The sequence below is a fragment of the Zoogloea sp. genome, from assembly GCF_041908905.1.
GTDB lineage: Bacteria > Pseudomonadota > Gammaproteobacteria > Burkholderiales > Rhodocyclaceae > Zoogloea.
Genome location: NZ_JAYREK010000011.1, coordinates 56,563 through 104,530 on the forward strand (window position 1 = coordinate 56,563; position 47,968 = coordinate 104,530).

The following is a 47,968-nucleotide window of genomic DNA, read 5'->3' on the forward strand; positions in this document are numbered from 1 at the left end:
AGCCCCGGATTTCACGAAAGCACCGCCCATGCAATACCGTTCCCTCCTCGCCGCCGGCCTCGCCGTGCTGATGCTGGCCGCCTGCGGCAGCGTCTCGAAGAAGAAGGAAAGCGTTTACCGTCACGAACACTTCGCCCCCGACTCGCCCTTCGAGCTGTCCTTCGACGTGCCGCCCGCCGCCGCCTGCGACGCCGGCCGGCGCGCGCTGCTCAGCCAGGGCTACGTGATCGAGGAGGTGCGGACCGACTGGGTCAAGGCGCGCAAGTTCTTCCAGCCCGAGACCAGCGTCCACCTGCAGCTCAACTTCACCTTGTCGTGCCTCGCCGAGGGCGAGGGCTCCGAGGTCTTCGCCAACGCCCGCGAGGTGCGTGACGAGCTCAAGTCCACCTCCAGCAGCGCCGGCGTCAGCGTGGCCGGGGTCGGCTCCGTCAACCTGCCCCTCGGCACCAGCGGCGCCAGCCTCGTCAAGGTGGGCGAGCAGACCATTACCGATTCCGAGTTCTACGGGCGCTTCTTCGCCCTGATGCAGACCTTCATACGATGATGAAAACCCGTTTTCACGGGCTCGCCCGCGGCCGGCGGCTGTCGCCGCTGCTGGGCGGGCTGGTGCTCGCGCTGGGCCTCGCGGCCCCTGCCCGGGCGGCCGACACGCCCGATCCGGCCCGCTTCGCTCCCTGCCTCGCCGAGCTCAAGCCCGGCGCGCTGGCCCGCGGCGTCTCGCCGGCTGGCTACGAGCAGCTCACCGCCGGCCTCGCCCCCGATCTCAAGGTGCTCGACTTCCTGGACTACCAGCCCGAGTTCCGCACCCCGATCTGGGACTACCTCGCCGGCCTGGTGGACGACGAGCGCGTCGCCGACGGCCAGGCCATGCTCAAGCAGTGGCGCGACACCCTCGCCGCGGTCGCTACCCGCTACCGGGTCGACCCGGCCACGGTGGTTGCCGTGTGGGGCGTCGAGAGCAACTTCGGGCGCAACTTCGGCAGCCGGCCGCTGCTCACGTCGCTGTCCACCCTGTCCTGCTACGGGCGCCGGCAGGCGTACTTCCGCGGCGAGTTCTTCGATGCCCTCAAGATCGTCGATGCCGGCGACGTGAAGCGCGAACAGCTTACCGGCTCCTGGGCCGGCGCCTTCGGCCACACCCAGTTCATGCCGTCTACCTTCCTGCGCCTGGCCGTCGACTTCGACGGCGACGGCCGCCGCGATCTGGTCGGCAGCGTGCCCGACGCGCTGGCCTCCACTGCCAACTTCCTCCGCAAGGCCGGCTGGCGCGATGACGAGGTGTGGGGTTACGAGGTGCGCCTGCCCGTCGGCTTCGACGCCAGCGGCGCCGGCCGCCGCAACAAGCAGCCCTTGTCGGCCTGGAGTGCCCGCGGTCTCACCCGCGTCGACGGCAGCCCGCTGGCGGGCGAGGGCAGCGCCGGCCTGCTGCTGCCCGCCGGCGGCAAGGGCCCGGCCTTCCTGGTGTTCCGCAACTTCGACGCGATCTACGGCTACAACGCCGCCGAAAGCTACGCGCTGGCCATCGCCCACCTCTCCGACCGCCTGCGCGGCGGCGGCCCCTTCGCCACCCCCTGGCCCACCGACGACGCCGGCCTGTCCCGCGCCGAGCGCCGCGAGGTGCAGACCCTGCTTGTCGCCCGCGGCCACGCCATCGGCACCGTCGACGGCATGCTCGGCGACGCCAGCCGGGCGGCGATCCGCGTCGAGCAGCAGCGCCTCGGCCACGCCGTGGACGGCCGCGCCGGCCAGAAACTCCTCCGCGCCCTCAAGGAAAACCGTTGATGAGCACCGCCCCCGAAGCCTCGCCCCTGGGCAAGGCCGTCGCCTACGCCGAGCACTACGATCCGTCCCTGCTGTTCCCCATCCCGCGCCAGGGCAAGCGCGCCGAGATCGGCCTCGCCGAGGCCGCGCTGCCCTTCGTCGGTGAGGACATCTGGAACGCCTACGAGCTCTCCTGGCTCGACCTCCGCGGCAAGCCGGTGGTGGCGCTGGCCCACTTCATCGTGCCGGCGGTGTCGCCCAATCTGATCGAGTCCAAGTCGCTCAAGCTCTACCTCAACTCCTTCAACCAGACCCGCCTGGCGGGCGTCGACGCGCTGGTCGCCACGCTCACCCGCGATCTCTCCGCCGCCGCCGGCGCGCCGGTGGGGGTGCATGTGGCGCCCCTGTCGACCCGTCCCCAGCGCCCGATGGGCTACCCCAAGGGCATCCTCCTCGACGGGCTCGAGATCGACGTGGACCGCTACACCCCCGCGCCCGCGCTGCTCACCGCCGATAGCGCGCGTGCGCCGGTCACCGAGACCCTGTATTCCCACCTCCTCAAGTCCAACTGCCTGGTCACCGGCCAGCCGGACTGGGCGATGCTGGTGGTGCGCTACACCGGCGCCCCCATCGACCGCGAAGGCCTGCTGCGCTACATCATCTCCTTCCGCCAGCATAACGAGTTCCACGAGCAGTGCGTCGAGCGGGTGTTCGTCGACATCCTGCGCCAGTGCCAGCCCAGCGCCCTGTCGGTGTTTGCCCGCTACACCCGGCGCGGCGGGCTCGACATCAACCCCTACCGCCGCACCCCCGGCATGCCGGTGCCGGCCCCCTTCGCCGAGATCCGGCAGTAAGCGTTCCATGACCCACTCCGACCTGCTCCAGCGCGACGTCCCCCTCGACGCCCTCAACACCCTGCGCCTGCCGGCCCGTGCCGCCTGGTTCGCGGCCGTGCACGATGTGGACCAGCTCCGCGCGATCCTCGACGACCCGCGCATCCAGGGCTTGCCGCGGCTGGTGCTGGGGGGTGGCTCCAACCTCGTGCTGGCCGGCGACTTCGACGGCCTCGTGCTGCAGGTGGCCTTCAAGGGCCGCAGCCGGGTGCAGGAGGACACCGACGCCTGGTACGTGCGGGCCGGCGGCGGCGAGAACTGGCACGACTTCGTGCGCTGGACCCTCGAGATGGGCTGGCCGGGCCTCGAGAACCTGTCCCTGATCCCGGGCACGGTGGGCGCCGCGCCGGTACAGAACATCGGCGCCTACGGCCTCGAGCTGGCCGAGCACTTCTACAGCCTGCGCGCCTACGACCTCGAAACCGGCAAGACGGTGGGCTTCGACAAGGCCGACTGCCGCTTCGGCTACCGCGACAGCTTCTTCAAGCGGCATCCGGGCCGCTACCTGATCGGCGCCGTCACCTTCCGCCTGCCCAAGGCCTGGACCCCCGTCACCGCCTACGCCGACGTGGCCAGGGCCCTCGCCGCCGAAGGCATCGCCGAGCCGACGCCGCTGCAGGTCTCGGACGCGGTCATCGCGATCCGCCGCGCCAAGCTCCCCGACCCGGCCGAGATCGGCAACGCCGGCAGCTTCTTCAAGAACCCGGTGGTCTCCGCCGATGTCCATGCCCGCCTCGCCGCGCTCCACCCGGGCCTGCCCCGCTATCCCCAGCCCGACGGTAGCGTGAAGCTCGCCGCCGGCTGGCTGATCGAGCAGGCCGGCTGGAAGGGCCGCCGCCTCGGCCCGGTGGGCTGTTACGAGCGCCAGGCGCTGGTGCTGGTGAACCACGGCGGCGCGACCGGTGCCGACGTGCTTGCCGCGAGTGCGGCGGTGCGCGCCGACGTGTTCGCCCGCTTCGGTGTCGAGCTCGAGCCCGAGCCGGTCTTCGTGGGCGGGGCGCCGGCCTAAAGCTTTCCGGCGGGGTGCCGAAGAATCCCGGATATCCAACGACTCCCGGAGAACCCCATGACTGCCACTGAAGACCGGCGCGGCACCAGCGCCCACAGCCCCGACCTCGACTGGAGCCAGGTCCGCGAGACCGTGCTGATGCTCGAACTGGCCGTCGGCCAGATCGAATCCGCCCTCAAGGAGGGCAACAGCTCGGTGGAGGTCCTCACCGACTCCTTCACCTCGATGGCCGGCTACATGCGCATGATGGGCTCGGCCCTCGAGCAGCTGCCCGACACCCCGGCCACCGCCCAGCTCAAGGAGTCCCTGATCGGCCACGCCGGCGAAGTGGCCGGCCGCGTGCAGCGCTCCATCGTCGCCTTCCAGTTCTACGACAAGCTCAGCCAGCGCCTCGCCCACGTCTCCCACAGCCTGCAGGCCCTCGGCACCCTGGTCACCGACCAGCGCAAGCTCTACAACCCCTTCGAGTGGGTCGCGCTGCAGGAGAAGATCCGCGCCAAATACTCCACCCGCGAGGAGATCGAGATGTTCAACGCGGTGATGCAGGGCGTGCCGGTGCACGAGGCCCTCGAAACCTATAAGGCCGAGATGAAGGACAAGGGCGACGACGTCGAATTGTTCTGAGACATGCAAATGGCGCTACGGCGCGGATCGTGCGCGTCATTCCGCTGCTCGCCGTGCTGCGGTGCGGCGCCGCTCCCCATGGCGCGCCCGGGCCGCTCGCGGCGTGTTCCTTGCATGTTCTGGCGGGTATCGGGTTGTCTTTCCGGCGGGCCGTTTTGTAAGCGGAAGATATTCCCGGTGGGCCGCGCTTCATGCCGTCGTGCAAAGGCCGTACACTGCGCGGATCGTTGTTTCCACCCAGCCTGGCCTGCCGCAATGCCATCCGTCATTCATTTTTCCGACCCTGCCCCCGATCCCGTCGAAGACCGTCCGGCGCTGAGCCGGGCGATCGGCACGCCGCCCCTGCGGCTGACCTCCGAACGCTACAGCGCCGAGGACGGCGCCCTGTCCGTCGGCGACTGGGAATGCGAGCCCGGCGCCTGGCGGATCGCCTTCCATCCGGGGCGCCACGAGTTCTTCCAGGTGCTCTCCGGCCGCCTGCGCATCATCGATACGGCGGACAACGCACGGGAGTTCGGGCCGGGCGACGCGGGCGTCATCCCGGCGGGTTTCATCGGCACCTTCGAGGTGATCGAGCGCGTCAGGAAGCGCTACGTGATGCTCGACCGGGCCTGAGCCCGGCCTGGGCCGGGCCGGATCGAGGCCCGGAAGCTTGCGCTCAGCGGGCCGCGGCGGCCTCGGCGACAAAGACCTCGATGCGGCGGTTCCTGGCGCGGCCGGCCTCGCTGCCGTTGTCGGCGACGGGCTCCCGCGAGCCACGGCCGGCGATCTCGATGCGGCCCTGGGCCACGCCGCGGTCGGTCAGGTAGTCGCGGGCGCTGGCGGCGCGGTCCAGCGACAGCGGGTTGTTGATCGCGTCCGAGCCCTTGCTGTCGGTGTGGCCGATGATGCGCACGTTGGTGGCCGGGTTGTCCTTGAGGGTCTGGGCGAAGCGGTCGAGGATGGGGCGCATCTGCGGCTTGATCGCCGCCTTGCCGCTGTCGAAGGAGATGTCGCTCGGGATCTCGAGCTTCAGCTGGTTGTCGGCGGTGCGCGTCACGTCCACGCCGGTGCCGGCGGTGGCCTGGGCCATGGCCTGGCGCTGGGCCTCCATGTGCTGGGACCACACATAGCCGCCGAGGGCGCCGACGCCGGCTCCGATGGCCGCGTCCCGGCCGGTCTTGTTGCCGCCGGTGGCCTTGCTGATCACCGCCCCGCCGAGCGCGCCGATGCCGGCGCCGAGGGCGGTGTTGCGCTGGGTTTCGGTCATGTTGGCGCAGGCGCCCAGGACCAGGGAAGAGAGCAGGGTAAGCAGGACGAGGCGTGATCGCATCAGGTTTCTCCGTGGGGGTTCAAGAGGGGATGGTCCGGGATCGGACCGCCGCCGGCGCGGAAGGTGCCCGGGGCGGCATCAGGCCGGGCCCGCCGGCGGGCCCGCGTCGGGCTGCTGGACCCGCAGCACGCAGGCGCCGAACAGGAAGATCTGCGCCGACCAGTATATCCACACCAGGATCGCGGCCAGCGAGCCGGCGGCGCCGTAGGCCGACGCCACGCCGGTGCGCGCCAGGTACAGGGCGATGAGGTAGCGCCCCACCGCGAACAGCCCGGTGATGACGGCCGCGGCGGGCAGCGCGTCGCGCCAGCGGATGCCCTGCCGGGGCGCCAGCCGGGCCAGCAGCAGCGCGAACAGGGCGGCGCTGGCCGCGTTGACCAGTAGCAGGTCGACGGCGCCGGCGAGCGCCCCGTACCAGGCGTGGCCCGCGCCGAACCAGGCCAGCGCGGCGCTCAGCGCCGCCTCGGCCATCAGCGTGATGGCGAGCAGGAAGCCGACGCCCAGGGCCAGCGCGAAGCCCGTCAGGCGCCCGATGACGAGCCCGCGCAGGCCGGCCGTCGGTGCCTCGTCGGCGCCCCACAGGCGCCGAAGGGCCGCCTGCAGTTCGAGGAACACCGCGCTGGCGCCCACCACCGTGGTGCCGATGGCAATCCAGGCGGCGATGCCGGGGCCGGTGACCCGGGCCAGCGCCGCGTCGGCGAGGGATTTCATGGCCTTGGCCTCGGATTCGCCGAAGAAACGCTCCAGATAGGCGTAGATCGCCGCGTGGGCTTCGTCGGTGCCGAGCAGCAGGGCCACCCCGGCGGTCACCACCACCAGCAGCGGCGCCAGCGAGAACAGGGTGTAGAAGGCCACCGCCGCCCCGTGGCGCGGGCCGTCGCGGCCGATGAAGCGCCGGCCGGCGGGCAGCAGGCAGCCGCCCAGGCCCCTCCAGCCGCGAGTCTCAGCGGCCATGGGAAGCCCCCGCTCGTCGTGCCTGCCAGCCGTTGTCCGGGGCCATAGTGGTTCTCCTTGACGGTCGCGGCGCTGCCGCCGCGATGCCTGCATTCTAGCGCCGTCCGCCATGGGGACCGCGCCCGAGTACAGCATGATGGACTATGCTCCGGGTGTAGCCCCGCCGGCGGGGCGGGCAACGAACAGGGAGATCCGCGATGACCGTGTCCATCCCCGAAACCATGCGCGCGATGGTACTCCACCGCCCCGGCGAGGCGCTGCGCCTGGAGATCCGCCCGGTGCCCCGGCCCGGGCCCGGCCAAGTGCTGCTGCGGGTCGAGGCCTGCGGGGTGTGCCGCACCGACCTGCACCTCATCGACGGCGAGCTCCCCGACCCGCGGCTGCCCATCATCCCCGGCCATGAGATCGTCGGCCGGGTGGCGGCCTTGGGCGAGGGTGTCGCCGGTTTCGTCCCGGGCCAGCGCATCGGCGTGCCCTGGCTCGGCTGGACCTGCGGCCATTGCCGCTACTGCCTGAGCAGCCGTGAGAACCTCTGCGATGCGGCCCGCTTCACCGGCTACCAGATCGACGGCGGTTACGCCGACTACACGCTGGCGGACGCCCGCTATTGCTTTCCGCTGGCGGATGCCGCGGTTCAGGCGGCCACGCAGGCCCCGCTGCTGTGCGCCGGCCTCATCGGCTATCGGGCGCTGCGCCTCGCCGAGGGAGCGGAGCGGGTGGGCATCTACGGCTTCGGCGCGGCGGCGCACATCGTGGCCCAGGTGGTCCGTCACCAGGGCCACCGCTTCTACGCCTTCACCCGGCCGGGGGACGTGGACAGCCAGGCCTTCGCGCGGGCCCTCGGCGCGGCCTGGGCCGGCGAGGCGGGCCAGGCGCCGCCCGAGGCCCTCGACGCGGCGATCATCTTCGCCCCCGCCGGCCCGCTGGTGCCGGCGGCCCTCAAGCAGCTCGAGAAGGGGGGCCGCCTCGTCTGCGCCGGCATCCACATGAGCGACATCCCGGGCTTCCCGTATGCCGACCTGTGGGGCGAGCGCAGCATCCGCTCGGTGGCCAACCTCACCCGCCAGGACGGCCTCGAGTTCCTCGCCCTCGCGCCGCGCATCCCGGTGCAGACGTCGGTGACGGTCTTTCCCCTCGAAGAGGCCAACGCGGCGCTCCTGCGGCTGCGGCGGGGCGCGCTGCAGGGGGCGGCGGTGCTGGAGATGGGGCGCGGTTAGCCGGCCGGCGGCCGGGCTGGGCTATGCTTGGCGGCCGACCACCGGGGCCCGCCCCTTTCCGGAACCGCCAGATGCCTGCTTCTCCGCCCCCACGTCCGTCCCGCCCTGCCGCCCGCGCCGGCGGCTGGATCCTGCCGGCGCTGTTCTGGACCGGCCTCATTGTGCTCGGCACCGCCGCGGCGAGCTGGTGGCTGGGCTCGCCACGGGGCAGCAAGGCCTTCGAGGTGATCGACGGCGACGTGCTGGAGCTGCGCCTCGGGCGGGGCGGCCACTATGAGGTCGGTGGTGCGGTGGCGGCGGTGCCGGTGCGCTTCATCGTCGATACCGGGGCCAGCCTGACCTCCATCCCCCAGGCGCTGGGCGAGCGGATCGGCATCCGCGCCTGCCCGGCCGTGGGCTTCGACCTGAGCCGCGACGACGAGCCGGGCTGTTGCCGTCCGGAGGTCTTCCGCACCGCCAACGGCAGCGTCGAGGCCTGTGTCGCGCGGGTGCCGTCGGTCCGCTTCGGGGCCTTCGAGCTGCGCAACCCGCGGGTGGCGGTGATGCCCGGCATGGACGGGCAGGCCCTGCTGGGAATGGATGTGCTGCGGCATTTCAGCCTGAGCCAGGAGGGTGGCCGCCTGAGGATCTCGCGGGCGGCGCGCTGACCTGCCACCGCATCTCTGCGGGCAGACACAGAGGCGGCGGCGGAGGTTACACTAGCGGTGCGACAAGGACGCGGCGGGACTGCCGGCCAACCCTCGGCAGGCCAGTCCGGGTTTGAGAAAGCTCAAGCCACGTCGATCCCGGTTCGCATAGGCTGCAATCTCGACAAGGGCGCGCCAAGCGCTCAATCCCTCGCCACAAAAAAGGAGAACCCTATGACCTCGTCGAACGTTAACCTCGAGCAGGCTCCGCTCGACAACTTTTCCGAATGCCACTCCGGCATCGTGCGCCACCTGAACGATCTGGACAGCCTGGTTCCGCTGCTCGAACCGGCCCGCCAGGCCCACAAGCTCGCCGCTGAGGCGGTGCGCTTCTTCCGTGCCTCGATCTTCGAGCACCACAACGAGGAAGAGAAGGACCTCTTCCCGGCCGTGCTGGCCAACGCCAACGCCGGCGAGGAGCGCAACAAGGCCCAGGAGGCCGTCGACCGCCTCGTCCGCGAGCATCGCCACCTGGAGTCCGTGTGGGCCAAGCTGCAGCCCCAGCTCGAATCCATCGCCCACGGCGGCGCCGGTGACGTGGACGTCGAGGCGATCAGGATGCTGGTGACCAACTACCAGGCCCACGCCAGGTACGAGGAAGACGTCTTCCTGCCGCTGGCCAAGACCGTGCTGGGCCGCCAGGGCGAGCACATGGCCGCGCTGGGCCTGCGCATCCACATGCGCCACACCCCGGTGCAGGTCACGCCGTTCTGATGACCTGAGCGGGCCTGGCCCGCTCCCCCGTACCGCCGACGCGGTGGCTGGGCTTCACGCCCGCCACCGCGTTTTTGTTTTCATGGGGTGTGATGTCGTGTTGCGGCCCTGCTGATTGCAGCTCGGGTCTGGAGTGCGTGGGTTAAAAAATGCTTTTTGAGTTTTTTGATGTCATGGTGGTATATTGTATGTAATTTCATACAGTCTCAAGGGGTGGTGGTTTGTTAGGTCAGAGGGCGAAATCCATGCTCGGCTCGAGTCGTGCAAAGGCGGGTGACGCTCGATCGCTGCCGGGTAGGATCATCGGGCTGGCAGGCGTCATTGCGCTGGCATGTCTGTCCGCGTTGTCGACGTCGGCGTCGGCCCAGCGTGATTCGCGCGATCAAGTGCCCGGCCTCGCACTGGTCGTGCCGGCAGGCAGCCACCTGAGCCTACAACGTAAGGCTTTCGAGTATGGGTTTTTCTGGGGGGCACCGGTTGCTGCCTTCCCCAAGTCGGCTACCGGAGTCACGGTGGTGAGCAAGACTGGCGGAGTCATCGACATTACGCCTGAGGCCATCTCCCAATCCTTTGACGATGACCGGATCCTGCACGCCCTGCAGCGTCCCGGTATGACGAAACGGCTGGAATGGACTTCTGCCGTCAGTGTCGCCGGCGGGGCGGTCGTGTCGTTGGCGAGCGTCTGGCAGAGCAGGGACGGCGAATCGACAATGACTATGGGCGAGTTCGTGGTGATCCGGCACGATGCAGCGCGCAAGCTCGACCGTGGCTTCGGAAAAGAAGGGCTCCAGCGGATTTCATCCCGGGCAAACGGCTTGGGAATTCTCGTACCCGCGCGTGTCGTTGCCCTGTCGAGTGGAAGGCTGGCCGTCCTGGGTTACTTGCTGGATGAAGCCTCCAGCTACGCCCGGATTTTCGTGATCCGTCTGGACGCCGATGGAGTCATCGACCGAAAGTTTGGTAAGAATGGAATGCTGGTGCTGGGAGCGACGCCTGATATTGCACCCCCGTTTATCCCGGAAGACATGCCGGTTGTCGCGTTGGATGATGACGGATTGGCCGTCGTGACGGTCTCGGGTGATGGCGTCGATACCTGGCCCGTTACCTGGATGAATTTTATCGACAAGACAGGAGCGATTGTCCGTCGTGTGGGGTATGACAAAATCCGGGTGGACCGGTCGGGTTATGGTGGGATCTTTGTCCCCTCCGTGCTGCGGCGGGCTCCGGACGGCGGCTTCTACCTTGGTGGCGTGACTGGCGCCTCTGCATGCGGCGTCGTGCGGTTGACCAAGGCGCACGCAGTGGATGCGTCATTCGGGACGCAGGGGGTGTTCCGCTTTCTCCCGGCAGGTTCTGTGAATTGTCGGATGTCGGATGTCCTGGTGTCGGGAAAGACGATATACGTTTCCGGCTATCGGGAAAGGAGGGATGACAAGGACGGGATCTTCGTCGATTTTTTCATCACCCACATCGATGCAGAGCGTGCCGAAATGAATGGCGCAAAGCTCCCCATGGATTTCACCGCGGCAAGCAGGGACCTGCGCATACAAACGAGTCACGGGGTCAATCTGGTTCCGCTGTCCGACGGAGTGATCGCCGCTGTCTATCACTGTGAATTCGTGACCGATCAGAAACGTGGGGGGTGTTCTGGGGGAAACGTGGTGAAATTCTCGGTCCGGAAAAGTCGTTGAGCATGCCGCGATCGGTCTGTGACACCGTTTCAGCCCTGTGCCGGTGGTGAGCCGGGGAGTGGGTTGTGACGGGCTGCCGAGCAGCAGCCCGGTGCCGTGGGTCAGGCCTTGCCCAGCCTGCCCTGGGCCTCGTCGGCGCTTTCGTAGAGGCGGGGTGTGATCTGCTGCCTCGCCAGCGCCTCGCCGAGCTTCATGCGCAGGAAGGTGTTGGAGGTGTAGCGGGTCACGTCGTGGTAGTGGCGCGCCATGACGTCCTTGACCATCGAGATGTAGTCGTCCACCAGCTCCGGGACGATGGAGAAGCGGTCGTAATTGACCACCGCGTTCACCTTGTGGCCGACGCCGCGCAGGCGGTTCTCGACGCCGTCGCGGATGCGCGTCACGTCGGCGGGGCTGCGCACCGCGAGGCCGCTGAAATCCACGAAGAACAGGTTCTGGGCCGGGTCGTAGGCGAGGCGTTCGGCGAGCGGGCGTTCGAGCAGGTCGGGGCGCAGGTGCATCGGCCCGTCGGCGAAGATGCGCGGGTCCATCGGCGCGGGCTCGCCGCGGATGACCGGCCGGAAGTCCATGTGGGCCAGGATGTCCCGTTCGAGGTCGATGCCCGGCGCGATCTCGGTGAGCTCGAGGCCGTCGGGGCCGAGGCGGAAGACGCAGCGTTCGGTGACGTAGAGCACCTGCTTGCCCCATTTGGCGGCCTGGGGGCCGCTGAAGGTGCGGTGCTCGACCTCCTCGACGAACTTGCGGGCCTTGCCGTCCTCGACGATCGCCAGCCGGCCGTCGCGCACGGCGATGTCCAGGTTGCCGGCGGTGAAGGTGCCCACGAAGACCACCTTCTTGGCGTTCTGGGAGATGTTGATGAAGCCGCCGGCGCCCGCCAGCCGCGGGCCGAAGCGCGACACGTTGAGGTTGCCCTGGCGGTCGGCTTGGGCGAGGCCGAGGAAGGCGATGTCGAGGCCGCCGCCGTCGTAGAAGTCGAACTGGCTGGGCTGGTCGATGATGGCCTGGGCGTTGATCGCCGCGCCGAAGCTGAGGCCGCCGGCCGGCACGCCGCCGATCACGCCGGGCTCGGCGGTGAGGGTCATCAGGTCGATGATCTGCTCTTCGGCGGCCACGTTGCCGATGCCTTCGGGCATGCCGATGCCGAGGTTCACCACCGCGTTGGCCTTCAGCTCCAGCGCCGCCCGGCGGGCGATGATCTTGCGTTCGCTCATCGGCATCGGTGCGATGGTGGACATCGGCACCCGGATCTCGCCGGCGTAGGCCGGGTTGTACTGATCGACGAAGGTCTGCATGTGGTATTCGGGCTTCTCGGCCACCACCACGCAGTCCACCAGCAGGCCGGGGATCTTGACCTGGCGCGGGTTGAGGGTGCCCCGGTCGGCGATGCGCTCGACCTGGGCGATCACCAGGCCGCCGGAGTTGCGGGCGGCCATCGCGATGGCCTGGGCTTCGAGGGTGAGCGCCTCCTTCTCCATCGTGATGTTGCCGTCCGGGTCGGCGGTGGTGCCGCGGATGATCCCCACGTGGATCGGGAAGGCCTTGTAGAAGAGGTATTCCTCGCCGTCGATCTCCATCACCCGGACGATGTCGGCGGTGGTCCGGTCGTTGAGCTTGCCGCCGCCGAAGCGCGGGTCGACGTAGGTGCCGAGGCCGACCCGGGTGATGGTGCCCGGCTTGCCGGCGGCGATGTCGCGGAACAGGTGGGTGATCACGCCCTGGGGCAGGTTGTAGGCCTCGATGCGGTTGCTCACCGCGAGCTGCTGCAGCTTGGGCACCAGGCCCCAGTGGCCGCCGATCACCCGCCCGACCAGGCCGTCGTGGCCCAGGTGGTTGAGGCCGCGCGCCTTGCCGTCGCCCTGGCCGCCGGCATACACAAGGGTCAGGTTGCGCGGGCTGGCGGCGCTCTGCCTGTCGGCCTCTCCGCCTTCGAGAAAACGTTCCTCTAGGGCGACCGCGATGTTCTCGGGAAAGCCGATGCCGACGAAGCCGCCGGTGGCGACGGTGTCGCCGTCCTGGATCAGGCGGACGGCCTCGCGGGCGGAGACGATCTTGCCGGTATCGGACGCCAGCAGGGATTCGGCGATCGGGTGGCGGGACTGGGACATGGCGGGTCTCCTCGCGGTTCTTTATGGGCGCCTGGGCCGCAGCGGCGGACGACGCGTTTTGGGGGAGTATTCGGAGATTCGCGTGGCTTGGCAAGGGTGAGGGGGCGCCGTCCCGGCCCCGAAAAGCCCGAGGCCCCTGCGCGGAGGGGCCTCGGGGCTGGCGGGCTGGCGGATCAGCGCTGGCGCCGGCGTACCGCCGCCAGGCCGGCCAGACCGAGGCCGATCAGCGCGAAGCTGGCGGGCTCGGGGATCGGCGCGACGTAGTCGCCCAGCTCGGCGGCGCTGAGGGTATAGGCGTGCAGCACGCCCGGCAGCAGGCGGTAGCTGCCGTCGCCGGGTACCGCGCTGGCGGCGCCGGTGCACCCGGTGGTCTGGCCCAGCGGGCACTGGATGGCGCCGAGGTAGGGGTCGGCGTCGGTGAAGCGGAAGTACACGTCGAACTGCTCGCCGCTGTCGTTCTGGGTCACGCTGTAGTCGTTGTCGGTGCCGGCCAGCAGCAGGTAGTCGCCGTTGGCGAGGCGCGGGCCGATGGCGAGGCCTTCCCACTTCTCGGGCGATTTGTTGCCCAGCGCGGCGAGGGTGTTGGCGTCGAGGTCGAGCACCTTGGCCGATTTGCTTACCGGCGTGTAGCTGGCGCCGGGGGCGTCGAGGTCGATGGCGCTCACGTCGGTCGCGCCGGTGAGGTCGATGCGATACACCTCCTTGTCGGCGGTGGTGAGGGTGGCGCCGACGCCGACGCCGCGATTGTTGCGCTCGAGCACGTAGAACTCGTGGTCGTTGATCGCCACCAGCGCCGAGATGCCCTGGCCCTGGCCGCTGCGCTTCATCGCGTAGGCGTACTGGCCGACGGCCTGGCCGGTGGTGGTGTCGAACTTGACGATGCGGTTGATCGAGCCGTTGCCGCCGCCTTCGTCGAGCATCGCGCTCTGCAGCATCGCAAAGGCGAACTTGCCGTCCGGGCTGATGGCCAGGCCCTCGAAGCCGCGGTTGGTGCGCTTGCCGGCCACGTTGCCGCTGTCGCTGGCGAAGTTGGGGCTGCCCGCGGCGTCGCGGGGGACGAGGTTGGCCGGCGTGGTGAAGGTGCGGAGCAGCTCGCCGCTGCGGCTGAACTCGCGCACTGCCGGGCCGTATTCGTCGGACACCAGGAAGGTGCTGGTCTTCGGGTTGATCACCAGGCCCTCGGGGTCGAAGGCCCGGCCGAGGCTGCCGGCCGGGGTGGGCGCGATCCCGTCGAGGGGCTGGCCGGCGCTCTTGAAGACCACCGTCTCGGCGATCCGGAAGTTGCTGATGGCGCCGGTGGCGGCGTTGACGTCCAGCGTGAAGCGCTGCATCCGGGTGTCGTAGTGCAGCGTGCCGCCGCCGGGGCCGCGGTCGGACAGGCCCCACCATTCGTTGCGGTTGGGGTCGTAGTAGATGTCGGAGAAGAACCCGACCCGGCCGTTGTTGACGCTGGTGCCGCCCGACAGGTCGAGCGTGGCCCCGTCGATGGCGAGGCCATTGACGAAGGCGGGGGCGGCGCTGGCGGCGCCGGAGAGCAGGACGCCGAGGGCGGCGGCGAGTGTCTTGAGTTTCATGTCACGGTTTCCATCGGGGTCATTGCAGAAGACCCGGATGGATCTCCCGTTCCTCAGGGGCTGACAGCCTGAGGGGCGCGGAGATTAGAGGGCAGCAATGTTGCCTGGGCGTGACGGAGACCGGACGGAGTGCCCAGTTTGGGGGCGCGCGGGTGAGCCCGCCATGGCTGTCGTCCGGCGCGGTGATCCGGTGAATGGCCCGCCGGTGGCGCGGGCCGCGTCTCAGTTTTCTTCGAGCCGGTAATTGCCGTCCTTGTCGAACTTGACGTTGGCGTCGAGGAAGTAGGCTTCGACGGGCAGCTTCTTCTCCTTGATGAGGTCGTAGGCGTCGCCGCTGCGGGCGCCGCTGGTGCAGAAGAAGACGATCGGCCTGCCCTTCGGGAGTTCGTCGAGGCTGTCCTCGAGGGCGTCGATGGGGATGTTGATCGCGCCCTTGATGGTGGCGGCGCGGAACTGCTTTTCGGCGCGCACATCCACCAGGTGGATGGTGTCGGGGGCGTCGCGCAGGATGCGCTCGAAGGAGGCGATGGTGATGGAGCCCGCCTCCTTGCCGGCCTGGATGGTGGGCTTGGCGGCGGCCATCTCGCCGGTCGGCCCGGGGCCGTACAGCTTGGCCCACATGGGGTAGCCCTCGGGCACCACCTTGACGTTGGTGTAGCCGAGCCGCACGGCCTTCACCGCCGAATCGGAGCTCAGGCTGCAGGCCAGACCCTCGCAGTAGAAATAGAGCTCGCGGGCCTTGTCGGTGGGCAGGCGGTCGCGCAGCTTGTCGAACTGGGCGTCGGGAATGCTGATCGCGCCCGGGATGTGGCCCTTGTCGTACTTGCGCTCCTTGGGGCGGGAGTCGACGACGGTGATCGGCGCGCCGTCGTCCATCCGCTTCTTGAGGTAGGGCACCGACACGGCACCCAGGTTGCCCCTGGCGATCCAGTCGGGGTAGCCCTCCGCGTACACCTTGATGTTGGTGTAGCCCAGCCGCTCCGCCTTGAAGGCGGACTGGTGGCTGAGCATGCAGTCGACCCCCTCGCAGTAGAAGATCAGCAGCTGGTTCTTGTCGGCGGGGAGGAGGTCGACGAGCTTGTCGAACTGGCCGTCGGGGATGTTGATGGCGGTGGGGATGTGGCCCCGGTCGTATTTGCGGGCGGCGGGGCGGGAATCGACGATGGTCACGCCTTCCGGCTTCGGCAGCACGGCATAGCCGGCGACAAAGGCGCCATCCACCCGGTGGCCATACCAGCCCTCCCTGGCTGCGGTGGCGGGCGCATCCGCCGCGAAGGCGCTGGTCGCCAGCGGGCCGGGGGCGGAGCAACAGAGCGCGGCGAGGAGGGCGGCGATGGTGGCGCTGCGGGTCAGTCTCATGGCGATACCCCTTTCCGGTCGGCGGTGACGATGGATTCATTCTAGGCCGCTGCCCCGGCGGCCCGCTGATCCACGTCAACGGCCGCGGGGGCCTACCTGACGATGGCGGTGACGATGTCCACGTCCCGTTCGGCAGCCCGCCCCGACGCCGGCGGCACGGGCGGCGGCGCGGTGGTCTGCGCGGCCGGCTGCTCCAGGGCCGGGCGGGCAGGGGCCGTGCGGAGGGGGGCGGCCGTGGTCTGGAGCGCCGGGCGGGCGGAGGGAGGCCGGGCGGTTTCGGCGGCGGGCGGCACGCTCCCGGTTGGCGCGGGGGCCGGGGCGGGTGGGGGCGGCGAGACTTCGCGGATGATCGCGCCGCCGCCCGCGACGGGGGTGGCGCCCGGGGGGGCTGGGGGTGAAGGGGTCGCGGCGACGGGGGCCGGGCGCCCGCCGGGCGATGGCGGTAGGGCGGCCGGCGGCGGGGCCTGCCGGACCGCCAGGAAACCGCCGCCAAGCAGCACCAGCAGGGCCAGGGGCAGGCCCCATGTCCAGGGGCCGGCGGGGCCGCGGGGGGCGGAGGGCAGCCGGACCCGGCCGGGGTTGAGGTCGCTCAGGATGCTCACGGCCGGCTGCGGGCCGCCGGTGGCGAGCCCGGGGGGCTCCGCGCGCTGCCCCGGGGGAGTGATTGGACGGATCATCGCGTTTTCCGATTACACATAAAATCCAATTGTATTAAACTTGAAGGACGTCGCCATAATCATTCGGGTTTTCCGGGCCGCGTTGGCACCCCGCCCCCTGCACCCCATCATCGCCCATGCATCAGTTCGCCCTCCTTCTTTCCGCCGCCGGCGTGCCGGGCCCGACGCGGCCCGGTGCCGGCCGTCGGCCCTGGGCCGGAGGGGCCGGGCAGCGGGGGACGCGGCCGGAGTGCCGGCCGTGATCGTGTATGGCGTCTTCGCCGCTTTCCTCGTCGTCGCGGGCGGGGTGCTGCTGTGCGTATTCCCGGACCGGCGGGCCCGTCTGGCCGATGCCTGGCGGGGCTGGGCGGTGGCGGGCGGGGCGCCGGTGTCGCGCTTCTCGCGGCGGCTCGGCGGTGCCATGGCGGCGCATCCCGCGCAGCTCGCCGGGGCCCTGCTGCTGCTCGCGGCGCCCACCCTGCTGGTGTTCGGCCTGCGCGGGCCGGCGATCTTCGATTTCGGCGATGCGGAGCGGATGACCGAGCGGCAGATCGCGATCCTCCTCGAAGGCGAGCAGCTCGTGCCGCCGCCGCCCCTGCCGCCGGCGGTGTTCACCACCCGGGAGGTCGAGCAGCTGCGGCCCGGCATCGTCCATGCCAGCCGCAACTGGCGGCTGCTGGACGCCGAGTTCACCCAGCGCCTGCTGGTCGTCTTCAAGCTGATGGAGGAGCGCCACGGCTACCGCATGGCCCTGATCGAGGGCTATCGCAGCCCCGAGCGGCAGGCCCGCCTGTTCGAGCAGGGCAGCCACGTGACCCAGGCGCGGGCCAACATGAGCTACCACCAGCACGGTCTGGCCGCCGACCTGGCCTTCTTCCGCGACGGCAAGGTCGTGATCTCCGAGCGCGACCCCTGGGCCATGCGCGGCTACCAGCTCTACGGCGAGATCGCCGAGCAGGTCGGCCTCACCTGGGGCGGGCGCTGGAAGATGCGCGACCTCGGGCACGTCGAGCTGCGCCGCAAGGGCGTGCTGGGTCGGGCCTCGGCGCCGCCGGAGCCGGCGGTCTCCGCGCCGGCCGGCGCGGCGGCGGGTCCCGAGGTCGATTGAGGCCCCCATGCGTCGACACGTCAGCCTTGTCGCCCGCCCGGGCTTCACCACTCGCCGCGCCACGAGGAGGCGGATATGGGAATTCTGAAACCCAAGGAGGTCGGCAGCGGTCTGCTCGCCACCGCCCTGCTCTGGAGCCTGATGCTCGGCTGGTGGCTGGCGGACGGCCAGAATCCGACGCCCGCCGAGCTGCTCGTCGATCTCGGCGTGCTGCCGCTGATCCTGATCGGCGGTTTTTTCCTGCTCCGGGGGGTCGTCGGGCAGCGGCTGGCGCCCTGGCCCGGCCCCGCCCCGGCATTGCCGCCGGCCGGCTCGGCTGGCCTTGCGCAGGCGGCGTTCGTGGGCGTGTGCCGGCAGGTGGTCGTCCCGGAGGGCGATCTCGCCCTGAACCTGCTCGACGCCTTCGTGGTCGCGCCGGGGGGGCGTTCCGGCGCAGCGCTGCTGTCGGCCATCGCGTCCGGGAGGGGGGCCAGGCTGCGCCGGCTGGAGGGCGCGGGCGGTCCGCCCGGTGTCGCCGAGGTCGAGGGCCTGGATGTGGAGGCCTTCGCCGAGCGCCTGCAGAGCGGTGTTCCGGCCCAGGAGGCCTGGCTCGCCAGTGATGAGCTGCTGCGCAGCCTGGCCCTGCTGGACGTCGTGCTGGGGGATGCCGTCGCGCGCCTGGAAGGGCTCGCCGGCGCTTCCCGGCTGCCCGTGCGCTGCGTCTGCCTGGTGCCGGCGCACTGGGAGGCGGCCCATTACCCGTGGCTGCACGGCTGGCTGCAGCGCACCTATCTCGCCGGTTTCGCCCCGGGCCGCTGCGAGCTCTCGCTGGTGCCGGTGGCCGATGGTCCGGCCGCGCTGGCCTATGTCGACGAGCTGTGCCTGGCCCTGAACCGCGAGCCGGGGGCGGGGCGTCTGGTGCTGCTGGCCTCGGCGGTGTCGGCCCTCGACCGGCGCATCCTGGCCGGCTGGGCCGCGCGGCATCCCGGCGGGCAGCGGCCTGGTGAATGCGCGGCGGCGCTCCTGTTGACCCGCGCAGGGCGGGTGCCGCAGCTGCCGGTTGCCGAGGGCGCGGTGGCGCAGATCGGCCGGCTCGTCGTCAGCCCGCGGGGCGGAGGTGCCGAGGCCGACGGCCAGTTTCCAGGCCGGCTGGGCGGTGTGCCGCCGGGGGGCCTCGTGTGCGACGGCGCACATCTGGCGGCCGGCGGCGCCGCATTTCCGGCCACGCTCGCGCACCTCGATCCGCGGCACGACTGCCTGGCCACCGGCAGCGTCGTCGGTCTTGCCCCGCCAGCCGGCGCGCTGGTGGCCCTGGCCTGTGCCGCCAGCCGCGTCGGAGCCGGCCCGGTGCTGTGCCTCAGCATCCCGCACGAACACCGGTGGGCGGCCCTGCCTGTCCGGCCCCTGGCCGTGGCCTCACCCGCCGCGCCCCTCCGTACCTGACCGCGAGACCTGCCAAGATGTCCCGATTCTCCAGTTTTCTCACCGATTCCCGGGTGCAGTCCGCCATCGGTGTCGCCGTCCTGAGCGCCATCGTGCTGCTCGGCGCCCGGGCCTTCCAGCTGGCGCTGGCCTGGGCCGTCGCCCTGTGCGGGCTGGTCGTCCTCGCCGGGGTGGCCGTCTGGCTGGTCCGGCGGCAGCGCGCGCGGCGGGCCGGTGAGGCGATCGGCACCCTGCTCGAGCGCCAGGGCGAGGCCGCGCCGGGCGCCACCGCCGGGGCCGAGCTGCAGGCCCTGCGGCAGCGCATGCAGGAGGCGGTGAAGACCATCAAGACGTCCCGCCTCGGCCAGCTCTCCGGTGTCGAGGCGCTCTACGAGCTGCCCTGGTACATCACCATCGGAAACCCCGCCGCCGGCAAGAGCAGCGCGATCGTCAACAGCGGCCTCACCTTCCCCTTCGAGGACGGTGGCCAGGCGGCGATCAAGGGGATCGGCGGCACCCGCAACTGCGACTGGTTCTTTACCACCGAGGGCATCCTGCTCGACACCGCCGGCCGCTACGCCATCCACGAGGAAGACCGCGCCGAGTGGCTGGGTTTCCTCGACCTGCTCAAGAAGCACCGCCCGCGGGCGCCGATCAACGGGGTGATCGTCACGGTCAGCATCGGCGAGCTGGTGGGCGGCGACCCGGGCGCTGCGATCCAGCTCGCCAAGAGCCTGCGCCAGCGGGTGCAGGAGCTCATCGAGCGTCTCGAGGTGTTCGCGCCGGTGTATGTGCTGTTCACCAAGGCCGACCTGATCCCCGGCTTCCACGAGTTCTTCCGCGATCTCGACGCCGCCGAGCGCGACCGGGTGTGGGGTGCCACGCTGCCCGCGGACACGTCGGCCGGCGACGACCTGCTGGCCGTCTTCGACCGCCATTTCGACGAACTCCATGGGGGCCTGCGGGCGATCAGCGTCGCCCAGCTGGCGCGCCGGCAGGGCGAGGCCGTCGCCCCGGGGCTGCTCACCTTCCCGGCCGAGTTCCTGGCCATCCGCCCGGCCCTCCGGGCCTTCGTGGCGACCCTCTTCGAGGACAACCCCTTCCAGTTCAAGCCGGTGTTCCGCGGCTTCTACCTCAGCTCGGCGCTGCAGGGGGAGGATTTCGAGCCGGTCTCCAACGCGCGCATCGTCCGCCGTTTCGGCCTCGTCGATGCGCCCGCGCCGCAGCCGCCGACCACCAACCACGGCTACTTCCTGCGGCAGCTGTTCTCGAAGGTGGTCTTCCCCGACCGCAACCTGGTGCGCCAGCACAGCTCCCGCCGCAAGACCCTGCTGCGCCAGGGCGCCGTGCTGGCCTCGCTCGCCGTGCTCGGGCTGGCGCTGGCCGGCTGGAGCGCGTCCTACCTCAACAACCGCAGCCTGCTCTACAACGTCGCCCAGGATCTCGCCAAGGCCGCCAGGGTGCAGGAGGGGCGCATCGACCTGCAGTCGCGCCTGCAGGCCCTGGAGATCCTCCAGGACCGCCTCGCCCAGCTCGAACGCTTCAACGACGAGCACCCGCTGTCGCTGGGGCTCGGCCTCTACCAGGGCCGCGAGATGGCCGACGCCCTGCGCCGTGAATACTTCGCCGGCGTCTCCAGCGTGATGCTCACCCCGGTCAAGGAAGCCCTCGAAGCCTTCCTGGCCGAGGTGCATGCCCAGGGCGACAGGCTGCAGGCCCGGCCCGACGACAAGTCCGCCCCGCGGCCGGCCGCCGGCCAGCCCTATCGCGCCGCCCGGCCCGGCGACGTGGACGACGGCTACAACGCCCTCAAGACCTACCTCATGCTGGCCAGCCATGAGCACCTCGATGCCGGCCACCTGTCCGACCAGATCACCCGCTTCTGGCGCGCGTGGCTGGAGGCCAACCGCGGCACCATGAGCCGCGAGGAGATGATCCGCTCGGCGGGGCGCATCCTGTCCTTCCACCTGGCCCACGCAAGCGACGCCGACTGGCCGACGATCCAGACCAACCTGTCGCTGGTGGACGACGTGCGCGACACCCTGCGCCGGGTGGTGCGCGGCATGCCGGCGGCGGAGCGGGTGTACGCCGAGATCCGCGCCCGCGCCTCGACCCGCTTCGCGCCGGTCACCGTGGCCGGCATCGTCGGCCCCGACAACGCCGGCCTGGTGAGCGGCAGCCACGTGGTCTCCGGCGCCCTCACCGTCGAGGCCTGGCGCGAGTACGTGCAGCCGGCCATCAAGGACGCCGCCACCAGCGCCCGCAAGAGCGTCGACTGGGTGCTCGAGACCACCGCCCGGGACGACCTGACCCTCGAAGGCAGTCCGGAGCAGATCCAGAAGACCCTCGTCGAGATGTACAAGCGCGACTACGCCGAAGCCTGGCGCCAGTTCGTGCAGGGCATCAACGTGGCGGCCTTCGACAGCTTCCCCGAGGCCGTCGCCGCGATGAACCGCCTCGGCGACGCCCAGGTGTCGCCGGTGGGCAAGCTCGTCAGGGCCATCGTCGAGCAGACCGCCTGGGACAACCCCTCCATGGCCAACGCCGGCCTCGAGCGGGCCCAGCGGGGCGTGCTCGACTGGTTCAAGCAGTCGGTGCTGCAGATGGCGCCGAGCCCGGTGAAGGTGGACGTCAACGTCACCGCCAAGCCCGTCGAGATCCCGCTCGGGCCGATCGGCCGCGAGTTTGCCGGCTTCGGCCGCCTGGCCCTGCCACGGGAGGGCGGCGAGCCGCTCCTCGACACCTACCTCAAGCAGCTCTCCAAGATCCGCACCCGCCTCAACGGGCTGCAGAACCAGGGCGACCCGGGCCCTGGCGCCCTCAAGCTGATGCGCGAGACCCTCGACGGCAACGGCTCCGAGCTGGCCGACGGGCTGCGCTTCGTGGACGAGCAGATGCTCACCGGCATGCCCGACGCCCAGCGCGCGGTGCTGCGCCCGTTGCTGCTGAGGCCCCTGCTGCAGACCTACGCGGCGGTCATCCGGCCGGCCTCCGAGGAGCTCAACAAGACCTGGGAGGCCCAGGTCTACGAGCCCTTCAACCGCAAGCTGGCGCTCAAGTATCCCTTTGCCCCGAAGGCCGGCATCGAGGCCTCGCCGGCCGAGATCGCCCAGATGTTCGGCCCCGAGGGCGCCATCGCCAGATACGTGGACGGCACCATGGGGCCGCTGGTGGTGCGGCGCGGCAACACCGTCACCCCGCGCACCTGGGGCGAGCTGGGCCTGGTGCTGCAGCCCGAGTTCGGCAACGGCTTCGCGCGCTGGGTGTCGCCCCTCGAGGGCGGCGCCGCGACCGATGCGGGCGGCGGCGCCGGCCAGGCCCAGACGGTGTTCATGCTGCGGCCCCAGCCCGCCGCGGGCACCACCGGCTTCAGCGTCGAGATCGACGGCCAGAAGCTGGCCTACCGCAACGGCCCGACCCAGTGGAACAACTTCGTGTGGCCCAATGCCGGCGGCGCGCCGGGGGCCCGCATCGTCGCCACCACCTTCGACGGCCGCACGATCGAGGTGGTCAATGTGCCCGGCCGTTTCGGTCTCGAGAAGATGATCAACGCCGCCACCCGCACCCGCCAGCCCGACGGCAGCTTCCGGCTGGTGTGGGCCGCCGAGGGGGTCGAGGTGGGCATTGACCTGCGCGTCGTCAGCAGCACCCAGGTGCAGGCCGCGGCGCCGGCAGGGCAGGGGGGTGACCGCGGGCTGGGCGGCCTGGTGCTGCCGGCCAGGGCCGTCGCGGTGGGAGGCGGCGGGGCGGGCGCCACCCCGGCCGCGAGCAGCCCGGCGTCGGCGGTTCCGCCAAGTGCGGGGCCGATCGCCCAGGTGGCGGCGGGGGGCGCCCCATGAGCCGTGCGGCCACCTTCTTCGGCAAGATCCCCGGCCGCGGCGACTTCGTGAAGGGCGCCGGCCACCCTCCGCTGATCGGCAGGCTGGACGGCTGGGCCTCCGGGGCGATGGAGCTGATCGCCGACGATCCGGGCTGGAAGGCCGCCTACGACCAGGCCGCGCCCATCGACTTTGCCTTCGTCGGTGCCGGCAGCGGGGTGTCGGTGGTGGGGCATCTGCGCCCGAGCGCCGACGCGTCAGGCCGGCGCTTTCCCTTTCTGGCCGCGGCCGCGGTGGAGCGGGGCGACACCCTGATGTTCCGCTGCGCCCCCTGCGGCCTCGGCGAGGCCTGGCGTGCCCTCGGCCGTCTCGCCGGGGCGGCGGTGGCGGGGGCGCCGGCGGCGGCCTGGCAGGACGCCCTCGAAGCCGTCGACTGCGGCGCCCATTTCGATGCGGCGATCCGCAGCGACCCGCTGGGGGCCTTCGTGCGCCAGACCCGCCTCGATGCCCTCGCGGCCTTGCTCGGCACCCGGCCGCAGGCCGTCGCCCGGGTGATCCTGGCCATCGGCCTGCTGCTGCGCCCCGTCCTCGGCCAGCCCTCCGCCGGCATCGACAAGGACCTGATCCTGCCGCTTCCGGCCGACCCCGACGCCGCGCTGCAGGTGGCCGGCCTGTGGCTGTACCTGGTCACCGCCTTCCTGCGCCACGCCGGGCTCGAGTTGCAGGTGCTGATCCCCTGCGGCGGCGGGCGCCTCCACCTGGGCTTCCGCGGGGCCACGGCGGACACCCTGGCCGGGGCCCTCGCGCCGCTGCCGTCCGGGGGGCGGGCGATCCACCTCACCGACCCCGACTGGATCGACACCCAGCCGGCCCTCACCCGTGACCCGGGCATCGCCCGGCTGGCCAGCTATCTCGCCCGGCCGGAGATCGGGCTCGAACCGGTCGTCACCACCTTCCGCGAAGTCTTCCTCGGAGAATGAACATGTCCTCCCGCCTCGTCCAGGCTGCCCTGCTGTTGTCCCTGAGCCTGCCGGCCCTGGCCCAGACCGCCGCCCCGGCGGCCCCCGACGACACCGGCAAGCTCGTCGCCGCCGGCACCGTGCCCGACGAGGCCGCCCGCGCCGCAATCCTCGGCAGGCTGCGCGAGCTCTACGGCGCCGCCAACGTGGTGGACCGGCTCGAAGTGGGCGGGGTTGTGCCGCCCCCCGGCTGGGCCGACAACATGACCCGGCTGCTCTCCGGCCGGCTCCGCCAGGTTCATGGGGGCCGGCTGGAGGTGAGCGGCACCCGGGTCGCCCTCAAGGGCACGGTGGCCAACGAGGCCCTGCGCCAGCAGGTGGTCTCCGAGATGGCCGGCGCGCTCAACCCCACCTACACCATCGACAACGCCCTGGTGGTGGGCGGCGGCGGGCAGGGCGTGCTCGACAAGACCCTCGCCAACCGGGTCGTCGAGTTCGAGACCGCCTCGGCCCGGCTCACCCCGGCGGGCAGCCGGATCCTCGACGAGATGGCCGAGGCGATCAAGCGCATCGGCACGCCCCGCCTGCAGCTCATTGGCCACACCGACGGCAACGGCAAGCGTGAGGCCAACCTCGAGCTCAGCCTCGCGCGGGCCAACAGCGTGCGCAACTACCTGATCGAAAAGGGCATCCCCGCCGATTCGCTGGCCGCCTCCGGCGCCGGCCCCGACCGCCCGCTGGGCAGCAACGACACCGCCGAGGGGCGCGCCCGCAACCGCCGCATCGAGTTCCGGCTGGGCGGCTGAGCTTCATCCCCGGGCCCGCCTGTCGCCGCGGCGGCCCTGGCCGTGCCGGGGCAGGGAGCCCCGCCGGTCTTCGCGTCGCCCCGATCTGACGAGCTGTTGTCACCTTACCGCCGGGGGCGGCGGTGAGCCGTTTTGTCATTAATCGTGGGTTAAGGGTGGCTATCGATAATCGGGTGACAACATCCCCTAAAGAGGTCACCCCGAATGCGAACGCTCCCCCTGCAGAGCCATTCATCACCCGCCAGGCTGCGCGCCGGCATCCTGAGCGGTGCGCTTGCCGTCACCCTCGCCGCCTGTGGCGGCGGAGGCGGAGGCAGCGCGCCCACCGCCACCGCGGCGGCAGCCCCCAGCACGCTCTCCGGCACGGCCGTCGACGGCTACCTGCAGGGCGCGCGCGTGCTGCTCGACGTTAACGGCAACGGGCTCGCCGACCCCGGCGAGCCGACCGCCGTCACCGACGCCGCCGGCCGTTACAGCCTCGACTACAGCCAGGTCGCCAGCCCCCTCGCCGGCATGCGGGTGATCGTGACGGGCGGTATCGACACCGACACCGGCTACGCCTTCACCGGCATGCTCACCGCCCGCGCCGACGTGGCCCGCAGCGGCCAGCTGGTGTCGCCCCTCACCAGCCTGGTGGATGCCCTGGTGGCCCGCGGCCTGAGCCTCGACGAGGCGCGCACCAAGGTGGCCGGCGCCCTCGGGCTCACGGTGGCGGATCTCGCCACCGACCCGCTCGCGGTGCTCGCCAGCCAGCCCGGCCTGTACACCCGCCAGGTGGCCCTGCAGCGGGCCGTCCAGCTGATGGCCAGCGCCAGTCAGGGCAACGAGACGGCCCATCAGGCCCAGGAGCGGGTGCTCGGCGCCCTCGCCGCGGTGATTGTTGCCCAGAACGGGCCCGCCACCGTCGGCGAGATCGTCGCCCGGGCCAACGCCAGCCAGGCCGGCGTCGGCCGCGAGCTGGCCGAGGCCATCGAGGACACCCTGGAGCGGGCCCTGCGCACCCAGGGCGGCCACGCCAGCGCCAAGGCCAGCCTGAAGGCGATGGACCAGATCCGCCACGAGATGGAGAGCTCCCACGAGTACAACCTGGGCCAGGCGGCTTCCCGGCTCGACCAGCGCAACCGGACCACCGCCTACAGCGGCCTGACGGGCAGCGCGGGCCGCAGCGAAGCGGTCAACACCCTCACGTCCCGCGATCGCACCACCGCCACCGTCAGCCAGCCGGCCTCCACCGCCGGCCGCCTGCTCGCCTCCAACTGCTTCCAGTGCCACGGCACCGGCGGCGTCGGTGGTTTCGAGCGGATCCGCGGCTCGGACGCCGCCGAGGTCAAGGACTACCTCCGCAAGCCCGCCCGCAGCGACATCATGGCGGCCCACGCCCAGGGCTACACCAACGCCCAGCTCGACGCGATCATCGCCTACCTCAAGCAGTAAGGACCGGAGACCTCCATGCCCATTACAAACAAGCCCTCCCGTCGCCGCCTGCTGCTGCTGGCTGGTGCCGCCCTCGGCACCGGCATGCTGGGCGGCCTCGGCCGCCTCGCCCTCGCCGACTCCGATGATGACGACAGCGACGACCACTACGAAGAAAGCGCCAACACCAGCTTCGCCCCGGCCTACACCGGCCTGAACGCCCGCATCGTGGTGGTGGGCGGCGGCATGGCCGGCGCCACGGCCGCCAAGTACCTGCGCCTGTGGGGCGGTACCGGCCTGCAGATCACCCTCGTCGAGCCGGCGGCCCGCTACACCTCCAACATCATGAGCAACCTGGTGCTCAACGGCAGCCGCAACATCGCCACCCTCAGCTACGGCTACGACAGCCTGGCCGCCAAGTACGGCGTCGGCATCAAGGTGGCCCGGGTCGTCGCCATCGACGCCGCCGCGCGCACCGTGGCCCTCTCCGACGGCAGCAGCCTGCCCTACGACCGGCTGATCCTCGCGCCGGGGGTCGAGTTCACCGACGCCTACGGCCTCACCCAGGCCGACTACGCCGAGCGCACTCCCCACGCCTGGCAGGCCGGCCCCCAGACCACGCTGCTGGCCACCCAGCTCGCCGGGATGCAGAACGGCACCTTCGTGATGACCATCCCGAAGGCACCCTACCGCTGCCCGCCGGGGCCCTACGAGCGCGCCTGCCTGGTCGCCGACTACCTCAAGACCTACCGGGGCGCCGCCTCGCGGGTCGTCGTGCTGGACGAGAACGCCGCCATCCAGGCCGAGCGGGAGACCTTCGAGCACGCCTTCGGCGTCACCCACGCCGGGGTCATCCGCTACGAGGCCGGCGTGACGGGCATCCGGATCGACCCGCAGACCCGGCGTGTCAGCTACCTCGACGCGGTGGGCAACCCGCAGGTGATCGACGCCCAGGTGGTGAGTCCGATCCCGCCGCACCGGGCCACGGGTTCGGGCGCCGGCGGCTGGCTCGCCGCGGCCGGGCTCAACAACAGCGCCGACGGGCGCTGGTGCGGGGTGGATGTGCTGAGCTACGAATCCACCGCCCAGGCCGGCATCCACGTCATCGGCGACGCCGCCAGCTGCGGCCTGCCCAAGGCCGGCCACGTGGCCAATCAGGAGGCCAAGATCTGCGCCGACGCCATCATCCGGCTGCTCGCCGGCCAGCAGCCCGACCCGGCGCCGGTCGCCAACTCGGCCTGCTATTCGCCGATCACCGCCGGCACCGCCTCCTGGCTGACCGCGGTGTACCAGTACGACAGCGCCAGCCGCAGGATGGTGCTGGCGGCCAACGGCGGCAACACGGCGGGCGCCACGGCCATCGAATCGGCTACGGTGAGCAGCGGCAACTTCCGCCAGATGACCACCTGGTTCAACACGCTGATGGGCGACAGCTTCGGCTGATCCGGCGGGGCTGCCCATGCCGCTGCCGCCCGCGCCCGACGGCCTGGGCGGTCGCGCCGTTGCCGTGTCCGTGGCCCGGCCGGGTCATGCGATACGGCAATCCCGGCGGGCGGGTGTTTCAGCTTCCATTCATCTGGAATCCGCGAGAATCCTTCCGGCGTCTCGGTGAGATGCACCAACCCGACCCTGGAGATTCCCATGAAAAACCTGTCTGCCCTCTTCGTCACCACCCTCGTCGCCGGCGCCGCCGTGGCGGGCCCCACCTGCACCGTGCCCCAGGAAAAGTGGATCAAGGAGGCTGACTTCAAGGCCCGGCTCGAAGCCCAGGGCTACCGGATCAAGACCTTCAAGGTCAGCCGGGGCCAGTGCTACGAGATCTACGGCTTCGACAAGAACGGCAGGAAGGTCGAGATCTACTTCGACCCCCAGACCGGCGCCGTGATCGAGTCCAGGTAACAAAACCCCTGCCGGCTCTCCCCGCGAGACAATCACCATGACCCAGCCCCTGTCCGACCCGCCCGTCTACGTGTGGGACCCCTTCGTGCGGGTCTTCCACTGGAGCCTGGTGGCCTGCGTCCTCCTCAACTTCGTCGTCGAGGAGGGCGAGACCCTGCACCAGGCGATCGGTTACGCCGCCAGCGCGCTGGTCGTGCTGCGCGTCCTGTGGGGTTTCATCGGCACCCGCCACGCGCGGTTTGCGGACTTCTTCCCGACCCCGGAGCGGGTCCGGCGGCACGTGTCGGGGCTGCTGGCCGGTACCGCCCCGCACTACGTGGGCCATAATCCCCTCGGGGCGCTGATGATGCTCAGCCTGATGGCCCTTGTGCTGGCCCTCGGCCTCACGGGCTACCTGCAGACCACCGACAGCTTCTGGGGCGAGGAGTGGCTCGAGGAGCTGCACGAAGGCCTCGCCTTCACCCTGCTCTGGCTGGCAGGATTGCACGGCGCCGCGGCCGTCGTCCTCGGCCGCCTCGAACACACCAACCTGGTCGGCGCGATGATCACCGGCATCAAGACGCGCCGCAAACCCTGAGCGGCGGGCCGGCATCCGCCCAGAACCCGGATCCTGCGAGGAGTCACCCCATGAAATCCCTCCTTCACCTGTTCATCGTCGGCGGGCTGGCCTGCGCCGCGTCGCTGGCCGTGGCCGGCGAGCGGCCGCGGGTCGAGGAGGTCCGCCAGCTGCGCGACGCGGGCAAGATCCTGCCGGCCGAGGAGATCCTGGTGCGCAGCCGCAAGGTGCAGCCGGGCCAGGTGGTCGGCCTCGAGCTGGAGCGCGAAGGCGGGCGGCTGATCTACGAGGTCAAGCTGATCGACAACGCCAACCGCTTCCACCAGCTCGAGTTTGACGCGGCCACCGGCGCCCTGCTGCGCCACTGGGGCAAGTGAGCCATGCGCCTGCTGATCGTTGAGGACGACGCCGCCCTCGGGCCGGGCCTGCGCAGCCAGCTGGCGGGCCGCGGCTACGCCGTCGACCTGGCCACCAACGGCATCGATGGCGCCCACCTGGGGGCCACCGAGCCCTACGACGCGGTGATCCTCGACCTCGGCCTGCCCGGCAAGCCGGGGCTCGCGGTGCTCAAGGACTGGCGGGCGGCGGGCAACCGGGTGCCGGTGCTGGTCCTGACCGCCCGCGACGGCTGGGCCGAGCGGGTCGAGGGCCTGCAGGCCGGCGCCGACGACTACCTCGGCAAGCCCTTCCACATCGAGGAGCTGGCGGCCCGCATCCAGGCCCTGCTGCGCCGCGCCGCGCCGGCCCAGGCCCCCCAGCTGCAGGTCGGCAAATGGCGCCTCGACGAGGCCCGCCAGCGCCTGGTGGACGCCGACGGCGCCGAGCTGGCCCTCACCGCCACCGAGTTCCGTCTGCTGCGCTACTTCATGCGCCACCCCGACGTGGTGCTCTCCAAGAGCCGCCTGGCCGAGCACGTCTATGATTTCGACGCCGAACGCGACAGCAACGTGATCGAGGTTTACGTCTGCCGGCTGCGCATCCTGCTCGGCAACGAGCGCATCGAGACCCGCCGCGGCCAGGGCTACCTGTTCCGGAGCCAGCCTTGAGCGCGCCCAGGGCGGGGCGCCGCCCGGCCCGCCCCCCGTGGGTGTCGAGAAAACTCGGGGCGGCCCTGCGTTTCCTCGAGCGCGCCGGCCTCTTGCCCATGAACTCCCTGCGCCGCCGGCTCTCGGTCACCCTGGCGCTGGTGCTGCTCGCTGCCGGTGCGCTGCTGGCGGCGAGCCTGCAGGACTTTCCGCGCCGGCTGGTGGAGGACTACGTGCTGTCGCGCCTCCACCACGACGCCGACCTGCTCTACGTGCGCCTCATCGACGCCGCCGCCGCCGCGCCGGGCCAGCCCATCGACCCGGCCCGGATGGGCGGCGTCGGGCCGGTGTATGAGCTGCCCCTGTCCGGGCATTACTTCGTGATCAGGCGGGGCGGGCAGATCATCCGCTCCCGCTCCCTGTGGGACGAGGACATCCCGATCCCCGAACTCGGCAAGGCCGTCGAACTCGTGCAGCGCGGGCAGGGCCCGGCCGGCCAGGCGCTGCTGATCTTCGCCTCGCAGTTTCCCGGGGTCGGCGGCGCGCTGCCGGTGACGCTGGTGGTGGCCGAGGACGTCACCTCCATCGACGCAGCCATCGCCGACTTCCGCCTCAAGACCTTCATCGCCCTGGCCCTGGCACTGGGGCTGCTGCTGATCCTGCAGCGGCGGGTGCTGGTGCAGGGCCTGGCGCCCCTCGACGAGGCGGTGGCGGCCTGCCGCCGGCTGGAGCAGGGCGAGGCCACCGCCATCGACGCCACCGCGCCGGCCGAGGTCCAGCCCATGCTCGACGCGGTGAGTCGGCTCGCCCACCACCACACCCAGCGCATCACGCGCATCCGCCACGCGGTGGGCAGCCTGTCCCATGCCCTCAAGACCCCGCTGGCGGTGCTCAGCCAGGCCGCCGACGAACTCGCCGGCTGCGACCCGGCGCTGGCCGCCCTGCTGCACCGCCAGCTCGAGGCCATGCGCGGCACCGTGGAGCGGGAGCTGCACCGCGCCCGCCTGTCGGGCGGCGGCCCGGTCGGCGCGAGCTTCGACGTGCGCAGCCAGCTGGCCGGGCTGATCGACGTGCTGCAGCGCCTGCACGCGGGGCGCGCCATCGCCATCGAGCTGGACGCCCCGGAAGCCGGCCTGCCGGTGGACCGGGAGGACATGCTCGAACTCTTCGGCAACCTGCTCGACAACGCCTGCAAGTGGGCCAGCGCCCGCGTGCGGGTGTGCGTCGCGCCGGGCGGAGCCGACGGGCGGCTGGCCTTCTGCGTCGAGGACGACGGCCCGGGCGTGCCCGACGCCCTGCTCGGCCAGCTCGGCCAGGCCGGCGTGCGCAGCGACGAGAGCCGCCCCGGCCACGGGCTGGGCCTGGCGATCGTCAGCGACATCGTGGCCCAGTACGGCGGCACCCTCCGCTTCGGCCGCTCGGCCGACCTGGGAGGTCTGCGCGTGGAGGTCAGCCTGCCGCTGGCAGGCGGCGGGGCGGGGTAAGGGGGGGGCCGGCTTTGCCGTTCCGTCCCGATCGTGCCGGTCACGGCGCATGAAGACCTACGCTACGCCCGGTCCATCAAGGGCGGCCGCCCGTGGCCATTTGCGGCGGAGCAAGCGACAACCCTTGACGCACATCCGTGCTCCAATACCCTCCACACTTCGATCGACCGTTTCCTCCGCCCCAGGAGCCCGCCTTGACCCCGACCCCCCTGCCTCCCGGCCTGATGCTCGTCCATGGCAACCATCCGGAATCCCTGCGTGACCTGCTGGTGACGTGGGTGCGGCGTTACCCGCTGGCGCCGCTCGAAACCGAGACCCTGCTGGTGCACAGCAACGGCGTGGCCCAGTGGCTGCGCCTGGCGCTGGCCGAGGACATGGACGACGGGGCGGGGGGCGGCTGCGGGATCGCGGCCGGGCTCGACATGTCGCTGCCCTCGCGCTTTTTGTGGCAGGCCTACCGGGCCGTGCTGGGGCGGGACGGGGTGCCCGAGGTGTCGCCCTTCGACAAGCCGCTGCTGCTGTGGCGCCTGATGCGCCTGCTGCCCGACGTGATGGCCGAGCCGGCCTACGCGCCGCTGCGTCGCTTCCTGGCGCGGGACGCCGACCTGCGCAAGCGCTTCCAGCTCGCCGAGCGGCTGGCCGACCTGTTCGACCAGTACCAGGTGTATCGCGCCGACTGGCTGGCCGCCTGGGCGGCGGGCGACGACGTGCTGATCAAGGCCAGTGGCGAGCGCCGCCCCCTGTCCGACGAGCAGCGCTGGCAGGCCTGCCTGTGGCGCGCGCTGCTGGCCGACGTGGCGGCGGCGTGCGGCGGCGAGCTGGCCGGCCAGGGCCGGGCGGCGGTGCACGAGGCCTTCCTGCGCCGGGTCGACGCGTGGCCCGAGGGCAGCGAGCGGCCCGCCGGCCTGCCGCGCCGGGTCATCGTCTTCGGCATCTCGTCGATGCCGCGCCAGTCGTTGGAGGTGCTGGCCGCGCTGGCCCGGTGGACCCAGGTGCTGATGTGCGTCCACAACCCCTGCGAGCACTACTGGGCCGACATCGTCGCCGACAAGGAGCTGCTCCGCGCCACCCACTCGCGCCAGCAGCGCCGGGGCGGGGTGGCCACCGAGATCGCCGACGAGAACCTGCACCTCTTCGCCCACCCGCTGCTGGCCGCCTGGGGCAAGCAGGGGCGCGACTTCATCGGCCTGCTCGACGAGCACGACAGCGACACCGCCCGCGCCGGCTACCTGCAGCATTTTGTGGACATCCGCCAGCGCATCGACCTGTTCGTGCCCCATGGTGACAAGACCCTGCTCAACCAGCTGCAGGACGACATCCGCGACCTGCGCCCGCTCAGCCAGACCCGCGACGCATGGCCGCCGGTGGCCCCCGGCGACGACTCGATCCGCCTGCACATCGCCCACAGCGCCCAGCGCGAGGTCGAGGTGCTGCACGACCAGCTGCTGGCCGCCTTCAACGCCGACCCGACACTGCGCCCCCGCGACGTGATCGTGATGGTGCCGGACATCGACGCCTACGCGCCGCACATCCAGGCGGTGTTCGGCCTGGTGGACAGCCGCGACCCGCGCTTCATCCCGTTCAGCATCGCCGACCAGGGGCTGCGCCACCACGACCCGCTGGTGGGCGCCCTCGGCAAGCTGCTCGACCTGCCCAACGGGCGGGTGGCGGTCAGCGACGTGCTCGACCTGCTCGAGGTGCCGGCCCTGCGCAGCCGCTTCGGCATCGCCGAAGACGCGCTGCCCCTGCTGCAGCGCTGGATCCACGGCGCCAGGGTGCGCTGGGGCCTGCACGCCGCGCACCGCCAGAGCCTCGGCCTGCCCGACGCCCCCGAGGGCAACACCTGGCTGTTCGGCCTGCGCCGCATGCTGCTCGGCTACGCGGTGGGCGCCACCGGCGGCGCCTGGCACGACATCGAGCCCTTCGACGAAATCGGCGGCCTCGACGCCGCGCTGCTCGGCCCGCTGGTGCAGCTGCTGGAGCGGCTTGACGCCACCTGGCGGGCCTTCTCCACCGACGCCACCCCGGCCGACTGGAGCGCCCGCCTGCGCCGGCTGATGGCCGACTTCTTCGCCCCCGACGACAGCGCCGACGCCTTTACCCTGCAGCGCCTCGACCAGGCCCTGGTGCGCTGGCAGGAGGCCTGCGCCGCCGCCGGCCTCGACAGCCCGCTGCCGCTGGCGGTGGTGGGCGAGCACTGGCTGGCCCAGCTCGACGACAGCGGCCTGTCGCAGCGCTTCTTCGCCGGCACGGTGACCTTCGCCACGCTGATGCCGATGCGCGCCATTCCCTTCCGCCACGTCTGCCTGCTCGGCCTCAACGACGGCGACTACCCGCGCACCCGGGTGCCGATGGACTTCGACCTGATGGGCCAGGACTACCGCCCCGGCGACCGCTCCCGCCGCGAGGACGACCGCTACCTCTTTCTCGAAGCCCTGCTGTCGGCCCGCGAGAAGCTGCTGATCTCGTGGGTCGGGCGCAGCATCAACGACAACACCGTGCGGCCGCCCTCGGTGCTGGTCGGCCAGCTATGCGACCACCTGGCCGCCGGCTGGCGGCTGGCCGGGCATGAGGAGGATGGGGCGGAGGAGGGCGCGCTGCTCCGCGCGCTGACCGTCGAGCACCGCCTGCAGCCCTTCAACCCCGACTACTTCCCCGCCGCCGGGGCTGCCAGCCCGCTGTTCACCTACGCCCACGAGTGGCGCATCGCCGACGACCGCCCCGCCGGCGGCCCGCCCCAGCTGGCCCCGCCGGGCCGCGCCGAGCCCCTGCGCATCGCCGAGCTGGCGGCTTTCCTGCGCGACCCGGTGAAGGCCTTCTTCCGCCAGCGCCTGCACGTGGATTTCGATATCGACGATCCGACCAGCGAAGACCACGAGCCCTTCGACCTCGACGGCCTGCAGATGTGGGGCCTGTGGAACGAGCTCATCACCCGCCAGGCCGAGGCGCTCCACGCCGGCCTGCCGCGGGAGGAGGCCCTCGCTGCGGGGCTGGCGCGCATCCAGCGCCGCGGCGAGCTGGCCGCCCGGGCCTTTGCCGACGTGATGCGCGACGACCTCGCCGCGCCGATGGCCGACATGTTCGAGCGCTACGCCAGGGGCCTCGCCGAATGGCCCCACGAGGCGCCCCACGACGAGCCGGTGAGCCACACCCACGCGGCCAGCGGCCTCTCCATCGACGACTGGCTGCGCGACATCCGCCTCGACCAGGACGAGCGACGCGGCCGCGTGGTGCTGGAGCCCAGCGACGCCGTGAAGAAGGGCAAATACCAGCGCCACAGCCTCGTCAAGCACTGGCTCACGCACCTCGCCGGCCACCTGGGCGGCCAGCCGCTCACCACGCTGATCGTCAGCAAGGCCGGCAACGTGCGCTTCGAGCCCCTCGAGCCCGACGCGGCGCGGGCCCAGGTAGACACCCTGCTGGTCACCTGGCAGGACGGCATGGCCCGCCCGCTGCCGCTGGCGATCAAGACCGCCTTCGCGTGGCTCGACGGCTCGACCAGCGCCCGCTCCATCTACGAGGGGGGCTACCAGCTCACCGGCGAGGTCGAGGTCAGCCCCTACCTGCGCCGTGCCTGGCCCAGCTTCGACGCGCTCGCCGCCAGCGGCGAGTTTGCCCGCCTCGCCGAGACCCTGCTGCGCCCGCTGTTCACCGCCACCTTCGTCAAATCCGCGGCCCCCGCCGGAGACCAGGCATGACCCCCACCGCCCTTGACCCCCTGCGTTTCCCGCTTTCTGGCAGCCGCCTCATCGAGGCCAGCGCCGGCACCGGCAAGACCTTCACCATCGCCGCCCTCTACCTGCGCCTGGTGCTGGGCCACGGCGACGACGGGGCCGCCTTCTCCCGGGCCCTCACGCCACCGGAGATCCTCGTCGTCACCTTCACCGACGCCGCCACCAAGGAGCTGCGCGACCGCATCCGCGCCCGCCTCGCCGAGGCCGCCGCCTACTTCCGCGCGGACGCTGGCGGGCCCGAGCCCGACCCGCTGCTCCGGCAGCTGCGCGACGCCTACCCGCCGGAGCGCTGGGCCGCCTGCGCCCGCAAGCTGCAGCTGGCCGCCGAGTGGATGGACGAGGCCGCCGTGTCCACCATCCACAGCTGGTGCAACCGCATGCTGCGCGAGCACGCCTTCGACAGCGACAGCCTGTTCACCCAGCGCCTCGAGACCGACCAGGCCGACCTGCTGGCCGAAGTGGTGCGCGACTACTGGCGCAGCTTCATGTACCCGCTGGACACCGACGCCGCCCGCCAGGTGCGCGGCTGGTGGAGCTCGCCGGAGGCGCTGCAGGATCAAATCGAAGGTCTGCTCGACCACACGGACCTGCTCGCCCCCAGTGCCGACCCGGCGGTGGTGGTCGATGCCGGGCGGCAGGCCCAGCAGCAAACCCTGGCCACCCTCAAGGCGCCGTGGGGCCAGTGGGTGGACGATCTCCAGGCCCTGCTCGACACCGCCCGCGACCAGAAGGCCTTCAACGGCACCAAGCTCAAGAAGAACAACTACGACAGCTGGCTGCAGCGCCTCGCCGCCTGGCGCGACGACCCGGAGCAGGTCTGGCCCGCGCTCACCGACGCCGCCTGGACGCGGCTCACCCCGCAGGGGCTGGCCGAGGTCTGGAAGCCGGGGCTGGCCGCCCCGCAGCACCCGGCCCTCACCGCCATCGACACGATGCCCGCCACCCTCGCGGCCCTCCCCGACGCGCGCCTCGACATCCTGCGCCACGCGGCCCAATGGGTCGCCGCCCGCTTCGCCGACGAGCAGGCGCGCCGCGCCCAGATGGGCTTCAACGACCTGCTCACCCGCCTCGACGCCGCCCTCGCCGGCCCCAACGGCCCGCGCCTGGCCGAGGTGATCCGCGCCCAGTTTCCGGTGGCGCTGATCGACGAGTTCCAGGACACCGACGCGATCCAGTACCGCATCTTCGACGCCGTCTACCGGGTCGAGGCCAACGACGCGGCGACTGCGCTGGTGTTCATCGGCGACCCCAAGCAGGCCATCTACGCCTTCCGCGGCGCCGATATCCACACCTACCTCGCCGCCCGCGCCGCCACCGCCGGCCGGCTGTACACCCTGGGCCGCAACTTCCGCTCGACCCACGCCATGGTGCGGGCCACCAACCGCTGCTTCCAGCTCGCCGAAGCACAGGAGGGTGGCCCGGGCGCCTTCCTGTTCCGCAGCGCCGAGGGCAATCCGGTGCCCTTCTTCCCGGCCGACGCCAACGGGCGCGCGGACGCGCTCCAGGCCGGTGGCCAGCCGCTGGCGGCCCTCCACATCTGGCGTCTGCCGCTGCCCGACGACGGCAAGCCGATGGGCAAGGCCGCCTACCTCGAAGCCATGGCCGAGGTGTGCGCCACCGAAATGGCGCGCCTGCTCACCCTCGGCCAGCGCGGCGAGGCGGGCTTTGCCGGCGAAGACGGTCTGCGCCCCCTGCGTCAGGCCGACCTCGCCGTGCTGGTGAACAACCGCAGCGAGGCCGACGCCATCCGCGGCGCGCTGGCGAGCCGGGGCGTGCGCAGCGTGTACCTGTCGGAGAAGGACTCCGTCTTCCAGCGCCCCGAGGCCTTCGACCTGCAGCTGTGGCTCACCGCCTGCGCCGAGCCCGACGACGGCCGCGCCCTGCGCGCCGCGCTGGCCACCCAGACCCTCGGCCTCGACTGGGCCGGGCTCGACCGCCTCAACCACGACGAGCTGGCCTGGGACGACTACGTGCTGCAGTTCCGCGCCTACCGCGACTGCTGGCGCCGCCAGGGCGTGCTGCCGATGCTGCGCCGGCTGCTCAACGACTTCCGCGTGCCGGCCCGCCTGCTCGCCGCCGGCGCCAGCGGCGAGCGCAGCCTCACCGACCTGCTGCACCTGGCCGAGCTGCTCCAGCAGGCCAGCGGCCTGCTCGACGGCGAGCACGCCCTGATCCGCCACCTGGCCGAGCAGCGCCGCGACGAAACCTCCGGCAGCGAAGCCCGCCAGGTGCGCCTCGAGAGCGACGCCGACCTGGTGCAGGTGGTCACCATCCACAAGTCCAAGGGCCTCGAATACCCGCTGGTTTTCCTGCCCTTCGCCTGCGCCTTCCGCGCCACCCAGGCCACCGACCTGCCGCTCAAGTGGCACGACGCGCAGGGCCGGCTGCAGCTGGCCCTCGCCGCCGACGACGCCCTGCTGGCCCTGGCCGACCGGGAGCGCCTGGGCGAAGACCTGCGCAAGCTGTATGTCGCGCTCACCCGCGCCCGCTACGCCACCTGGATCGGCGCGGCGCCCGTCAAGGAGCTGGAGCACAGCGCCTTCGGCCACCTGATCGGCGGCGCGCTGCAGGCCGGCATCGACGCGCTGGCCGCGGGCTGCCCGGACATCGCCGTCATCGACGCGCCGGCCTGCACCCCGGACGTTTACACGCCCCAGGCCCGCCAGCGCCTCGAAGGCCCGGCCCGCAGCCCGACCCGCGCCGTCCGCGAGCACTGGTGGATCGCCAGCTACTCGGCGCTGCACACCGCCGCGGCGGAGGCGGGCGCCGAGACGCCGGGCGAAGACGTCTTCCGCGAAGCCGCCGCTGCCGAACGGCCCACGCCGCCCGCCGCTCCGCCGGTGTTGGGCCAGCCTGCGGGGGGGGCCGCCTCGGCCGGGCTGCTGCATGGCTTTCCCCGCGGTGCGGCGGTCGGCACCTTCCTGCACGAGATCCTCGAATGGGCCGCCGGCCAGGGCTTCGGGCAGGTCGCCGACACCCCGGCCCTGCTGCGCGACGCCGTCGCCCGGCGCTGCGCGGTGCGCGGCTGGGAGCGCTGGATCGACCCGCTGTGCGCCTGGCTGCAGGATTTCCTGCGGCTGCCGCTGGGCGGCGCCGACGCGCCCGGCTTCGCCCTCGCCAGGCTCGACACCTGGGTGGCCGAGATGGAGTTCTGGGTCGCGGTGCATGAGGTGGACCTCCCCGCCCTCGATGCCCTCGTCCGCCGCCACACCCTTGGCGGCGCCGAGCGCCCGCCGCTCCAGGCCGGCCAGCTCAACGGCATGCTGAAGGGCTTCATCGACCTCGTGGTGGAGCACGACGGGCGCTATTACGTGGTCGACTACAAGTCCAACTGGCTCGGCCCCGATGACGCGGCCTACACGCCCGCCGCGATGGCCGACGAGATCCTCGCCAAGCGCTACGAGCTGCAGTACGTGCTCTACCTGCTGGCCCTGCACCGCCTGCTCAGGCTGCGCCTGCCCGATTACGACTACGACACGCACATCGGCGGCGCGCTGTATCTCTTCCTGCGCGGCAGCCAGGCGTCCAGCCGGGGCATCCACGCCGAGCGCCCGCCGCGGGCGCTGATCGACGCCCTCGACCGCCTGTTTGCCCGCCGCACCACCCCGGAGGCCGCATGAACCCCGCCTTTTTCCACGACAACACGGCCCTGCTGGCCCTCCTCGAGCGCTGGGCCGGGCACGGCTGGCTGCGCGCCCTCGACGCGGCCTTCGCGGCCTTCCTGGCGCGGGAGGAGCCCGCCGCGCCGCCGCTGCTGATCCTCGCCGCCGCGCTGGCCAGCCACCAGCTCGGCCGCGGCCACGCCTGCCTCGACCTGGCCCACACCCTGAACGACCCCGGCTTCGCCCTGTCGCTGCCGCCCGAGGGTGCCGCCGACAGCGCCGAGCCCGTGCCGCTGCCGGCGGAGGTGCTCGATGGCGTGAGCCTGGCCGACTGGCAGCAGGCCCTGCGCTACCCGCCGCTGGTGGGCGACGGCGCCGGCGACACGCCGCTGGTGGGCGACGGCGCCGGCGACACGCCGCTGGTGGGCGTCGGCACCCGGCTTTACCTGCGCCGCTACTGGCAATACGAACAATCGGTGCGGGCCGGCATCGACGCCCGCCTGGCAGCGCCGCCGGCCCTGCCCGAGGACGCGCTGCGCGGCGCCCTCGGTGTGCTCTTCCCGCCGGTCGCCCAGGGGCCCAAGCCCGACTGGCAGAAGCTCGCCTGCGCGCTGGCCGCACGGAGCGCCTTCGCCATCGTGACCGGCGGCCCCGGCACCGGCAAGACCACCACCGTGGTGCGCCTGCTGGCGGTGCTGCAGGCGCTGGCCATCGCCGGCCCGGCGGCCCGCGCCCTGCGCATCCGGCTGGCGGCGCCCACCGGCAAGGCCGCCGCGCGGCTCAACGAATCCATCGCCGGCGCCGTCGCCAATCTGGTTCTGACTGGCCTGCCCGACGGCGAGGCCGTGCGCGAGGCGATCCCCGTCGAGGTGACGACCCTCCACCGCCTGCTCGGCAGCCGCCCGGACACCCGCCACTTCCGCCACCACGCCGGCAACCCGCTGCCGGTGGACGTGCTGGTGGTGGACGAGGCGTCGATGGTCGACCTGGAGATGATGGCGGCCGTGCTGGCCGCGCTGCCGCCCGGCGCGCGCCTGGTGCTGCTCGGCGACAAGGACCAGCTCGCCTCGGTCGAGGCCGGCGCGGTGCTCGGCGAGCTGTGCCGGTGCGCCCAGGACGGCCACTACAGCGCCGACACCGTGGCCTGGCTGGCGGGCGTCACCGGCGAGCAGGTCGGCACGGAGCTCGTCGACCCCGCCGGCCGGCCCATCGACCAGGCGGTGGCGATGCTGCGCCACAGCTACCGCTTCGGCGGCGACAGTGGCATCGGCCAGCTCGCCGCGGCGGTCAATGCCGGCAGCGGGGACGGCGTGCGCCGGGCCCTGGCCCACGGCCACGCCGACCTCACCCGGCTGGCGCTGACCGAGGTGGGCGAGGGCGCGCTGCGGCGCCTGGTGATCGACGGCATTCCCGGTGCCAAGGAAAGCCCGCAGGGCTATCGCCATTACCTGGAGGTGGTGCGCGACCGGCGCCCGCCCGCCGGCACCGATCAGGCCGGCATCGACGCCTGGGCCCGCGAGGTGCTCGCCGCCCACGGCCAGTTCCAGCTGTTGTGTGCCCTGCGCCGCGGGCCGTGGGGCGTCGAGGGCCTCAACCGGCGCATCGCCGGCTGGCTGCACGAGGCGGGCCTGATCGGCGCCGCCGAAGGCTGGTACGCCGGCCGCCCGGTGCTCGTCACCCGCAACGACTACGGGCTGGGGCTGATGAACGGCGACATCGGCATCACCCTGGCCCTGCCGGGGCCCGATGGCGACGGCCCGCTGCGGGTGGCCTTCCCGGCCGGGGATGGCAGCGGCGGCATCAAGTGGGTCCAGCCCAGCCGCCTGCAGGCCCTCGAAACCGTTTATGCGCTGACGGTGCACAAATCCCAGGGCTCCGAATTCACCCACACCGCGATGGCCCTGCCGGAGCGCCTCAATCCCATCCTGACCCGCGAGCTGGTCTACACCGGCATCACCCGCGCCAAACGCTGGTTCAGCCTGGTGGAGGCCGGCAGCGCGGCGGTGCTGGAGCAGGCGGTGGGGCGCCGGGTGCTGCGCTTGAGCGGGTTGATGGAGGGTGCCGGCTAGCCGCCCGCTCCCTTCGAAAACAGCCGCTTGCCCCAGATGGCGCGCTCCGCCTGCGGATGGGCGGGGGTTGCCGAGCGCATTCCAATCGCGCCGCGCGTCTCCATTCGGAAGACAAACGCTCGGGCTGGGCGGCTGTCGGCGCGCCGGACTCAAGTTTGACTTGAGCGCTTGATGCCTGGACTTGAAATGGTTCAATGGCGACTTGAACTTGCGGACCTTTGACCTGAGTCGCGTCAAGTCAGAGGTCCGCGCGTCAACTGCTCAAGTGGGCAATCCCATCACCGCCGCCCTCATCTCCCCCGGCAATCCCCTCTCCCCCCACAGCGCCCCCAGCAAGCCCCCGACGATGCAGGCGTTGGTATCCGTATCCCCGCCGCCGCCCAGCGTTTCCCGCAGCGCCTGCACATGCGGCGTGCGTTGCTGCAGGTGGTGGAAGGCGTGGGTGAAGGCGATCCTCACGAATCCGGCCTGGGGATGAAACGGCGGCAGCCGGCCCGCTGCGGCGTCGTCCAGCCAGCGGCGTACTTCGTCGCCCTCGCCGGCGGGCAGGATGGAGCGGGCCGCTTCGAATGCGCCGCGGTGGTCATCCGCCTTGAGCGTCAGGTGGCGGATGGCGACCACGTAGGCGGCGGTGGACCATTGGCAGCTGGGGTTCGGATGGGTCAGCCGGGCATCGGCGCGGGCGGCGGCGACGGCCTCCTCGACGCTGACGCGGGCCGACCAGACGCCGAGCGGGGTGGCCCGCATGAGGCTGCCGTTGGCCTTGGAGTCCGCGTTGAACCTCAGGGCCCGGCGGGCGATGAGGTCTGCCAGCCCGGGGCTGTCCGGGTCGCCGTCCTCGAGGGCATTGGCGGTGGCGTTGCCGATGTCGAAGGGGGCGCTGAGATACCACCGGCGGTAGGCGCGGGCGGCCCGGTTGACGTCGTAGCGGGGCTGTCCGGCCAGGGCCTGCAGCAGCGCGAGGGTCAGCTCGCCGTCGTCGGTGACCTGGCCGCGGGCGGTGTTCCAGATGCCGCCGCCGCACATGCCCAGGGCTTTCTCGACTTCTTCTGCGCTCGGCGTGCGCCCCAGGAACTCCAGCGTGGCCCCCGCCGCGTCGCCGATCAGGGCGCCCAGCACGGCGCCCATGGCGAGGTCGTGACGGCAATCGTCGATGATGCGTCCCTGCGGAAGCGGTCTCAGGGTGCGGCCGGTGTTGTTGATCATTGACGATAGCCTCCGGAATGACTGACGCGACAGGGATGGCCACTGGGTTTGCCGATGCCCGTTCGGTCGAATGCCGTGTTTCGATGGTTGAAGTCTATGCCCGTGGTGCGTCATTCATTGTCGTATTGGATGCCTATCCTCTCGTCTGCCATCGGGGCCGGGCCGGCCGCATTTGACTGATTAGGGAGGACACTGGTGGAACACCAGGGCTATGCGATGTACAACGCCGCGAACAATACGCTGGAGGTGATCCCGCCGGGGGCGTGCACCAGGCGGGTCATCCGTTGCGCGCAGATCCGGCCGGAGCACGAACAGGTGCATGGCGTGGTGATCGACGGTGATGCGATCCGGGTCTATGTGGGGCCCTACGACCATCCGCGGCCGACCCACGCCTGCACCTACAGCTTCACGAGCCTGGGCGAAGGGGTGCGCACCGCGCTGTGAGGGCTCTTTGCCCGGGGGGCGGCCCCGCGCCTCAACCGACCACCGCGCCCGGCTCCGTGCCCTTGAGGCAGGCGCTGCGATAGTCCCCGGCAAGCTGCAGCCAGCCGCAGGGCAGGGTGAGCCTGCCAAAGTGATCGACGACGCAGCAGTCCTGCCAGCAGGGCTGCCCATCGGATTCGGCGATGGTTTCGAATCCGAGGGCGTCCAGTGTGTCGATCATCGCCTCGATGTCGTTCGGGTTGCCGGAGCAATAGCGGACGAGATGGTCGTCGAACACGGCGCCGTCGGCGTAATCCTGCCGGAATCGCGCCCAGCCGCCGGGGTATTTCCGATCGATGAGCCTTAGCGGGACGAAGAGGTTGATGAAACCGAGTGAGATGGCCATCGGGAATCAATGATCCGGTCGGGTTGATGGTCGGGGCTGGATGGGACGGGTCGCGGTTTACGGGTTCCCGCCAAACCGCCGGGTGTAGGCGTGCACATACCGCGCCTGCTGCGCCGTCTCGATGGTTTTCGGGCGGGCGAGGCGGACCTGCGTGATGGCCTCCGCGGCGCCGATGCCGGCTTCCCGCAGCAGGCAGGCGGCGATGGTGCCGGTCCGGCCCAGGCCGCCCTTGCAGTGCAGGAAGATCCGCCGCCCCTCCCGCAGGGCCATGACGAGCTCGGCCCCCACCTCCGGCCAGCGCGCCTCGAAGGCCGGGCCCGGCGGCTGTCGGTCGGGGATGGGCAGGTGGCGCCAGGCCATGCCGAGGCGCAAGGCCTCGGCCGGCAGGGCTTCGACGCCGAGTTCGGCAAACTCGTGCCTCTCCATGAGGGACACCACGAAGGCGGCGCCCCAGATCCGGATGCGCTCGAGATCCGTGCCGAGATCCCGCTGCCAGTGCCCGCTCAGGCCGTCCGCCTGGTCTTTGCCGGGGCACAGGGACATGCCGATCGCGCCCCAGTCGGACCGGGCTTGAATGCTGTCGATACGCAGGGGGTGGGATTCGCTTGTGCGGGGCGTCCGGGGTTCAGGCATCGGTCTGTCCTCAAGAATTCAACCCGGCCATGATGGGACGCCTTCGCGACACAGTCTGTCGCACCGAGTTCAGCCGGCGCTCCCGGTTCCGTAGACGGAACGCATCTTGTCGAGCTGGCTGATCACCACCTCCCGCCACTTGGCGGGCGCCAGCACCTCGACGTTGGCGCCGCAGCCCAGCAGCCAGCGCAGGAGCTGGCCGGTTTCCGGGACGGTGGCCCGGACGCGGGCGCTGAAGGGGCTGTCGTCGGGCTCTTCCTCGATGACCTGGTCCGCCGACAGGCGGCAGTCCCGCAGCAGGTCGGCCACATAGCCGCGCACCCGCAGCTCCAGCTGGACGGCCCCGTCGCCGGCGAAGTCCGCCTGGCCCTTGCGGATCGCCTCCTGCAGGCAGAAGCCCTCGGCCCGGCGGCCCGGGCCTTCGCCGACCTTGGCGGAGGTGAAGCGGTGCAGCGCGTACATGCGCAGCGGCGCGGCCTCGTCGTTCTTGAGGGCGAACAGGTAGAGGCGCGGGCCGCGCTGGAGGAGGGCCTGGGGATGGAGCTCGGGCCGGCTCTGCTTGCCGGCGCCGTCGCGGTAAGTGGCCTGCAGGGTGCGCGACTGGGCCAGCGCTTCGAGCGCGGCGAGCAGGACTTCCTCCTTGAAGTCGGCCGGCAGCAGGCGCTGGGTGTCGCTGAGGATGCACAGCTTGTCGTCCCCGAGGCCGAAGTCCTCCCCCTCTTCGCGCAGGCTCGCCAGGATCCGCTCCAGGCGCTTCTCGGGTACCGCGTCGCGGATCAGCGAGCGCATCAGGCTCTGGGCGTAGGCCCACAGGCGCGGGTCGTTGCTGCCCAGGTCGGCTTTGCGCCGATAGCGCTGGGGCTTGCCGCCCGGATTGACGGCCTCGATACAGCCGTCCTTCACCAGCGCGTCCAGGTCGCGCTGGATCGCCCGCACCCGGGCGGCGTCGGATTTGCTGGCCTCGTAGTGTTCGGCCAGCCGCGCCAGTAACTGGCGGGCGTCCGGGCAGCCCTGGCCTGAGGAGCTCCTGGGGATGAGCCGCCTGAGCAGATTGAGTCGGTCGATGCGGTCCTTGTGGGCGACGGCCATGGGAGGCTCCTGGCGGGGGTCAGTGGGACGGGGGCTGCTCCAGCCACTTGAGCAGGCGCTCGTAGAGGGCTTCCGGCATCACCGGCTTGCTGATGAAATCGTCCATGCCCGCGTCCACGCAGCGCTGGCGGTCCTCGCTGAAGGCGTTGGCGGTCATCGCGATGATCGGCAGCCGGGCGCCCTGCGGCAGCTTGCGGATCTCGCGGGTGGCGTCGAGCCCGTCCAGGTTGGGCATCTGCATGTCCATCAGGACCAGGCTGTAGTCGTTGTGCGCCACCAGGTCCACCGCCTGGGCGCCATCGACCGCCATGTCGACCACCATGTGAATGTCTTCCAGGATCGCCGCGGCGACTTCGCGGTTGATCTCGTTGTCTTCGGCGACCAGAACCCGGGTGCCGGCGTACCGCCGCTTGAGGCATTCGCCGGCGTCGTCCTGCGCCGGGTGGACCTGCGGGCAGTGCGTGGTGCCGTCGCGCGCCAGCCGCACGGTGAACCAGAAGGTGCTGCCGACGCCGGGCGTGCTCTCGGCGCCGGCCTCGCCGCCCATCAGCTCGGCCAGCTTGCGGGTGATGGCCAGGCCGAGCCCGGTGCCGCCGTATTTGCGGGTGGTCGTGTTGTCGGCCTGCTCGAAGCTCGAGAACAGCCGCGGCATGGCCTCGGGCGGGATGCCGATGCCGCTGTCGTTGACCTCGAAGCGGAGGCGCGCGCCCTCCGTGTCTTCTTCGAGCAGCTGGACGCGGATCTTCACATGGCCGGCGGCGGTGAACTTGATGGCGTTGCCCGCGTAATTGAGCAACGCCTGCTCGATGCGCGTCCCGTCACCCCGCAGGCCGCGTGGCAGGGGCGGCAGCTCGCTGGAGAGCTGCAGCTGCTTTTCCCGGGCCCGCTCGGAGAGCATCGCGACCACGTTGGCGACGAGGGCGTCGATCTGCAGCGGCTTCTGTTCGAGGGTGAACTTGCCGGCCTCGATCTTCGAGAGGTCGAGGATGGCGTTGATGATCGCCAGCAGGTGCTGGCCGGCGTCGACGATCTTGGTCAGCTTGTCCGCCTGCTGCGGGTCGCCGGCCTGGCGCTGCAGGAGGCTGGCGAGGCCGATGATGGCGTTCATCGGGGTGCGGATCTCGTGGCTCATGTTGGCCAGGAAGGCGCTCTTGGCGATGGCGGCGGACTCGGCCGCCTCCTTGGTCTTGCGCAGTTCGATCTCCTGGGCCTTGCGCGCCGCGAGGTCGACGTGGGTGCCGACCGCCCGCACCGGCCGTCCGTCGGCGTCGCGCTCGACCACCTTGCCGCGGCTGAGGATCCACTTGTAGCTGCCGTCCCGGCAACGCATCCGGCATTCGACCTCGTAGTGGCTGCCCTCGGTGGTCAGCATGTCGTGGACCAGCCGGCCGATGTGCTCGCGCTCCTCGGGATGCAGGAAGGCCCGCCACTGGCGGCCGTCATAGTCGCTGAGTTCGCCCGGCGCGTAGCCGAGCATGGTGCCGTAGGTGGTGTTGAGCTGAACCTTGTCGGTCCGCAGGTCCCAGTCCCAGATGCCGTCCTGGGTGGCCTCGAGGGCGAACTTGTAGCGCTCCTCGCTGGCGCTGACCTGGGTCATCATCGCCGACAGCGCCGCCGTCCGCTCGGCCACCATCGCCTCGAGCCGGGCCTGGCGGTCGGACAGCTCGGCCTCGGCCTGCTTGCGCTCGGTGATGTCGCGGAAAAAGGCAAAGAAGCGCCCGCCCGTGCTCGGGTCGAACGAGCCCAGCACCTCGACCGGCCACAGGCGGCCGTCACGGGCGCGGTGCACGGTCTCGAAGCGCTTGAAGCCCACCCCCTGCAGGTGCGCCAGCTGGCCCAGCAAGGTGGCGCGGTCGTAGCGGGCGTCGATGTCGTAGATGTGCTTGCCGAGCAGCTCGCCCCGCGTGTAGCCGGAGATCCGGCAATACGCGTCGTTGACCGTGACGATCCCGCCTTCCAGGTTGGTCACCCAGAAGCCGTCGGGCGACGATTCGATGGCCAGCCGGAACTGGGCGTCCTTGTCGCGCAGCTCGAGCTCGAGGGCCTTGCGCGCGGTGATGTCGTGGGAAATCCCGAGCACCCCGATGATCCGCCCCTGGTTGTCGTGCATGGGGGTCTTGGTCGTCTCGAAGATGCCCCGGTAGTCGTTGGTGCCGAAGACGAGGGCTTCCTCGTTGATGGTCAGCCCGCCCTTCTCGATGGCGATCCGGTCGTTGCGGCGGAAGGAGTCGGCGAGCTCGCGGGGCACGAAGTCGTAATCGGTCTTGCCGATGATCTCCCCGCTGGGCGCCCCGACGAAGCGCTCGAAGGTCTTGTTGCAGGACAGGTAGACGCCGTTCGGGTCCTTCAGCCAGACCAGGTCGGGGATGGTCTCCAGGAGGGTCTGCAGGTAGCCCCGCTCGCGCACCAGCTCGCGGTACGGGGTGCGCACGCCGGCGACGAACAGCGCCCGGTAGATCATCACGCAGGCGATGGCCTTGTACACGTGGCCGAGCAGGTTGAAGATGTCGGTGACGTCGGCATACAGCGTGAAGAACAGCTCGGCGAGGCCCTGCACCCAGGCCGCGGCGGCCAGCCACAGGCGGTCGTCGTGCTGCTGGGTGGCGGCCTTGTGGTAGAGCAGCACCGCCGTCAGGCCATACACCGAGGCCAGCATGTATTCGGCGCCGATCTTGAAGGTGGTCAGCCCTTCGCCGGCGATGAAGCTGCGCGGCAGCCATTCGCCGTGGGCGATCCCGACCCACCACACCCCTGCGCTCAGCGCCAGCGTGGCCAGCAGCGCGCCGAGGCTGCGCAGCGACGACCAGTGGGTGGGGGGGCTCAGGGCGACGGCGAGCAGCACCCCCGCCGCAACGAAGCGGCCGGCCAGCCAGAAATTGATGGCCTTCTCCGGGCTGCTGGGCGTCACCAGGTCGGGCATGCCGGCAAAGGACAGGGTGTGGGCCAGGTCGATCAGGCCGACCGCCAGGAAGCCGACGCCGAGGATCACCGCGTGGCTGTTCTTTCCGGTGCCGCGCAGGTTCCAGCCCAGCGCGAAGACCATCGCCGAAATGGCCATCGCGACGAATTCGAGGGCGGTGTGCAGCGGCAGGTAGTGCGTCGGCACCGCAAAAAAGCGGACGGCCGGAAACCAGCCGCCGAGGACGAGCAGCGCGCTCAGGGTGCACACCCACACCAGTGGCGCCGTGATCTGCCAGTCGTCGGGGTGGGGGGTGGGGGGCGGACTGTTCATCGCGAACCTTCGGGCGCGCGCGGCGTCACGCGATCCATGTCATTCAAAACGGAGTCTCGCAAACGGAATGAGCGCTACAAAGACCATACTTTACCCTTAAACGGATCCCGCTCCCCGCGGCCTGCGGCGCAGCTCCGGCGGGGCATGTGCAGGGCATCGGATGGGGTCCGGCCCGGCTTGTCCCGGCGGCGCGGCCCCGCGCCATGCCGGGCCGATACGGAGTGATATGCGCAGTGAACGACAAAAACGCGCCCGACCTTGATGGGCCGCCCCGCAGGCTCGGGGCGATCGGGGAGGGGGTGCCGTGGCCGGCGGGATGGAGGCGGCGAGCGGGCCGGGGACGGCCGGCGGCGGGGGCCGGAAAGCCGGATGGCTCCGGGGAAGGGGAGGCGCGGGCGCGACATGCCGCGCCGGCGGGACGTCGGGGCGCACGCAGGGCGTGGTGGGATCTACCGTGGTCGCCAGGGCCGGGGCGCCGGGGCCGGCGAGGCGGGCAACCGGGGGCTTGATCGTGCTGCCCCAATGCAAATGCGCCGGCAGGTGGGGCCTG

The 47,968-nt window shown here is 71.4% G+C and carries 37 protein-coding genes; 26 read left to right on the top strand and 11 right to left on the bottom strand.

The window, feature by feature from the left end:
• Positions 1–28 precede the first annotated feature (28 nt).
• The 6 genes from ACE3OU_RS08620 (at position 29) to ACE3OU_RS08645 (ending at position 4,902) form a co-directional block, all read left to right on the top strand.
• Complete coding sequence (locus ACE3OU_RS08620; RefSeq protein WP_374241144.1) at positions 29–544, top strand: DUF2242 domain-containing protein; 516 nt, start codon at positions 29–31, stop codon at positions 542–544.
• Entirely contained in the window at positions 544–1,782 is a 1,239-nt protein-coding gene (locus ACE3OU_RS08625; RefSeq protein ID WP_374241180.1) for a lytic murein transglycosylase, read from the top strand. The genes ACE3OU_RS08620 and ACE3OU_RS08625 overlap by 1 nt, the downstream gene beginning before the upstream one ends.
• Entirely contained in the window at positions 1,782–2,615 is an 834-nt protein-coding gene (gene queF / locus ACE3OU_RS08630; RefSeq protein ID WP_374241145.1) for an NADPH-dependent 7-cyano-7-deazaguanine reductase QueF, read from the top strand. Before ACE3OU_RS08625 ends, queF begins: the two co-directional genes overlap by 1 nt.
• A gap of 7 nt (positions 2,616–2,622) precedes the next feature.
• The gene (gene murB / locus ACE3OU_RS08635; RefSeq protein WP_374241146.1) at positions 2,623–3,663 is read left to right on the top strand and encodes a UDP-N-acetylmuramate dehydrogenase; all 1,041 of its coding nucleotides are present in this window, start codon (positions 2,623–2,625) and stop codon (positions 3,661–3,663) included.
• Between the two features lie 57 nt (positions 3,664–3,720).
• Complete coding sequence (locus tag ACE3OU_RS08640) at positions 3,721–4,287, top strand: hypothetical protein (RefSeq protein WP_374241147.1); 567 nt, start codon at positions 3,721–3,723, stop codon at positions 4,285–4,287.
• A gap of 255 nt (positions 4,288–4,542) precedes the next feature.
• Positions 4,543–4,902, top strand: a complete 360-nt coding sequence (locus ACE3OU_RS08645; protein WP_374241148.1) for a cupin domain-containing protein — start codon at positions 4,543–4,545, stop codon at positions 4,900–4,902.
• Positions 4,903–4,945: 43 nt separating this feature from the next.
• Here ACE3OU_RS08645 and ACE3OU_RS08650 read toward each other — a convergent pair whose 3' ends face one another.
• On the bottom strand, positions 4,946–5,599 hold the full coding sequence (locus ACE3OU_RS08650) for an OmpA family protein (protein ID WP_374241149.1): 654 nt from the start codon (positions 5,597–5,599) through the stop codon (positions 4,946–4,948).
• A 78-nt stretch (positions 5,600–5,677) separates the two neighbouring features.
• Entirely contained in the window at positions 5,678–6,553 is an 876-nt protein-coding gene (locus ACE3OU_RS08655) for a YihY/virulence factor BrkB family protein (RefSeq protein WP_374241150.1), read from the bottom strand.
• Positions 6,554–6,750: 197 nt separating this feature from the next.
• On the opposite strand from ACE3OU_RS08655, the gene ACE3OU_RS08660 reads away from it, so the two are divergent.
• From ACE3OU_RS08660 to ACE3OU_RS08675, 4 genes are all read left to right on the top strand, one after another.
• Positions 6,751–7,770 (top strand): zinc-dependent alcohol dehydrogenase family protein, encoded by a 1,020-nt coding sequence (locus ACE3OU_RS08660; protein WP_374241151.1) that lies wholly within the window; start codon positions 6,751–6,753, stop codon positions 7,768–7,770.
• A 71-nt stretch (positions 7,771–7,841) separates the two neighbouring features.
• A complete protein-coding gene (locus ACE3OU_RS08665) occupies positions 7,842–8,417 on the top strand; it encodes a TIGR02281 family clan AA aspartic protease (RefSeq protein ID WP_374241152.1) in 576 nt (191 codons plus the stop codon).
• 213 nt (positions 8,418–8,630) lie between these two features.
• Positions 8,631–9,170: a hemerythrin domain-containing protein gene (locus tag ACE3OU_RS08670; RefSeq protein ID WP_374241153.1), complete on the top strand. Its 540-nt coding sequence runs from the start codon at positions 8,631–8,633 to the stop codon at positions 9,168–9,170.
• Between the two features lie 245 nt (positions 9,171–9,415).
• Positions 9,416–10,861: a hypothetical protein gene (locus ACE3OU_RS08675; protein ID WP_374241154.1), complete on the top strand. Its 1,446-nt coding sequence runs from the start codon at positions 9,416–9,418 to the stop codon at positions 10,859–10,861.
• A 101-nt stretch (positions 10,862–10,962) separates the two neighbouring features.
• On the opposite strand, the gene ACE3OU_RS08680 is transcribed toward ACE3OU_RS08675, so the two are convergent.
• From ACE3OU_RS08680 to ACE3OU_RS08695, 4 genes are all read right to left on the bottom strand, one after another.
• Positions 10,963–12,966, bottom strand: coding sequence for an acyl CoA:acetate/3-ketoacid CoA transferase (locus ACE3OU_RS08680; RefSeq protein ID WP_374241155.1), 2,004 nt, complete (start codon positions 12,964–12,966; stop codon positions 10,963–10,965).
• Positions 12,967–13,139: 173 nt separating this feature from the next.
• Complete coding sequence (locus tag ACE3OU_RS08685) at positions 13,140–14,540, bottom strand: esterase-like activity of phytase family protein (RefSeq protein WP_374241156.1); 1,401 nt, start codon at positions 14,538–14,540, stop codon at positions 13,140–13,142.
• A gap of 222 nt (positions 14,541–14,762) precedes the next feature.
• Positions 14,763–15,899, bottom strand: coding sequence for a rhodanese-like domain-containing protein (locus ACE3OU_RS08690; RefSeq protein WP_374241157.1), 1,137 nt, complete (start codon positions 15,897–15,899; stop codon positions 14,763–14,765).
• Between the two features lie 92 nt (positions 15,900–15,991).
• Positions 15,992–16,501: a hypothetical protein gene (locus ACE3OU_RS08695; protein ID WP_374241158.1), complete on the bottom strand. Its 510-nt coding sequence runs from the start codon at positions 16,499–16,501 to the stop codon at positions 15,992–15,994.
• 304 nt (positions 16,502–16,805) lie between these two features.
• On the opposite strand from ACE3OU_RS08695, the gene ACE3OU_RS08700 reads away from it, so the two are divergent.
• The 15 genes from ACE3OU_RS08700 (at position 16,806) to recD (ending at position 40,429) form a co-directional block, all read left to right on the top strand.
• Positions 16,806–17,663 (top strand): M15 family metallopeptidase, encoded by an 858-nt coding sequence (locus ACE3OU_RS08700; protein ID WP_374241159.1) that lies wholly within the window; start codon positions 16,806–16,808, stop codon positions 17,661–17,663.
• 75 nt (positions 17,664–17,738) lie between these two features.
• Positions 17,739–19,085 carry a hypothetical protein gene (locus tag ACE3OU_RS08705; RefSeq protein WP_374241160.1) on the top strand — a complete coding sequence of 449 codons (1,347 nt, stop codon included), beginning with the start codon at positions 17,739–17,741 and terminating at the stop codon, positions 19,083–19,085.
• A 17-nt stretch (positions 19,086–19,102) separates the two neighbouring features.
• Positions 19,103–22,903 carry a type VI secretion system membrane subunit TssM gene (gene tssM, locus ACE3OU_RS08710; protein ID WP_374241161.1) on the top strand — a complete coding sequence of 1,267 codons (3,801 nt, stop codon included), beginning with the start codon at positions 19,103–19,105 and terminating at the stop codon, positions 22,901–22,903.
• On the top strand, positions 22,900–23,862 hold the full coding sequence (gene tagF / locus ACE3OU_RS08715) for a type VI secretion system-associated protein TagF (RefSeq protein WP_374241162.1): 963 nt from the start codon (positions 22,900–22,902) through the stop codon (positions 23,860–23,862). Before tssM ends, tagF begins: the two co-directional genes overlap by 4 nt.
• A gap of 2 nt (positions 23,863–23,864) precedes the next feature.
• Positions 23,865–24,647 (top strand): OmpA family protein, encoded by a 783-nt coding sequence (locus ACE3OU_RS08720; protein WP_374241163.1) that lies wholly within the window; start codon positions 23,865–23,867, stop codon positions 24,645–24,647.
• 204 nt (positions 24,648–24,851) lie between these two features.
• Positions 24,852–26,081, top strand: a complete 1,230-nt coding sequence (locus ACE3OU_RS08725) for a cytochrome c (RefSeq protein WP_374241164.1) — start codon at positions 24,852–24,854, stop codon at positions 26,079–26,081.
• Between the two features lie 15 nt (positions 26,082–26,096).
• Positions 26,097–27,503, top strand: a complete 1,407-nt coding sequence (locus ACE3OU_RS08730) for an FAD-dependent oxidoreductase (protein WP_374241165.1) — start codon at positions 26,097–26,099, stop codon at positions 27,501–27,503.
• Positions 27,504–27,701: 198 nt separating this feature from the next.
• Positions 27,702–27,959 (top strand): PepSY domain-containing protein, encoded by a 258-nt coding sequence (locus tag ACE3OU_RS08735; protein ID WP_374241166.1) that lies wholly within the window; start codon positions 27,702–27,704, stop codon positions 27,957–27,959.
• Positions 27,960–27,996: 37 nt separating this feature from the next.
• Positions 27,997–28,536 carry a cytochrome b/b6 domain-containing protein gene (locus ACE3OU_RS08740; RefSeq protein ID WP_374241167.1) on the top strand — a complete coding sequence of 180 codons (540 nt, stop codon included), beginning with the start codon at positions 27,997–27,999 and terminating at the stop codon, positions 28,534–28,536.
• Between the two features lie 50 nt (positions 28,537–28,586).
• On the top strand, positions 28,587–28,892 hold the full coding sequence (locus ACE3OU_RS08745) for a PepSY domain-containing protein (protein WP_374241168.1): 306 nt from the start codon (positions 28,587–28,589) through the stop codon (positions 28,890–28,892).
• 3 nt (positions 28,893–28,895) lie between these two features.
• A complete protein-coding gene (locus ACE3OU_RS08750) occupies positions 28,896–29,561 on the top strand; it encodes a response regulator transcription factor (RefSeq protein WP_374241169.1) in 666 nt (221 codons plus the stop codon).
• Between the two features lie 98 nt (positions 29,562–29,659).
• Entirely contained in the window at positions 29,660–31,024 is a 1,365-nt protein-coding gene (locus tag ACE3OU_RS08755) for a sensor histidine kinase (protein WP_374241170.1), read from the top strand.
• 194 nt (positions 31,025–31,218) lie between these two features.
• Complete coding sequence (gene recC, locus ACE3OU_RS08760) at positions 31,219–34,722, top strand: exodeoxyribonuclease V subunit gamma (protein ID WP_374241171.1); 3,504 nt, start codon at positions 31,219–31,221, stop codon at positions 34,720–34,722.
• The gene (gene recB / locus ACE3OU_RS08765; protein ID WP_374241172.1) at positions 34,719–38,378 is read left to right on the top strand and encodes an exodeoxyribonuclease V subunit beta; all 3,660 of its coding nucleotides are present in this window, start codon (positions 34,719–34,721) and stop codon (positions 38,376–38,378) included. Before recC ends, recB begins: the two co-directional genes overlap by 4 nt.
• Positions 38,375–40,429 carry an exodeoxyribonuclease V subunit alpha gene (gene recD, locus ACE3OU_RS08770; protein ID WP_374241173.1) on the top strand — a complete coding sequence of 685 codons (2,055 nt, stop codon included), beginning with the start codon at positions 38,375–38,377 and terminating at the stop codon, positions 40,427–40,429. The genes recB and recD overlap by 4 nt, the downstream gene beginning before the upstream one ends.
• A 261-nt stretch (positions 40,430–40,690) precedes the next feature.
• Here the strand turns inward: recD and ACE3OU_RS08775 are convergent, their stop codons facing one another.
• On the bottom strand, positions 40,691–41,635 hold the full coding sequence (locus ACE3OU_RS08775; protein ID WP_374241174.1) for an ADP-ribosylglycohydrolase family protein: 945 nt from the start codon (positions 41,633–41,635) through the stop codon (positions 40,691–40,693).
• Between the two features lie 195 nt (positions 41,636–41,830).
• Here ACE3OU_RS08775 and ACE3OU_RS08780 point away from each other — a divergent pair, with 195 nt between their 5' ends.
• Positions 41,831–42,079, top strand: coding sequence for a hypothetical protein (locus tag ACE3OU_RS08780; RefSeq protein ID WP_374241175.1), 249 nt, complete (start codon positions 41,831–41,833; stop codon positions 42,077–42,079).
• 31 nt (positions 42,080–42,110) lie between these two features.
• Here the strand turns inward: ACE3OU_RS08780 and ACE3OU_RS08785 are convergent, their stop codons facing one another.
• From ACE3OU_RS08785 to ACE3OU_RS08800, 4 genes are all read right to left on the bottom strand, one after another.
• Positions 42,111–42,464 carry a hypothetical protein gene (locus ACE3OU_RS08785; RefSeq protein WP_374241176.1) on the bottom strand — a complete coding sequence of 118 codons (354 nt, stop codon included), beginning with the start codon at positions 42,462–42,464 and terminating at the stop codon, positions 42,111–42,113.
• Between the two features lie 57 nt (positions 42,465–42,521).
• Positions 42,522–43,097: a cyclin-dependent kinase inhibitor 3 family protein gene (locus ACE3OU_RS08790; protein WP_374241177.1), complete on the bottom strand. Its 576-nt coding sequence runs from the start codon at positions 43,095–43,097 to the stop codon at positions 42,522–42,524.
• Between the two features lie 69 nt (positions 43,098–43,166).
• On the bottom strand, positions 43,167–44,186 hold the full coding sequence (locus tag ACE3OU_RS08795; protein ID WP_374241178.1) for a helix-turn-helix transcriptional regulator: 1,020 nt from the start codon (positions 44,184–44,186) through the stop codon (positions 43,167–43,169).
• Positions 44,187–44,205: 19 nt separating this feature from the next.
• Positions 44,206–47,418 (bottom strand): MASE3 domain-containing protein, encoded by a 3,213-nt coding sequence (locus ACE3OU_RS08800; RefSeq protein ID WP_374241179.1) that lies wholly within the window; start codon positions 47,416–47,418, stop codon positions 44,206–44,208.
• Positions 47,419–47,968 lie beyond the last annotated feature (550 nt).

What these genes read in the sequence shown, in the direction of transcription:
- ACE3OU_RS08680 (WP_374241155.1), bottom strand. Translation starts at nt 12,966, where the DNA reads ATGTCCCAGTCCCGCCACCCGATCGCCGAATCCCTGCTGGCGTCCGAT.
- ACE3OU_RS08750 (WP_374241169.1), top strand. Translation starts at nt 28,896, where the DNA reads ATGCGCCTGCTGATCGTTGAGGACGACGCCGCCCTCGGGCCGGGCCTG.
- ACE3OU_RS08625 (WP_374241180.1), top strand. Translation starts at nt 544, where the DNA reads ATGAAAACCCGTTTTCACGGGCTCGCCCGCGGCCGGCGGCTGTCGCCG.
- ACE3OU_RS08800 (WP_374241179.1), bottom strand. Translation starts at nt 47,418, where the DNA reads ATGAACAGTCCGCCCCCCACCCCCCACCCCGACGACTGGCAGATCACG.
- ACE3OU_RS08795 (WP_374241178.1), bottom strand. Translation starts at nt 44,186, where the DNA reads ATGGCCGTCGCCCACAAGGACCGCATCGACCGACTCAATCTGCTCAGG.
- tssM (WP_374241161.1), top strand. Translation starts at nt 19,103, where the DNA reads ATGTCCCGATTCTCCAGTTTTCTCACCGATTCCCGGGTGCAGTCCGCC.
- ACE3OU_RS08690 (WP_374241157.1), bottom strand. Translation starts at nt 15,899, where the DNA reads ATGAGACTGACCCGCAGCGCCACCATCGCCGCCCTCCTCGCCGCGCTC.
- ACE3OU_RS08725 (WP_374241164.1), top strand. Translation starts at nt 24,852, where the DNA reads ATGCGAACGCTCCCCCTGCAGAGCCATTCATCACCCGCCAGGCTGCGC.
- ACE3OU_RS08650 (WP_374241149.1), bottom strand. Translation starts at nt 5,599, where the DNA reads ATGCGATCACGCCTCGTCCTGCTTACCCTGCTCTCTTCCCTGGTCCTG.
- ACE3OU_RS08670 (WP_374241153.1), top strand. Translation starts at nt 8,631, where the DNA reads ATGACCTCGTCGAACGTTAACCTCGAGCAGGCTCCGCTCGACAACTTT.
- ACE3OU_RS08785 (WP_374241176.1), bottom strand. Translation starts at nt 42,464, where the DNA reads ATGGCCATCTCACTCGGTTTCATCAACCTCTTCGTCCCGCTAAGGCTC.
- ACE3OU_RS08790 (WP_374241177.1), bottom strand. Translation starts at nt 43,097, where the DNA reads ATGCCTGAACCCCGGACGCCCCGCACAAGCGAATCCCACCCCCTGCGT.
- ACE3OU_RS08705 (WP_374241160.1), top strand. Translation starts at nt 17,739, where the DNA reads ATGGGAATTCTGAAACCCAAGGAGGTCGGCAGCGGTCTGCTCGCCACC.
- ACE3OU_RS08740 (WP_374241167.1), top strand. Translation starts at nt 27,997, where the DNA reads ATGACCCAGCCCCTGTCCGACCCGCCCGTCTACGTGTGGGACCCCTTC.
- ACE3OU_RS08755 (WP_374241170.1), top strand. Translation starts at nt 29,660, where the DNA reads ATGAACTCCCTGCGCCGCCGGCTCTCGGTCACCCTGGCGCTGGTGCTG.
- ACE3OU_RS08685 (WP_374241156.1), bottom strand. Translation starts at nt 14,540, where the DNA reads ATGAAACTCAAGACACTCGCCGCCGCCCTCGGCGTCCTGCTCTCCGGC.
- ACE3OU_RS08620 (WP_374241144.1), top strand. Translation starts at nt 29, where the DNA reads ATGCAATACCGTTCCCTCCTCGCCGCCGGCCTCGCCGTGCTGATGCTG.
- ACE3OU_RS08745 (WP_374241168.1), top strand. Translation starts at nt 28,587, where the DNA reads ATGAAATCCCTCCTTCACCTGTTCATCGTCGGCGGGCTGGCCTGCGCC.
- tagF (WP_374241162.1), top strand. Translation starts at nt 22,900, where the DNA reads ATGAGCCGTGCGGCCACCTTCTTCGGCAAGATCCCCGGCCGCGGCGAC.
- ACE3OU_RS08640 (WP_374241147.1), top strand. Translation starts at nt 3,721, where the DNA reads ATGACTGCCACTGAAGACCGGCGCGGCACCAGCGCCCACAGCCCCGAC.
- ACE3OU_RS08720 (WP_374241163.1), top strand. Translation starts at nt 23,865, where the DNA reads ATGTCCTCCCGCCTCGTCCAGGCTGCCCTGCTGTTGTCCCTGAGCCTG.
- ACE3OU_RS08645 (WP_374241148.1), top strand. Translation starts at nt 4,543, where the DNA reads ATGCCATCCGTCATTCATTTTTCCGACCCTGCCCCCGATCCCGTCGAA.
- recB (WP_374241172.1), top strand. Translation starts at nt 34,719, where the DNA reads ATGACCCCCACCGCCCTTGACCCCCTGCGTTTCCCGCTTTCTGGCAGC.
- murB (WP_374241146.1), top strand. Translation starts at nt 2,623, where the DNA reads ATGACCCACTCCGACCTGCTCCAGCGCGACGTCCCCCTCGACGCCCTC.
- ACE3OU_RS08655 (WP_374241150.1), bottom strand. Translation starts at nt 6,553, where the DNA reads ATGGCCGCTGAGACTCGCGGCTGGAGGGGCCTGGGCGGCTGCCTGCTG.
- queF (WP_374241145.1), top strand. Translation starts at nt 1,782, where the DNA reads ATGAGCACCGCCCCCGAAGCCTCGCCCCTGGGCAAGGCCGTCGCCTAC.
- ACE3OU_RS08665 (WP_374241152.1), top strand. Translation starts at nt 7,842, where the DNA reads ATGCCTGCTTCTCCGCCCCCACGTCCGTCCCGCCCTGCCGCCCGCGCC.
- ACE3OU_RS08730 (WP_374241165.1), top strand. Translation starts at nt 26,097, where the DNA reads ATGCCCATTACAAACAAGCCCTCCCGTCGCCGCCTGCTGCTGCTGGCT.
- recD (WP_374241173.1), top strand. Translation starts at nt 38,375, where the DNA reads ATGAACCCCGCCTTTTTCCACGACAACACGGCCCTGCTGGCCCTCCTC.
- ACE3OU_RS08675 (WP_374241154.1), top strand. Translation starts at nt 9,416, where the DNA reads ATGCTCGGCTCGAGTCGTGCAAAGGCGGGTGACGCTCGATCGCTGCCG.
- ACE3OU_RS08775 (WP_374241174.1), bottom strand. Translation starts at nt 41,635, where the DNA reads ATGATCAACAACACCGGCCGCACCCTGAGACCGCTTCCGCAGGGACGC.
- ACE3OU_RS08660 (WP_374241151.1), top strand. Translation starts at nt 6,751, where the DNA reads ATGACCGTGTCCATCCCCGAAACCATGCGCGCGATGGTACTCCACCGC.
- ACE3OU_RS08735 (WP_374241166.1), top strand. Translation starts at nt 27,702, where the DNA reads ATGAAAAACCTGTCTGCCCTCTTCGTCACCACCCTCGTCGCCGGCGCC.